The 56507-nt window shown below is 72.7% G+C and carries 54 protein-coding genes (2 of these 54 cut by a window edge); 23 read left to right on the top strand and 31 right to left on the bottom strand.

All coding sequences use genetic code 11. The features are described from left to right. A protein-coding gene (metH, locus tag ABZX11_RS24755; RefSeq protein WP_354916787.1) for a methionine synthase crosses the window boundary here: on the bottom strand, window positions 1-375 show its beginning. Its footprint begins 3171 nt before the window's first position; 375 of the gene's 3546 nt are visible here — the first part of the coding sequence; it begins with the start codon at window positions 373-375; its stop codon lies beyond the left edge, outside the window. A 38-nt stretch (window positions 376-413) separates the two neighbouring features. Here metH and ABZX11_RS24750 point away from each other — a divergent pair, with 38 nt between their 5' ends. Continuing rightward, window positions 414-1319 carry a PAC2 family protein gene (locus ABZX11_RS24750; RefSeq protein WP_176169467.1) on the top strand — a complete coding sequence of 302 codons (906 nt, stop codon included), beginning with the start codon at window positions 414-416 and terminating at the stop codon, window positions 1317-1319. Between the two features lie 4 nt (window positions 1320-1323). Here the strand turns inward: ABZX11_RS24750 and ABZX11_RS24745 are convergent, their stop codons facing one another. Then, window positions 1324-2220 carry a phosphotriesterase gene (locus ABZX11_RS24745; RefSeq protein WP_354916784.1) on the bottom strand — a complete coding sequence of 299 codons (897 nt, stop codon included), beginning with the start codon at window positions 2218-2220 and terminating at the stop codon, window positions 1324-1326. A gap of 38 nt (window positions 2221-2258) precedes the next feature. Here ABZX11_RS24745 and ABZX11_RS24740 point away from each other — a divergent pair, with 38 nt between their 5' ends. Then, complete coding sequence (locus tag ABZX11_RS24740; protein ID WP_354916781.1) at window positions 2259-2804, top strand: CGNR zinc finger domain-containing protein; 546 nt, start codon at window positions 2259-2261, stop codon at window positions 2802-2804. On the opposite strand, the gene ABZX11_RS24735 is transcribed toward ABZX11_RS24740, so the two are convergent. Genes ABZX11_RS24735 through ABZX11_RS24725 form a run of 3 tightly spaced genes read right to left on the bottom strand, consistent with a single transcriptional unit; the run spans window position 2799 to window position 5442 of the window. After that, window positions 2799-3632: a metallophosphoesterase gene (locus ABZX11_RS24735; RefSeq protein ID WP_176169465.1), complete on the bottom strand. Its 834-nt coding sequence runs from the start codon at window positions 3630-3632 to the stop codon at window positions 2799-2801. The two genes, ABZX11_RS24740 and ABZX11_RS24735, sit on opposite strands and share 6 nt — an antisense overlap. Further along, the gene (locus ABZX11_RS24730) at window positions 3596-4858 is read right to left on the bottom strand and encodes an MFS transporter (protein ID WP_354916778.1); all 1263 of its coding nucleotides are present in this window, start codon (window positions 4856-4858) and stop codon (window positions 3596-3598) included. The genes ABZX11_RS24735 and ABZX11_RS24730 overlap by 37 nt, the downstream gene beginning before the upstream one ends. After that, window positions 4855-5442 (bottom strand): helix-turn-helix domain-containing protein, encoded by a 588-nt coding sequence (locus ABZX11_RS24725; RefSeq protein WP_354916775.1) that lies wholly within the window; start codon window positions 5440-5442, stop codon window positions 4855-4857. Before ABZX11_RS24725 ends, ABZX11_RS24730 begins: the two co-directional genes overlap by 4 nt. Before the next feature lie 146 nt (window positions 5443-5588). Here ABZX11_RS24725 and ABZX11_RS24720 point away from each other — a divergent pair, with 146 nt between their 5' ends. Next, window positions 5589-6065, top strand: a complete 477-nt coding sequence (locus ABZX11_RS24720; protein WP_354916772.1) for a MarR family transcriptional regulator — start codon at window positions 5589-5591, stop codon at window positions 6063-6065. A 155-nt stretch (window positions 6066-6220) separates the two neighbouring features. Further along, window positions 6221-7852, top strand: a complete 1632-nt coding sequence (locus ABZX11_RS24715) for an ABC-F family ATP-binding cassette domain-containing protein (protein ID WP_354916769.1) — start codon at window positions 6221-6223, stop codon at window positions 7850-7852. Window positions 7853-7904: 52 nt separating this feature from the next. On the opposite strand, the gene mshC is transcribed toward ABZX11_RS24715, so the two are convergent. From mshC to ABZX11_RS24700, 3 genes are all read right to left on the bottom strand, one after another. After that, window positions 7905-9143, bottom strand: coding sequence for a cysteine--1-D-myo-inosityl 2-amino-2-deoxy-alpha-D-glucopyranoside ligase (mshC, locus tag ABZX11_RS24710; RefSeq protein WP_176169460.1), 1239 nt, complete (start codon window positions 9141-9143; stop codon window positions 7905-7907). A 172-nt stretch (window positions 9144-9315) separates the two neighbouring features. Then, entirely contained in the window at window positions 9316-11277 is a 1962-nt protein-coding gene (locus ABZX11_RS24705; RefSeq protein WP_176169459.1) for a VWA domain-containing protein, read from the bottom strand. Further along, window positions 11274-12671, bottom strand: coding sequence for an ATP-binding protein (locus ABZX11_RS24700; protein ID WP_354916764.1), 1398 nt, complete (start codon window positions 12669-12671; stop codon window positions 11274-11276). Before ABZX11_RS24700 ends, ABZX11_RS24705 begins: the two co-directional genes overlap by 4 nt. Window positions 12672-12771: 100 nt before the next feature. Here ABZX11_RS24700 and ABZX11_RS24695 point away from each other — a divergent pair, with 100 nt between their 5' ends. Both ABZX11_RS24695 and ABZX11_RS24690 read left to right on the top strand, forming a co-directional pair. Beyond that, window positions 12772-13569, top strand: a complete 798-nt coding sequence (locus ABZX11_RS24695; RefSeq protein ID WP_354916761.1) for a hypothetical protein — start codon at window positions 12772-12774, stop codon at window positions 13567-13569. A gap of 4 nt (window positions 13570-13573) precedes the next feature. Beyond that, window positions 13574-14332 (top strand): methyltransferase domain-containing protein, encoded by a 759-nt coding sequence (locus ABZX11_RS24690; protein ID WP_354916758.1) that lies wholly within the window; start codon window positions 13574-13576, stop codon window positions 14330-14332. Here the strand turns inward: ABZX11_RS24690 and ABZX11_RS24685 are convergent. Next, window positions 14329-15372: a ferrochelatase gene (locus ABZX11_RS24685; protein WP_354916755.1), complete on the bottom strand. Its 1044-nt coding sequence runs from the start codon at window positions 15370-15372 to the stop codon at window positions 14329-14331. The two genes, ABZX11_RS24690 and ABZX11_RS24685, sit on opposite strands and share 4 nt — an antisense overlap. Before the next feature lie 87 nt (window positions 15373-15459). On the opposite strand from ABZX11_RS24685, the gene ABZX11_RS24680 reads away from it, so the two are divergent. Together ABZX11_RS24680 and ABZX11_RS24675 are read left to right on the top strand one after the other, a co-directional pair. After that, window positions 15460-16041: a TetR/AcrR family transcriptional regulator gene (locus ABZX11_RS24680; RefSeq protein WP_354916752.1), complete on the top strand. Its 582-nt coding sequence runs from the start codon at window positions 15460-15462 to the stop codon at window positions 16039-16041. Window positions 16042-16110: 69 nt separating this feature from the next. Further along, window positions 16111-17271 carry a Cmx/CmrA family chloramphenicol efflux MFS transporter gene (locus tag ABZX11_RS24675; protein ID WP_354916749.1) on the top strand — a complete coding sequence of 387 codons (1161 nt, stop codon included), beginning with the start codon at window positions 16111-16113 and terminating at the stop codon, window positions 17269-17271. Window positions 17272-17274: 3 nt separating this feature from the next. Here ABZX11_RS24675 and fabI read toward each other — a convergent pair whose 3' ends face one another. Together fabI and ABZX11_RS24665 are read right to left on the bottom strand one after the other, a co-directional pair. Continuing rightward, window positions 17275-18042 (bottom strand): enoyl-ACP reductase FabI, encoded by a 768-nt coding sequence (gene fabI / locus ABZX11_RS24670; protein WP_176169452.1) that lies wholly within the window; start codon window positions 18040-18042, stop codon window positions 17275-17277. 34 nt (window positions 18043-18076) lie between these two features. After that, window positions 18077-18781 carry a beta-ketoacyl-ACP reductase gene (locus tag ABZX11_RS24665; RefSeq protein WP_354916746.1) on the bottom strand — a complete coding sequence of 235 codons (705 nt, stop codon included), beginning with the start codon at window positions 18779-18781 and terminating at the stop codon, window positions 18077-18079. Between the two features lie 238 nt (window positions 18782-19019). On the opposite strand from ABZX11_RS24665, the gene ABZX11_RS24660 reads away from it, so the two are divergent. The 8 genes from ABZX11_RS24660 to ABZX11_RS24625 all read left to right on the top strand — a co-directional run bounded on the left by ABZX11_RS24660 (window position 19020) and on the right by ABZX11_RS24625 (window position 25454). Continuing rightward, window positions 19020-19601, top strand: a complete 582-nt coding sequence (locus ABZX11_RS24660) for a UTRA domain-containing protein (protein WP_354916743.1) — start codon at window positions 19020-19022, stop codon at window positions 19599-19601. Between the two features lie 110 nt (window positions 19602-19711). Then, on the top strand, window positions 19712-21022 hold the full coding sequence (locus tag ABZX11_RS24655) for an MFS transporter (RefSeq protein WP_176169450.1): 1311 nt from the start codon (window positions 19712-19714) through the stop codon (window positions 21020-21022). Between the two features lie 7 nt (window positions 21023-21029). Then, entirely contained in the window at window positions 21030-21698 is a 669-nt protein-coding gene (locus tag ABZX11_RS24650; protein ID WP_176169449.1) for a response regulator transcription factor, read from the top strand. A 4-nt stretch (window positions 21699-21702) separates the two neighbouring features. Then, the gene (locus ABZX11_RS24645) at window positions 21703-23097 is read left to right on the top strand and encodes a HAMP domain-containing sensor histidine kinase (RefSeq protein ID WP_354916739.1); all 1395 of its coding nucleotides are present in this window, start codon (window positions 21703-21705) and stop codon (window positions 23095-23097) included. After that, the gene (locus ABZX11_RS24640; protein ID WP_354916736.1) at window positions 23094-24038 is read left to right on the top strand and encodes a TAXI family TRAP transporter solute-binding subunit; all 945 of its coding nucleotides are present in this window, start codon (window positions 23094-23096) and stop codon (window positions 24036-24038) included. The genes ABZX11_RS24645 and ABZX11_RS24640 overlap by 4 nt, the downstream gene beginning before the upstream one ends. 14 nt (window positions 24039-24052) lie before the next feature. After that, entirely contained in the window at window positions 24053-24475 is a 423-nt protein-coding gene (locus ABZX11_RS24635; protein ID WP_176169446.1) for a thioesterase family protein, read from the top strand. 4 nt (window positions 24476-24479) lie between these two features. Next, window positions 24480-24935: a tRNA (cytidine(34)-2'-O)-methyltransferase gene (locus tag ABZX11_RS24630; protein WP_176169445.1), complete on the top strand. Its 456-nt coding sequence runs from the start codon at window positions 24480-24482 to the stop codon at window positions 24933-24935. 9 nt (window positions 24936-24944) lie between these two features. Then, window positions 24945-25454 (top strand): hypothetical protein, encoded by a 510-nt coding sequence (locus tag ABZX11_RS24625; RefSeq protein ID WP_354916733.1) that lies wholly within the window; start codon window positions 24945-24947, stop codon window positions 25452-25454. A 1-nt stretch (window position 25455) separates the two neighbouring features. Here the strand turns inward: ABZX11_RS24625 and ABZX11_RS24620 are convergent, their stop codons facing one another. The 6 genes from ABZX11_RS24620 to ABZX11_RS24595 all read right to left on the bottom strand — a co-directional run bounded on the left by ABZX11_RS24620 (window position 25456) and on the right by ABZX11_RS24595 (window position 32195). Continuing rightward, window positions 25456-26436 (bottom strand): VWA domain-containing protein, encoded by a 981-nt coding sequence (locus ABZX11_RS24620; protein WP_176169443.1) that lies wholly within the window; start codon window positions 26434-26436, stop codon window positions 25456-25458. Between the two features lie 73 nt (window positions 26437-26509). After that, window positions 26510-27454, bottom strand: coding sequence for a DUF58 domain-containing protein (locus tag ABZX11_RS24615; RefSeq protein WP_176169442.1), 945 nt, complete (start codon window positions 27452-27454; stop codon window positions 26510-26512). Window positions 27455-27461: 7 nt separating this feature from the next. Further along, window positions 27462-28532, bottom strand: coding sequence for a MoxR family ATPase (locus tag ABZX11_RS24610; RefSeq protein ID WP_176169441.1), 1071 nt, complete (start codon window positions 28530-28532; stop codon window positions 27462-27464). Window positions 28533-29562: 1030 nt separating this feature from the next. Continuing rightward, entirely contained in the window at window positions 29563-30114 is a 552-nt protein-coding gene (locus tag ABZX11_RS24605; protein WP_354916727.1) for a molybdenum cofactor guanylyltransferase, read from the bottom strand. A 9-nt stretch (window positions 30115-30123) separates the two neighbouring features. Then, a complete protein-coding gene (locus ABZX11_RS24600; protein WP_354916725.1) occupies window positions 30124-30837 on the bottom strand; it encodes a class I SAM-dependent methyltransferase in 714 nt (237 codons plus the stop codon). A 44-nt stretch (window positions 30838-30881) separates the two neighbouring features. Next, a complete protein-coding gene (locus tag ABZX11_RS24595) occupies window positions 30882-32195 on the bottom strand; it encodes an NlpC/P60 family protein (RefSeq protein WP_354916721.1) in 1314 nt (437 codons plus the stop codon). A 358-nt stretch (window positions 32196-32553) separates the two neighbouring features. Between ABZX11_RS24595 and acnA the strand changes: the two genes are divergently transcribed. Then, window positions 32554-35364 carry an aconitate hydratase AcnA gene (acnA, locus tag ABZX11_RS24590; RefSeq protein ID WP_176169437.1) on the top strand — a complete coding sequence of 937 codons (2811 nt, stop codon included), beginning with the start codon at window positions 32554-32556 and terminating at the stop codon, window positions 35362-35364. A gap of 54 nt (window positions 35365-35418) precedes the next feature. On the opposite strand, the gene ABZX11_RS24585 is transcribed toward acnA, so the two are convergent. The 8 genes from ABZX11_RS24585 to ABZX11_RS24550 all read right to left on the bottom strand — a co-directional run bounded on the left by ABZX11_RS24585 (window position 35419) and on the right by ABZX11_RS24550 (window position 43988). Next, window positions 35419-36123 carry an MgtC/SapB family protein gene (locus tag ABZX11_RS24585; RefSeq protein WP_176169436.1) on the bottom strand — a complete coding sequence of 235 codons (705 nt, stop codon included), beginning with the start codon at window positions 36121-36123 and terminating at the stop codon, window positions 35419-35421. A gap of 210 nt (window positions 36124-36333) precedes the next feature. Next, window positions 36334-37926 (bottom strand): alpha/beta hydrolase, encoded by a 1593-nt coding sequence (locus ABZX11_RS24580; protein ID WP_354916812.1) that lies wholly within the window; start codon window positions 37924-37926, stop codon window positions 36334-36336. A gap of 143 nt (window positions 37927-38069) precedes the next feature. Beyond that, window positions 38070-38492 (bottom strand): nitroreductase family deazaflavin-dependent oxidoreductase, encoded by a 423-nt coding sequence (locus ABZX11_RS24575; protein ID WP_354916810.1) that lies wholly within the window; start codon window positions 38490-38492, stop codon window positions 38070-38072. Between the two features lie 46 nt (window positions 38493-38538). Next, window positions 38539-39516, bottom strand: a complete 978-nt coding sequence (gene egtD / locus ABZX11_RS24570; RefSeq protein WP_354916717.1) for an L-histidine N(alpha)-methyltransferase — start codon at window positions 39514-39516, stop codon at window positions 38539-38541. Beyond that, on the bottom strand, window positions 39513-40331 hold the full coding sequence (gene egtC / locus ABZX11_RS24565) for an ergothioneine biosynthesis protein EgtC (RefSeq protein ID WP_176169434.1): 819 nt from the start codon (window positions 40329-40331) through the stop codon (window positions 39513-39515). Before egtC ends, egtD begins: the two co-directional genes overlap by 4 nt. Before the next feature lie 4 nt (window positions 40332-40335). Further along, on the bottom strand, window positions 40336-41673 hold the full coding sequence (egtB, locus tag ABZX11_RS24560; RefSeq protein WP_354916714.1) for an ergothioneine biosynthesis protein EgtB: 1338 nt from the start codon (window positions 41671-41673) through the stop codon (window positions 40336-40338). Continuing rightward, window positions 41670-42932, bottom strand: a complete 1263-nt coding sequence (locus ABZX11_RS24555; RefSeq protein ID WP_354916807.1) for a glutamate-cysteine ligase family protein — start codon at window positions 42930-42932, stop codon at window positions 41670-41672. Before ABZX11_RS24555 ends, egtB begins: the two co-directional genes overlap by 4 nt. A gap of 129 nt (window positions 42933-43061) precedes the next feature. Beyond that, window positions 43062-43988: a LysR family transcriptional regulator gene (locus tag ABZX11_RS24550; RefSeq protein ID WP_176169432.1), complete on the bottom strand. Its 927-nt coding sequence runs from the start codon at window positions 43986-43988 to the stop codon at window positions 43062-43064. 120 nt (window positions 43989-44108) lie between these two features. Between ABZX11_RS24550 and ABZX11_RS24545 the strand changes: the two genes are divergently transcribed. Next, the gene (locus tag ABZX11_RS24545; protein WP_354916711.1) at window positions 44109-45302 is read left to right on the top strand and encodes a Glu/Leu/Phe/Val dehydrogenase dimerization domain-containing protein; all 1194 of its coding nucleotides are present in this window, start codon (window positions 44109-44111) and stop codon (window positions 45300-45302) included. Here the strand turns inward: ABZX11_RS24545 and pip are convergent. The 5 genes from pip to ABZX11_RS24520 all read right to left on the bottom strand — a co-directional run bounded on the left by pip (window position 45292) and on the right by ABZX11_RS24520 (window position 49492). Further along, a complete protein-coding gene (gene pip, locus ABZX11_RS24540) occupies window positions 45292-46239 on the bottom strand; it encodes a prolyl aminopeptidase (RefSeq protein WP_354916708.1) in 948 nt (315 codons plus the stop codon). The two genes, ABZX11_RS24545 and pip, sit on opposite strands and share 11 nt — an antisense overlap. A 79-nt stretch (window positions 46240-46318) precedes the next feature. Beyond that, the gene (locus ABZX11_RS24535; RefSeq protein WP_354916705.1) at window positions 46319-47047 is read right to left on the bottom strand and encodes an ESX secretion-associated protein EspG; all 729 of its coding nucleotides are present in this window, start codon (window positions 47045-47047) and stop codon (window positions 46319-46321) included. A 25-nt stretch (window positions 47048-47072) separates the two neighbouring features. Continuing rightward, window positions 47073-48383, bottom strand: coding sequence for a hypothetical protein (locus ABZX11_RS24530; protein ID WP_354916702.1), 1311 nt, complete (start codon window positions 48381-48383; stop codon window positions 47073-47075). Window positions 48384-48446: 63 nt separating this feature from the next. Further along, window positions 48447-49049 carry a DUF3558 domain-containing protein gene (locus tag ABZX11_RS24525; protein ID WP_354916699.1) on the bottom strand — a complete coding sequence of 201 codons (603 nt, stop codon included), beginning with the start codon at window positions 49047-49049 and terminating at the stop codon, window positions 48447-48449. 47 nt (window positions 49050-49096) lie between these two features. After that, complete coding sequence (locus tag ABZX11_RS24520) at window positions 49097-49492, bottom strand: hypothetical protein (RefSeq protein ID WP_354916696.1); 396 nt, start codon at window positions 49490-49492, stop codon at window positions 49097-49099. Window positions 49493-49675: 183 nt separating this feature from the next. Here ABZX11_RS24520 and ABZX11_RS24515 point away from each other — a divergent pair, with 183 nt between their 5' ends. The 5 genes from ABZX11_RS24515 (at window position 49676) to ABZX11_RS24495 (ending at window position 55805) form a co-directional block, all read left to right on the top strand. Further along, window positions 49676-50257: a TetR/AcrR family transcriptional regulator gene (locus ABZX11_RS24515; RefSeq protein ID WP_176169425.1), complete on the top strand. Its 582-nt coding sequence runs from the start codon at window positions 49676-49678 to the stop codon at window positions 50255-50257. A 199-nt stretch (window positions 50258-50456) separates the two neighbouring features. Next, complete coding sequence (locus ABZX11_RS24510; RefSeq protein ID WP_176169424.1) at window positions 50457-51794, top strand: hemolysin family protein; 1338 nt, start codon at window positions 50457-50459, stop codon at window positions 51792-51794. Next, window positions 51791-52834: a hemolysin family protein gene (locus ABZX11_RS24505; protein ID WP_176169423.1), complete on the top strand. Its 1044-nt coding sequence runs from the start codon at window positions 51791-51793 to the stop codon at window positions 52832-52834. Before ABZX11_RS24510 ends, ABZX11_RS24505 begins: the two co-directional genes overlap by 4 nt. Then, entirely contained in the window at window positions 52831-53706 is an 876-nt protein-coding gene (locus ABZX11_RS24500; protein WP_354916691.1) for a 3-methyladenine DNA glycosylase, read from the top strand. Before ABZX11_RS24505 ends, ABZX11_RS24500 begins: the two co-directional genes overlap by 4 nt. Before the next feature lie 116 nt (window positions 53707-53822). After that, on the top strand, window positions 53823-55805 hold the full coding sequence (locus tag ABZX11_RS24495; protein WP_354916688.1) for a hypothetical protein: 1983 nt from the start codon (window positions 53823-53825) through the stop codon (window positions 55803-55805). Here the strand turns inward: ABZX11_RS24495 and ABZX11_RS24490 are convergent. Next, window positions 55802-56507, bottom strand: partial view of an aldo/keto reductase gene (locus tag ABZX11_RS24490; RefSeq protein ID WP_354916685.1) — the 3' portion only. The gene runs 74 nt beyond the window's last position; the window shows 706 of its 780 coding nt (coding positions 75-780); its start codon lies beyond the right edge, outside the window; its stop codon occupies window positions 55802-55804. The two genes, ABZX11_RS24495 and ABZX11_RS24490, sit on opposite strands and share 4 nt — an antisense overlap.

The following is a 56507-nucleotide window of genomic DNA, read 5'->3' as shown; positions in this document are numbered from 1 at the left end:
GGGCCCGACCGAGCCGAGCACGAACCGTGGGCGCTCCGGCGTCGCGAACTCGTCGGCGGTCTCGCGCGCCAGCCGCGCCCCGGCCTCGGCCAGCTCGAAGATCCGCCCGGTGATGCCGTACTCGGCGAAGTTGGCGAAATTGGCCCCGAAAGTGTTGGTCTCGACGGCGTCCGCGCCCGCCTTCAGGTACCCGCGGTGCACCGAGCGGACCACGTCCGGCCGGGTGACGTTGAGTACCTCGTTGCAGCCTTCGAGGCCGCCGAAGTCGTCCAGGCTCAGGTCGTGGGCCTGCAGGGCCGTGCCCATCGCCCCGTCGGCCACCAGGACACGCGTGCGGAGGGCATCGAGGAACGGTGACGACAGGCGGTCGGACATGCTGAACAGGGTAAGGCCGGTGGTCGTAGGCTGGTCCGGTGAGTGAGCCCGTCGACGAGACCCCGCGGCCGCCCCGCGACCGCACCGAACCCACCCGCCCGCTGATGGTCGTCGCCTTCGAAGGCTGGAACGACGCCGGCGACGCGGCCAGCCGCGCGGTGGAGCACCTGCAGCTGAACTGGGACGCCACCCCGCTGGCGGAACTGGAGCCCGACGACTACTACGACTTCCAGGTCAGCCGCCCGACCGTCCGGATGGTGGACGGCGTCACTCGCCGGGTGGACTGGCCCACGACGCGGCTGTCGGTGTGCCGCCCCGACGGCTTCGACCGCGACGTCGTCCTCGTGCAGGGCCCGGAGCCCAACATGCGCTGGCGCGCGTTCTGCGCGGAGCTGCTCGAGCACATCCAGCAGCTCGACGTCGCGACCGTGGTGACGCTGGGGGCGTTGCTGGCCGACACCGCGCACACCCGGCCCGTCCCGGTCACCGGAACGGCCTACGACAAGGACACCGCGTCCCTCTACGGCCTCGACCTGAACAACTACCAGGGGCCGACCGGCATCGTCGGCATCCTGCAGGACTACTGCGTGCAGGCCGGCATCCCGGCCGTGTCCATCTGGGCCGCGGTGCCGCACTACGTGTCGCACCCGCCGTCCCCGAAGGCGACGCTGGCGCTCCTGCACAAGCTGGAGGACATCCTCGACGTCGAGATCCCGCTGGGCGCGCTGCCCGAGCAGGCCGAGGAGTGGCAGCGCACGGTCAGCGAGATGGCCGACGAGGACGAGGAGATCAGCGAGTACGTCCGCAGCCTCGAGGAACGCGGCGACGCGCAGAGCGAGGTCGCGGAGCAGGACGTCAGCGGCGACAAGATCGCCGCGGAGTTCGAGCGCTACCTGCGCCGCCGCGGCCGCGGCGGCGGGCAGGAGGGCTTCGGCCTGCGCTGAGGGGTCACTTCAGCCAGCTGGTGGCGAACGCCCGCGCGGGGTTCGCCACCAGCATGGCCGTGACGACGTCGCCGCCCAGCAGCTTGGTCAGCCGCGGTGCGAGCGTGGTGAGCAGGTAGGACGCGCCCGGTTGGAACCGCGCCGCCGCGGTCGTCGTGTCGCCGCCGAGCAGGATCTGGCCGCCGTGCCCGGCCTCGACCAGCGCTTCCAGGCCGTCGAAGAGCCGCCAGTCGGTCGCGTGGTTGGCCCGGGACGGCCCGTCGAAGCCGAGGAACACGCCGGTCTCGGCGATCTTCCGCTGCAGCGGCGCGTCCGGGTTCCGGTTCAGGTGCCCGAGGATCACCTTGTCGGGTGAAATCTCCAGCTTTCCGCAGAGCAGGTCGACCGTCTCCAGGGCCGCCGTGCCGAGTTCGAGGTGCACGGCGATCGGCGCGCCGGTCTCCTGGTGGGCGACCGCGGCGGCGGTCATGGTCAGCCGGGCGTGCGCGTCGATCGTGTGGAAGGCGCCGGCGACCTTGATCAGCCCGGCGCGCGGCGCGGTGTCCCCGGTCAGGTCCTCGACGAAGACACCGGCCAGGTCGTCGACGAGTCCGCCCAGGGCGGCGTAGTGCTCGGCGCGGTGCAGGCCGGTCGCCCCCACCAGGTGCACACCCGTCTCCCGCGAGATCCGGGCGAGCTCCGGCATCCGGCGGCCGAGGCCGTGCGGCGTCCACTGGACGAGTGCCGTGCCGCCCGCCGCCCTGAAGCGGAGCAGCTGCTCCATGGCGGCTTCCGGGTCGTCCAGCTCCTGGCCGGGCAGCAGTTTCGAGGCGAAGAACAGGTGGTCGTGCGCGTTCGTCACGCCGAGCTCGGCCGGATCCATGTCGCCCAGCACCGTGCGCACCTTGAGTTCCCCAGTCACGATCGCGAGTGTAACGCCTCAGCCGTTACGATGGCGAAGTGTCCGAAGACTTCCGCCTCGACATGGGCGCACCCTGGCTGAACCTGCTGGCCACCCGCGGCCGCCACTTCGGCGCGCAGCCGATCGAGCGCCTCCCGACCGCGGACCGGTTGCGCGAGTGGCTGGCGCTGTCCGAGCTCACCCCGCTCGCCCCGGTCACCGACGCCGACCTCGACCGGGCCCGCGAACTCCGGGAGACACTGCGGCCCCTGGCCCTGGGTGCGGTCGACGACCTCACGCCATCGGCGGAGCAGGCCCGGGCCCTGACTGCGTGGCTCGTCCCGGAGCCGGTGCACCTCGCAGCCCTCGACCGGCTGCACCGCAGCGCGCCCGCGACCGCCGCCGACGCGCTCGGCCGCTTGGCGCACCAGGCCGCGGACTGGCTCACCGGCCCCCTGCGGCATGACCTGCGGGCCTGCCCGGAGCAGGACTGCCGCGGCGTCTTCGCCGATCCCGGCGGGCGGCGGCGCTGGTGCCCGTCCCCCGCCTGCGCCAGCCGCGGGCGGGTGCGCGCGCTCAGGGAGCGGCGGCGCGACGGCTCATGACGGCCACAGGATGCGGCGCATCGGCACCGCGCCCCGCGCCCGCTTCCGCCACTCGCGCGGGTAACCCAGCGAAACCTCTTCGAACCGGACGCCGTCGGCCTCGGTGCTGCGCGGGATGTGCAGGTGGCCGTAGACCGCGACCTCCGCGCGGTAGCGGACGTGCCAGTCCTCGGTCTTCGTCGTCCCGCACCAGAGCGCGAACTCCGGCCAGTACAGCGGCGCCGTCGGGTGCCGGTGCAGCGGCCAGTGGGACATCAGGATCGTGCCGTGGTCCTCTGCGATTGCGTCGAGGCGCTCGGTGCTGACCTTCAGCCGGGCCTCGCACCACGCCTGGCGGCTGGGGTACGGGTCCGGGTACAGGAAGTACTCGTCGGTGCAGACCACGCCGGCCTCGCGGGCCTGGCGCAGGGCCTCCTCCAGGGACTTGCCCTCCGCTTCCGGGGTCCGCCAGCTGTAGTCGTAGAGCAGGAACAGCGGGGCGATCGTCAGCGGCCGCGGGCCGTGGCGCCAGACCGGGAACTCGTCCTCGGGCGTCAGCACGCCGATTTCGCGGCACTGGTCGACCAGGTACTCGTAGCGGGCCTGGCCGCGCAGCTGGCAGTCGTCGTTCTTCGTCGTCCACAGCTCGTGGTTGCCCGGCACCCAGACGACCTTCGCGAACCGGCCGGCCAGGGTCTTCAGCGTTCCGATGGTGGCTTCGGCGAGCTCGGCGACGTCGCCGGCGACGAGCAGCCAGTCTTCGGGGGTTTCCGGGACGACCGAGTCGAGGATCGGGCCGTTGCCCTCGTGGGTCACGTGGAGGTCGCTGGTGGCGAACAGGTGCGGCACCCCTCCACCGTAACCACCGCGGCCGGGGAAGCGACGGGAAACCTGCGTTTCCGGGCCAACATCAGCACCCCCGCGAGGAGGTGGATCCCGGCCTGGACGTTCAGCAGCACGGCGGCCCCGGTCGTCGCCACCAGTGCCCCGGCCAGCAGCGCGCCGGCCGTGGTGCAGGTGGCGACCGCGGCGAACGTCGTGCTCAGCACCCGCCCGGCGCGTTCCGGCGCGACCGCGCTCTGGATCTCCGACAGCACACCGGCGCCGACGATCACGCCCGGCGCTCCGGCCACGACGAACAGCCCGGCGTACACCCCCATCGCGGTCGTGACGAAGGCGAGGTTCCAGATCACCGCGGACACCAGCCCGAGCGCGAGGGCACCCCAGCCCAGCAGCGCGGCCGGGGCGACCCGCCGCGCCACGGTGGCCAGGGCGAACCCGGCCGCCAGCCCGCCGAGCGCCTGGACCCCGCGCAGCAGGCCCGCGTCGGCCTCGCTGCCGCCGAGCACCTGCAGGACGTAGACCACGAACAGCACCAGGAACATGCCCTGCGCGACGGAGGTGAGCACCAGGGCGACGCCGGTGCGCCGCAGCCGCCGGTTGCGCGTCAGCTCGCGCAGGCCGTCGAGCCAGGCCCGCACCACCGGTTCCCGCGCGGCCGCCGGGACCGGCGCGGCGACCCGGCGGAACGGCTTGGCCAGCAGCGCCGCGGCGACCACGAGGACGGCCAGGTAGCCGGTGACGACGTCGGCGAGCCCGCCGAAACCCAGCAGCGCACCGCCGGCCCAGCCGCCGGCCAGCCGGGCGACGCTGCCGTTCACGCTCATCAGCCCGTTGGCCGCGGTCACCTCCGCGACCCCGACGAGCTCCGGCACGAGCGCGTTGCGCGCGGGTTCGAACACCGACGCCAGGGCCGCCTGGGCGGCCATCACCGCGTACACCAGGCTGACGCCCGGCTCGGCCAGGAGCGGAAGCGCCACGACGGCGAGCCCGCAGCAGGTGCCGAACAGCACCGCGCGGCGGTTCCAGCGGTCGGCGACGACGCCGGCGACCGGGCTGAGCAGCACCGCGGGCAGCAGCCCGAGGACGATGCTCAGCGCCGTCGTCGCGGCGGAGCCGGTGCGCTGGAAGACGTAGACCGGCAACGCCACCTGCAGCATCCACTCGGCCGTCTCGCCGAAGAACGCGGCGACCCACAGCCGCGCGAACGCCGGAACCCCCAGCAGCTGCTTCATCCCTCCGCCTTCCCCGAGTGGTCGATGCGCGGGAACGCCCGCAGGCCGACGTGGACCGGGCGCGCGTCCGGCGGGGCGTCGGTGCGGATGGCGCCGACGTACGGGCGGACCAGCGCGTCGATCGCCTCGGCCAGCCGGGTCAGCTCCGCCGGGGTGACGCGCAGGGCGTAGGTCGAGAGCCCCGCCGCGGCGCGCCAGGCCGGATCGAGGTCGTCGAGGGAGTCCAGGTAGCGCTGGGTCAGCTCCTGCTCGTGGGTCAGCTGCGCGCCGACCACGCCCAGCTGCGCCGCCCGGTGCGCCGGGTCCTCGGCCAGCTCCCCCATCTCCAGGCCGACCTGCCGGGCGCGCCACGGCCGTTCGCGGCCGTCCTCGGCGTCGGCCCGCTCGACCAGGCCGTACTGCGCCAGCTGCCGCAGATGCCAGCTGCAGTTGGACGCGGTCGAGCCGACCGCCTCGGCGCACTCGCTCGCCGTGCGCGGGCCGACCGCGGTCAGGTGGTTCAGCAGCGCCGACCGCAGCGGGTGCGCCAGCGCCCGCAGCAGCTCGACGTCTTCGACCCGCTTGCGCGGCGGCAGTCCGGCCATGGCGATCCAATCTGAAAGGACTATTTCGAAAGTCTTCTTTCATACTTGGGCCCGCCTGCGGGTTTGTCAACCGGCTTGGCTATCGTTCGCGGTGCAGTGACTGCCTGGAGCAGTGACTGCGTCGTCACTCCGACCAGGGATGAATGGTGCCCGACCAGCGCGAACTCGCCACCGCCGCCGCCCTCGCCCTCCCCCGGTTCGTGGGGTCGACCGCGCTCTTCCACGCCGCGGTCGCCGAGCGGATGGGCGTCACCCCGACCGAGCTGCACTGCCTGCACCTGCTCCACGGCGGCGTCAGCGACTCCCCGTCAGAGCTCGCCCGGCTGCTCGGGATGAGCACGGGCGCCTTCACCCGCCTGCTCGACCGGATGGAACGGCACCGGCTCGCCGAGCGCGCCCCCGACCCGGCGGACCGCCGCCGGCTCGTCGTCCAGCCGCTGCCCGACCGGATGGCCGAGCTCGCCGAGCTGTACGCGCCGATGGCCCGGTTCGTCGGCGAACGCCTCGCCCGGTTCGACCGCCGTCAGCTCACGGCGCTGCTGGAGTTCCTCACCGACGGCACCGCGGCGGCCGAACGGTCGACCGGCGAGCTGCCGGATGTGACCCAGGCCATAACCCGTTGACTAACTCTACGGTTGTTGCGTTAACGTGGTTGCACTATGAGGAACTGAACCGCGCCCATCCCGCCTGAGGCGGCACCCGGTCGAGCCGACGCTCCCGCGTGCCACGACGCCCGGCGCGGGATATCTCTTTCTCCCCCAGGGCTCGGTGATCGCACATGTCTCCCGTTTTTCCGCTGCAGGCCAAGGACGTCGTCTTCGGCTACGGCACCCGTGTCGTCCTCGACGGCGTCTCGCTCACCGCGTCGGCCGGGCAGCGGCTCGGCCTGGTCGGCGAGAACGGCACCGGCAAGTCCACCCTGCTGCGCCTGCTGGCCGGGCTCGAAGAGCCGCGCTCCGGCGAGGTGCTGCGCGGCCCGGACGTCGGGTTCCTGCTGCAGGAGCTGCCCTTCCCGATGGACGCGACCTTCGCCGACGTGCTCGACGGCGCCCTCGCCGAGATCCGGGCCGCCGCGGCCCGGCTCGACGAGCTGACCGCGGCCATGACCGACCGGCCCGACGACACGGGCGTGCTCGAGGAGTACGGCCGGGTGCTGGAGTGGGCCCAGGCCCACGACCTGTGGGACGCCGACCGCCGCGCCAAGCTCGTCTGCGACGGGCTCGGCCTCGGCGGCGTCGAACCGGACCGGCGGCTCGGCACGCTCTCGGGCGGCCAGCGCTCGCGGCTCGGCCTGGCCGCGCTGCTCGTCCGGCAGCCGGAGACGCTGCTGCTCGACGAGCCGACCAACCACCTCGACGACACGGCGATGGCCTTCCTGGAACGCCACCTCACCGAGCTGACCGGGATCGTGGTGCTGTCCTCGCACGACCGGGTGTTCCTCGACGCCGTCTGCACCGACATCGTCGACCTGGACCCGGCCGCCGCCGACCGCCAGGCCGGCGGCGCGGTCCGCTACGGCGGCAGCTACACCGGCTACCTCGGCCACAAGAAGGCCGAGCGGGCCCGGTGGGAGCAGCGCTACGCCGAGGAACAGGAGGAGCTGAACCAGCTGCGGGAAACCGTCGCGGTCACCGCGCGCAACGTCGCCTACGGCCGCGGCCCGCGCGACAACGACAAGTTCATCCACGCCTTCAAGGGCGCCCGCGTCCAGAAGACGATCTCGCGGCGGGTGCGCGACGCCGAGCAGCGGCTGGAGCACCTGGAGCGCGACCAGGTGCGCAAGCCCCCGGCGCCGCTGCGGTTCAAGGCGGACCTCACCGGCCGCGCGACCGGCGAGGGTCCGGCGATCTCCGTGTGCGCGCTGGAGGTGCCGGGACGGCTGTCGCTGCCGCGGCTCGACGTCGGCGGTGCGGCGCGGTTGCTCATCACCGGCGGGAACGGCGCCGGGAAGTCGACCCTGCTGTCGGTGCTGGCCGGCCGGCTCGCACCGGCGGCCGGGACGGTCCGCCTCGGACACGGCGTGCGGGTCGGCCTGCTGGAGCAGGACGTCTCGTTCGCCGGGCCGGAGCGGACCGCGGCCCGGGTGTACCGGGACGCGCTCGGCGAGGACGCTCCCCCGCTGAGCCGGCTCGGCCTGCTGGCCTCGCGGGACCTCCGGCAGCCGGTCGGGGCGCTGTCGGTCGGCCAGCGGCGGCGGCTGGCGCTGGCGATCCTGCTCGCCGAACCGCCGGACGTCCTGCTGCTCGACGAGCCGACGAACCACATTTCGCTGACCCTGGCGGAGGAGCTGTTCGCGGCACTGGAGACGGCGCCGGGCGCAGTCGTCATCGCCTCCCACGACCGGTGGCTGCGCCGGGACTGGTCCGGCGACCACCTGGAGCTGGCCGCCGGCCGGCCGGTCGCGGTATAGGGCGTTATACGCACGGGAGGGCCCGGCGGGTGTCCGGGCCCTCCCGTCGTGGTCAGAGCTCGACGCCGAGGAGGGCGTCGACGGCGTCGCGGATCAGGCCCGGGGCCGTCGGGTCGGTGCCGTCGCGGCGCAGGGCCTCGTTCGCCCACGCGTCGACCGCGGCGAGGGCCTTCGGGGTGTCGAGGTCGTCGGACAGGTGGTCGCGCAGCCGCGTGACGGTGTCCTCCGCCACCGGGCCGGTCGACAGGGAGACGGCTTCGCGCCAGCGGGCGATGCGGGCTTCGGCGTCGGCCAGCAGCTGCGCGGTCCACGGGCGGTCTTCACGGTAGTGGCCGGCGAACAGCGCGAGCCGGATCGCGCCCGGGTCGACCTGGTCGGCGCGCAGCCGCGAGACGAACACGAGGTTCCCGCGCGACTTCGACATCTTCTCGCCGTCGAGGCCGATCATCCCGGCGTGCACGTAGTGCCGGGCGAACGGGCCGTCCTTGGCGACGGCCTCGGCGTGCGCCGCGCTGTACTCGTGGTGCGGGAAGATCAGGTCCGAGCCGCCGCCCTGGAGGTCGAAGCCCAGGCCCAGCCGGTTGACCGCGATCGCGCTGCACTCGATGTGCCAGCCCGGGCGGCCGGCGCCGAGCTCGGACTCCCACGACGGCTCGCCTTCGCGGGCCACGCGCCACAGCAGCGCGTCCAGCGGGTGGCGCTTGCCGGCGCGGTCGGGGTCACCGCCGCGCTCGGCGAAGAACTTCCGCATGGTCGGCTCGTCGTAGTTCGACTCGTAGCCGAACTTGCCGGTCGCCGTGTGGTCGAAGTAGACGTCCGGGAACTCCGGGTCGTCCGCCCGGTAGGCGGCCCCGTTGGCCAGCAGCTTCGCGATGACCTCGACGATCTCCGGGATGCTCTCCACGGCGCCGACGAACTGCTTCGGCGGGATGACGCGCAGGGCGGTCATGTCCTCGCGGAACAGCGCCGTCTCGCGCATGCCCAGCACGACCCAGTCGTCGGAGTCCCGCTCCGCGCGCTCCAGCAGCGGCTCGTCGATGTCCGTCACGTTCTGCACGTAGTGGACGTCGTGCCCGTTGTCCCGCCAGATGCGGTTCACCAGGTCGAAGGCGAGGTACGTCGCGGCGTGCCCCAGATGCGTCGCGTCGTAGGGCGTGATGCCGCAGACGTACATCCGGGCGGTGGCGCCGGGCGCGGTCGGGCGGATCTGCCCGGTGGCCGTGTCGTGGAGCCGCAGCGGGCGGGGGGTGCCGGGGATGCGGGGCACGTCGACCGATGACCAAGTCTGCATACCCTCGACTGTAATTGCTGGGCCGTCCGGCGTTCCCGAGCGGTGGGAAGAGCCATACTCGCGCGTAACCTGCGACGGCCCGCGCGGGCCACGCCGGACTCCTCGCGGCGGCCTGCCGCGCGGGTCACCCACGACCGGGGACGGGCGGGCGCGGGGGCGCGCCCGCCCGTCGTCACCGTCGCGTGCGCAGGTAGTCGCCGACCACCGCGGCGCCGAGGCCGTCCAGGTCCGGGGCGATCACGCGGCCGCCCGAGCGGCGGGCGATCAGGTCCACGAACGAGGTCAGCCGCGGGTCGTCGCCCAGTCGGAACACCGAGATCGACGCGCCCAGCTTGGCCAGGCGGTCCACTTCGGACAGTGTCTTGTGGAGGGTCCGCGGCTGGGGCGGGTAGTCGAAGACCGCTTCACCGTCGGGCTCCAGGTGGGCCGTCGGCTCGCCGTCGGTGACCATCAGGACCACCGGCTGGGCGTCCGGGTGCCGCCGCAGGTGCTGCCCGGCCAGCAGCAGCCCGTGGTGGGCGTTGGTGCCCTGCTCCCACGCGCCCTCCAGCCCGACCAGTTCCGGCAGCTCCATCGACTGCGCGTAGCGGCCGAAGGTGATCAGCTGCAGCGCGTCGTTGCGGAAGCGGGTGCTGATCAGCTGGTGCAGCGCCAGCGCCGTGCGCTTCATCGGCAGCCAGCGGCCTTCCTGCACCATCGACCACGACGTGTCGACCAGCAGCGCCACCGCCGCGCGGGTGCGGTGTTCGGTCTCGACCACTTCGACGTCCTCGACGTCGAGCCGGACCTGCCGCTCCCCCACCGACACCGACCGGAGCACGGCGTTGCGGATGGTCCGCGGCACGTCCCAGGGCTGCATGTCCCCGAACCGCCACGGCCGTGACGCGCCGGTGGGCTCGCCGGCCGCCCCCGCCGACTCCGTTTCACGCTCGCCGGTCTTGCCGCGCAGGGCGTTCACGATGTCGGACAGCACCGTCTCGCCGAGCCGCCGCAGCGCCTTGGGCGACAGCCGGAGCGAGCCGTCGGCGGCGCGTTCGAACAGGCCCTGGCGACGCAGTTCGCGCTCCAGCTCGGCCAGCCGGCGGGCGTCGACGCCCGCGTCCTTGCCGAGCTGGCGCTCGAGCGCCTCCAGATCGATGTCCTCCAGCCGCGCGCCGGGGTAGGACTGGCCGAGCTGCTCGGCCAGCGCGTCCAGCTCGGCGAGGTCCTGCATGGCCTGGGCGCCTTCGCCCATGCCCAGCGGGTTGTTGCCGCGGAAGCGCGCCGAGCCGTCCCAGTCCTCGCCCGGCCGGGCCGCGCGCAACTGACCGTCCAACCGTGACAGCTGCTGCGCCAGCCGCGGGTCGCCGAAGGCCTGCTGGGTCAGCTCGGCCAGTTCCGCGCGCTGCTCGGCCGACATCGAGTTGAGCATCCGCTGGGCGGCCGCCGACCGCTCGGCCAGCGCGTCGATCAGCTCCTCGACGGTCCGCGGGTTCTCCGGGAAGAACTCGCCGTGCTCGGCCATGAAGTCTTCGAAGCGCTGCTGGATGTCCTCGGCTCCGGCGGCGTGCGCTTCGAGGAGGTCGTTGAGGTCGGAGAGCATCTCGTTGATCCGCTCGACGTCCTCGGGCCCGGCGTTCTGCAGCGCCTGCTTCATGCCCTGGAACCGGGACTCCATCAGCTCCTGGCCGAGCAGGTCCCGGATCTGCCGGTAGTTCTCGCGGCCCTGTTCGGACCGCCAGTCGTAGTTCGCGAGCTCGTTGACGGCCGCGGCGGTGCCCGGCGGCAGCGCGTCGAGCTGGGCCTCCCGGAACCGGGCGTCGTCGTCCGGGTCCGGGAACAGCTCGCGGCGTTCGGCGTCGAGGGCTTCCTGCAGGAGGCGCTGGACCTCCTGCAGGGTGCCGTCGAGGTTGTTGCGCCGCTGGATCTGCGAGCGGCGCTGCCAGAGCCGTCTCGTCAGCTCGTCGAGGCCCGCGGTGCGGTTCGTGCCGCGCCGCAGCATCTCCTCCAGCGCGGCCCGCGGTGACGCGCCGGCCATGACGTCCTGGCCGATTTCGTCGAGCGCGTCACGCAGGTCGGCCGGGGGCGCGAGCGGGTCCGGCCCATCGTGCCACGGGCCGTAGGAGTAGCCGTCGGGAAGCGGGACCGCGGTCATCGGCCGTAGACGGTCGTCGAGTCGTCGGAGTCCTTGGCGAGCCTTCGCGACAGGAACAGCATTTCGAGGGCGAGTTCGACGGCGGCCGCGACCCGCCCGGCCGGCTCGTCGGCGGCGACCCCGGCCCGCCGGGCGACCTCGTGCAGCACCGGCAGCTCCGGGAGGGCTTCGAGAACGTCTTTGCCCGGCACGCGCTCGCCGGTGGACACCAGGTGGCCCTCGCCGACCGCGTCGGCCAGGGGCCGCAGGTCCAGGCCGGCGAACCGGTCACGGGCGGTTTCCGCGATCGCCATCCGCAGCAGGTGGACCAGGTGCTCGATCTCGCGGCCTTCTTCGCCGGGTTCGAACTCGATCTTGCCGCGCAGCACCGACGGGACGGCGTCGAGGTCGACCGGGCGGGCCACCGCCGGCTCCTCCCCCGTCAGCGCCGAGCGCCGCAGAGCGGCGGCCGCCACGGTTTCCGCCGCGGCGACGGCGAACCGCGCCGAAACGCCGGAGCGCTGGTCGATCACCGTGGATTCCCGGAGGTTCCGGACGAACCGGGCGAGGACTTCGAGGAGCGGCTCGCCGACTTCGGCGACGAGGTTGGCCTCCTGCCGGACGACGGCGACCTCCGACTCGACGTCGAGGGGGTAGTGGGTGCGGATCTCGGCGCCGAAGCGGTCCTTCAGCGGGGTGATGATCCGGCCGCGGTTGGTGTAGTCCTCGGGGTTCGCGGTGGCGACGAGCAGCACGTCCAGCGGCAGCCGCAGCGTGTAGCCGCGGACCTGGATGTCGCGCTCCTCCATCACGTTGAGCAGCGCGACCTGGATGCGCTCGGCGAGGTCGGGCAGCTCGTTGATGGCCACGATGCCGCGGTGGGCCCGCGGGACGAGGCCGAAGTGGATGGTCTCCGGGTCGCCGAGGCTGCGGCCTTCGGCGACCTTCACCGGGTCGACGTCACCGATCAAGTCGCCGACCGAGGTGTCCGGCGTGGCGAGCTTCTCGGTGTAGCGCTCGGAGCGGTGGCGCCAGGCCACCGGCAGGTCGTCGCCGAGTTCGGCGGCGCGGCGGATCGACGCGGGCGTGATCGGCTGCAGCGGGTGTTCGCCCAGCTCGGAGCCTTCGATGACGGGCGTCCACTCGTCGAGCAGGCCGGCCAGGGTGCGCAGCAGGCGGGTCTTGCCCTGGCCGCGTTCCCCGAGCAGGACGACGTCGTGTCCGGCCAGCAGCGCGCGCTCCAGCTGCGGCAGCACGGTGCGGGAGAAGCCGACGATGCCGGGCCAGGCGTCTTCGCCGTTCTTGAGGGCGGTCAGCAGGTTGTCGTGGATCTCTTGCGCGATCGGGCGCGGCTCGTACCCGGCCGCGCGCAGGGCCCCGGCGGTGCGGGGAAGAGCGTCTGGAACAGCGTTCACCCGTTCGACGCTACTGCGGGATCGGCGGTGCGTCGACGTGGAGCGGCTCCAGCGTGGGCGCACTGCTGTGGTGTGTCCCGGCCCGGTAAAATAGGGCGTCGTGTGCCGTCCCAGTGCGACTTTCGCCGTCTGGTCGAGCGCGTGGCTCAACGGGGCCGCCGCGTCCGACGATGTCCTCGATGCCCTGCTCGCGTGGGGTGAGGCCCATGACGTCGTGGCCGCCGACGCGGCCGCGGCCGACGCGTTCGCGCTCCCGCTGGCGTTCAACCGGGCGGCCACGCCGGTGCAGCTGCTGATGGCGCTGCGTTCGCAAGGAGCGAAATCCCTCCGGCTGGTCCTCCCGGTCCCGGGCGACGTCCGCGGCCTCGGCGGCGGTGGCCCGTTCACCGAGGCGGCGTTGCGCGCGGGTGACGCGCTGGTGCTGCCGGACCTCGGGTTCGGCCTGGTGCCGGAGCCGATCGCCGAAGGCCTGGTGCGCTGGACGGTCTACTCGCTCCCGACGCCGACGACCCCGGAGTACGTCCCGCTCGGCGAGGCCGAGCACGGGCTGACGGACGCGATCCGCGCCAGCGCCGGGGCGTTGCAGACCCTGGACGTGGCTTCGGACCGGCCGGGCGTGCGCGCGGAGCTGTCGGCCCACCTGCGTTCGCGGCCGGACGTCGACTGGCCGGCCGGGACGCCGGGCCGCGCGCTGCGCGTGCTGCAGCGAGCCGAGGAGATCGCGGCGATCCTGGCGATCGCCTCCTCGGACGACCCGGGCGGCGCGCTGTCGGCCTCGGCGTCGACCCTGCGGGCCCAGGCCCTGCGCCCGCTGTCGGACGCGGTCCGCACGGCCCGCTGCGCGGCGGTCAACGAAGCGGTGCGGGTGTTCGCGGAGCAGACGGCCCGCGAAGGCTAGAGCGGTGCCGGACGACACCTGGGCCGCGGTGGCCGACGATTTCGCCGACGGGGCCTACGCGTCGGCCAAGGGGCGCGTGCGCACCTACGTCATGCACCGGCAGCTGCTGGAGCACCTGCCCGCCGCGCCGGCCTCTGTGCTGGACGTCGGGGGCGGGGCCGGTCACCAGTCGCTCCCGCTGGCCCGGGCGGGCCACGACGTCACCCTGCTCGACTCGTCGGCGGCGATGCTGGCCAAAGCCCGGCAGCGGCTCCCGGCCGGGGTGACGTTCGTGGAAGCCGACGCCGCGGACGCCGCGGCGGCGGTCGGCGGGCGTCTCTTCGACGCCGTCCTGTGCCACGGTGTGCTGGGGTACCTGGAGCGGCCCGAGCCCGTGCTCGACCAGCTGTGCCGGTGCGCCGCGCCCGGCGGGCTCGTCTCGATCATGACGGGCAACGCGGACGCGGCCGCGGTCCGCCCGGCGATGGAAGGGCGCTGGGAGGACGCCTTGGCCGCCTTCGACGCCCGCACCGAGATCGGCGTGCTGGGCCTGCCGACGCGGGCCGACACCGTGGCGGCACTGGGCGAATCGCTGCGCAACCGCGGGGTGGAACCCCTTGCGTGGTACGGGGTCTGGCTGTTCGTCGACTGGCTCGACCTCAGCGGCGCCGCACCGGACCCGGCCGAAGCCGAGCGCATCGCGGCCGTCGAGTTCGAAGCCGGCCGGCGGGACACCTACCGCCGGCTCAGCCGCGTCTTCCACCTCGTGGGCCGCCGGACCTAACGGCCCGGGCGCTTCGCCGGTTCGCAGCACCCGATCGCGCAGGGCGCGCCGTTGACCGTGCAGCCCGCCACCGGGAACGACGACAGCTTCCGCGGCTGCACCCCGTGCGTGTGCTCGCGGATCAGCTCCACCACCAGCTCCGCGAACCGCGGGTCCGCGCCCGCCGTCGCCGCGCGGGCGAACTTCATCCCGTGCTCGGCCGCGCGTTCGGCCGCTTCGTTGTCCAGGTCCCAGATCACCTCGAGGTGGTCGGACACGAACCCGATCGGCGACACGACCACGCCCGGGACGCCCGCCTCGTGCAGGGCGTCGAGGTGGTCGACGATGTCCGGCTCCAGCCACGGCACCTGCGGCGGCCCGGACCGCGACTGCCACACGACGTCGTACTCGGCGATGCCGGCCTCGGCCGCCACCAGGCGGGCCGCCTCGGCGATCTGGCGCGAGTAGCGGCGGCCGCCCTCCGCGGGCGGGCCCGAAGCCTTGTCCGCGCTCTCCGGCACCGAGTGGGCCGTGAACACCGTGCGGATCCCGGGCTCGTTCCCCAGCGACGCGTGGGCCGCGCGCACGCCGTCGGCGACCGCCGAGACGAACAGCGGGTGGTCGAAGAACTGCCGGATCTTCACCAGTTCGGGGGCGTCGGGGCCGACCGCCGCGCGGGCGCGCTCGATGTCCTCGTCGTACTGGCGGCACGCCGAGTAGCCGCCGTACGCGCTCGTGGGGAACACCAGGACCCGCTTCGCGCCGTCGGCCGTCAGCGACGCCAGGGTCTCCTCGACCATCGGGTGCCAGTTGCGGTTGCCGAAGTGCACCGGCAGCTCCATGCCGGACGCGGCGAGCTGCTTCTCGACCGCGGCCATCGCGTCGCGGTTGAGCCGGTTGATCGGCGAAACCCCGCCGAAGTGCTGGTAGTGCTCGGCGACCTCCAGGAGCCGCTCGCGCGGCACCCCCCGGCCCCTGGTGACGTTCTCGAGGAACGGCATGACGTCGTCGGGCCCTTCCGGACCACCGAACGAAAGCCACAGCAACGCGTCGTATCCCACCCCGTCATCTTGCCGTTGTGGCGGCCCACACGCTGAGCCGGACCCAGTTATGAATCGGTCAGTACAAAACTGTGGTACGGTCCTCCCATGGCCAGGCCACGGGAGTTCGACGAGACCGCCGCCGTCGAGAAGGCGATGCACGCGTTCTGGGAACGCGGCTACGAAGCCACCTCGACCCAGGACCTGTGCGAGGCCACCGGACTCGGCCGCAGCAGCGTCTACAACACCTTCACCAGCAAGCGGGCCCTGTTCCGGCGCTCGCTGACGCACTACACGGCCACACAGCTGGACAAGCGCCAGGCGATCCTCGACGGCCCGGGCACCGCGGCCGAGCGGATCGCCGCGGTCCTCGACAGCGCCATCGAAGACGATCTCGAGGAGCGCCGCCGCGGCTGCCTGGTCGTCAACACGCTGGCCGAACTGGGCCTGCCGGACGACGAGGTGGGCGCCGCCCTGCGGGCCGACACCGAGCGGAACCTCACCATGTTCGCCGAGTGCGCCCGGGAGGGCGTGCTCGACGGCAGCCTCCGGGACGGCCTGGAGCCAGCCGAGGTGGCGGAGTTCCTGCTCAGCACCACGTCGGGCCTGCGGGTGATGGCCCGCCGGGGCACCGGCCGCGAGAGCATGCACGCGGTCGCCGACATCGCCCTTTCCGCGCTCACCCGCTGAGCGCCGGCTCGCCTCGGACTGCGCACGCCCCAATTTTGTACTGACCGATACACAACAGGAGGAGAACCCATGCCCCTGGCCGTCTTCGTCCTCGGGCTCAGCGTGTTCGCGCTGGGCACGTCCGAGTTCATGATCACCGGCCTGCTCCCCGGCATGGCCGCCGACCTGCACGTGAGCATCCCCGACGCCGGGCTGCTGATTTCGGCGTTCGCCGTCGGCATGGTCGTCGGCGCGCCGCTGCTGGCGATCGGGACGCTGCGGCTCCCCCGCCGCCGGACGCTGCTGGCCCTGCTCGGCGTCTTCGCGGTGACCCACGTCGTCGGCGCCCTCGCCGACGGGTACGCGCTCCTGTTCGCGACCCGCGTGCTCGCGGCGCTCGCCTGCGCCGGGTTCTGGGCCGTCGCGCTGGCGACGACGATCGCCCTCGTCCCCGTCGAACGGCGCGGGCGCGGGATGGCCGTGCTGGTCGGCGGCCTGACCGTGGCGAACATCGCCGGGGTGCCCGCCGGGACGTTCCTCGGCCAGCACGCCGGCTGGCGGACGGCGTTCTGGGCGGTGGCGGCGGTGACGCTGCTCGCGGTGGTGGGCGTGGCGCTGCTGGTGCCGGAGACGACCGGCGGGCCGCTGAGCCTCCGCGGCGAACTGCGGCTCTACCGCCGGGGCCGGGTCTGGCTCGCGCTCGGCGTGATCGCCTTGTGCCAGGCCATGATCTTCGCCGCCTTCAGCTACCTGGCACCGCTGCTGACCGAAACCGACGGGCTCGCCGAGGGCTGGGTGCCCGGGGTGCTGGCGCTGTTCGGCGTCGGCGCGCTGATCGGGATCAGCGCGGGCGGCAGGCTGGCCGACCGGCGGCCGTTCGCGACGCTCTACGGCTGTCTCGCCCTGGCGCTGGCCTCGTTGCTCGTGCTCGCCCTCACCACGGACGCGCTGGTCGCCGTGGCGGCCGTGCTCGTCTTCGGCGTGGCCGCGTTCGGCGCGAACCCGGCGCTGAACCTCCGCGCCTTCCAGGCCGCCGGCGACGCGCCCACGCTCGTCGGCGCGAGCACGACGTCGGCGTTCAACGTCGGCAACACCGCCGGGCCGTGGCTGGGCGGCGTCGCGATCGACGCGGGGCTCGGCTTCCCGAGCGTGGCGTGGACCGGGATCGCCCTCGGCGTGGCCACGCTGGCCGCGCTCACGGTCGCCGCCGCCGTCCAGCGCAGCGACGACCGGGAGCTCGTGGCCGTGTAAGGCTCAGACGCCGAGGAAGTGGACCCCGCCGTCGACCATGATCATCGAGCCGGTGGTGGCGGGGAGCCAGTCCGACAGGACCGCGCAGACGCTCTTGGCCACCGGGTCCGGGTCGGTGCTGTCCCAGCCGAGCGGCGCGCGCTCGCCCCAGCCGTCCTCCAGGTCGACGAAGCCGGGGATGGACTTGGCGGCCATCGTCTTCATCGGGCCCGCGCTGACCAGGTTGACCCGGATGCCCTGCGGCCCCAGCTCCTTGGCCAGGTACCGGTTGACCGACTCGAGGCCCGCCTTCGCGACGCCCATCCAGTTGTAGACCGGCCACGCGACCCGCGCGTCGAAGTCCATCCCGACGTAGGACGCACCCCGGCCGAGCAGCGGCAGGCACGCCTTCGCCAGCGACATGTAGGAGTACGTCGAGATCTCGATCGCGGTCTTGACGTCCTCGGCGGGCGCGTCCATGAACGGCGCGCCGAGGCAGGTCTGCGGGGCGAAGCCGATCGAGTGCAGCACGCCGTCGAGGCCGTCGACGTGTTCGCGGACCTTGTCCGCGAGGGAGTCCAGGTGCTCCTGGTTGGTGACGTCCAGCTCGATCACCGGCGCCTCTTCGGGCAGCCGCTTCGCGATGCGCTCGACCAGCGACATGCGGCCGAAGCCGGTGAGCACGACCTTGGCGCCTTCCTGCTGCGCGATCTTGGCCGCGTGGAAGGCGAGCGAAGCGTCGGTGATGATGCCGGTGATCAGCAGGCGCTTGCCTTCGAGCAGTCCGGGCACGGGTCCTCCAAGTCTTGTTCGGGTCTGTTGTCGGTCAGTGGCCGAGGCCGAGGCCGCCGTCGACGGGCAGCACGGCACCGTTGACGTAGCCGGCTTCGTCGGAAGCGAGGTAGCGGACGGCGGCGGCGATCTCCGACGGCTCGGCGTACCGGCCGGAGGGCACCTGCGCGAGGATCTCCTTCTTGCGCGCCTCGGGCAGCTCGTCGGTCATGTCGGTGTGCACGAACCCGGGCGCGACGACGTTCGAGGTGATGTTGCGCGAGCCGAGTTCCCGCGCGAGCGACCGCGCGAAGCCGACCAGCCCGGCCTTCGACGCGGCGTAGTTGGCCTGCCCGGCCGAGCCGGAGAGGCCGACGACGGAGGAGATGAAGACGAACCGGCCCCACTTGCCGCGCAGCATGCCGCGCGAGGCCCGCTTGGCGACGCGGAAGGCCCCGGTGAGGTTGGCGTTCAGGACGCGTTCGAACTGCTCGTCGCTCATCCGCATGAGCAGCGTGTCATCGGTCAGCCCGGCGTTGGAGACGAGCACCTCGACCGGCCCCTGGTGGTCCTCGACGAGCTTGAAGGCGGCGTCGACCTGCTCGGTGTCGGTGACGTCGGCCTGCACGCCGAACAGCCCCTCCGGAGCCCCCGAACCACGGTGCGTGACGGCGACCCGGTGCCCCTGCTCGGCGAGGTCCCGGGCGATCGCCAGACCGATGCCCCGGTTGCCCCCGGTGACCAGAACCGACCGTCCCACTGTGTTCTCCACTCTTCGTCTGCGCGGCTGACGCGCACGAGGCTATCGGCAGTGCCCGCGGGTCGCGCACCCGCGTTGGCGTCTTCGCGGCCGTCCTGAGCCTGTGTCAGGAACTGCCTCCCGACCTTGCTGGTTACCCGCTGGTTGGTCACCGTGAGTCGCGACACAGCAGGTCGCCGATCACCGGAAGGGCAGCGCTGCCTTGTCAAGGCGAGTGGGCGAGCGAAGGATTTGGCGCATGGTCGACCGAACGAGCGAAGGTCCGGACTTTCCGCACACACCGGCCAGCCTTCAGCGGATAGCCCGGTCGGAGCGCCTGAGCCGCGAGGCACGCGAGGGCGACCGCGGCGCGTTCCTCGCCGACGCTGCTGCCGGCGGCTTCGCTCCGTCGGCCACCGTCGAGATCCGCTTCGAACCGGCCGACGCCCGCGTGGCCCGCCACCTCGAACTCGACGAAGGAGCCGAGGTCACCATCCGCGACCGGGTGATGCGCGCCGACGGCCTGGTGGTCCAGCTCGCGGTGTCGCGCCTCCCGCGCGAGCTGACCCGTGGTACCGCCATCGAGGACGTCGGCGCCGGACCGGGCGGCACCTACGCCCGGCTGGAGGAGGCAGGGCGGACGATCGGATCGTTCGCCGAGCACGTCGGCGCGCGAATGCCGATGCCCGCCGAGGCGGCGCGGCTACAAATCGCCGACGGGGTACCGGTCATCACCGTCACCCGCGTCACGTATGCCGTCGACGGCACGCCGCTCGAGATGAACGACATCGTGCTGGTCGCCGGCCGCTTCGAGCTGTCCTACGAGTGGCCCGCCGGCTGACCATCCGGCAACCAGACGTCACCGTCCTAAGCGGGTGTTAGGAACTGCTTCCCGACCTTGCTGGTTACCCGCTGGTTGGTCACCGTGAGTCGCAACACAGGAGGTCGACGATGACAACCCGGATCAGCCCCACCGCCGAGGGGGCCGTGAGCGAAAAGCGCGTGATCGGCAACGTGCTGCGCGGCTCGATCGGCAACTTGATCGAGTGGTACGACTGGTACGCCTACGCGGCGTTCACCACCTACTTCGCCAAGTCCTTCTTCCCCACCACCGACACCACGGCCGCCTTCCTGGGGACCGCCGCCGTGTTCGCCGTCGGGTTCCTCATGCGGCCGCTGGGCGGGTGGATGCTCGGGCGGTTCGCCGACCGGTTCGGCCGCCGGCGGGCGCTCGTGCTCTCGGTCACGCTCATGGCAGGCGGGTCGCTGCTCATCGCCGTCACGCCGAACTACCACACCATCGGGATCGCCGCGCCGATCCTGCTGCTCACCGCGCGGCTGATCCAGGGCCTGTCGGTCGGCGGCGAGTACTCCACCTCGGCGACCTACCTGTCCGAAGTCGCCACCCCCGGCAAGCGCGGCTTCTACTCGAGCTTCCAGTACGTGACCCTCTACGGCGGGCAGCTGCTCGCCCTCGGCCTCCAGCTGGTCCTGCAGGCGCTGCTCACCGAGCAGCAGCTGACCTCGTGGGGCTGGCGGATCGCGTTCGGCGTCGGCACGGTCGCCGCGCTCACCGTGATGTGGCTGCGCCGCGGGATGGACGAGTCCGAGAGCTACCGGCAGAACGCCGAAGAAGGCAAGGGCGACCGCGGCACGCTGCGCGCACTGGCCAAGTACCCCAAGGAGATCGCGCTCGTCGTCGGCCTGACCCTGGGCGGCACGGTCGGCTTCTACACCTTCGCCACCTACAGCCAGAAGTTCCTGGAGAACACCGCGCACATCCCGCGCCGGCAGGTCACCATCGTGCTGTTCTGCGCGATCCTCGTCGCCGCCGTCCTGCAGCCGGTGTTCGGGCGGCTGTCCGACCGGATCGGCCGCCGTCCGCTGCTGCTGTTCTTCGGCATCGGCGGCACGCTGCTCACCGTCCCGCTGATGACGGTGATGGGCTCGACCCGCAACCCCGTCGGCGCGTTCTTCCTCGTGCTCGCCGGCCTGGTGATCGTCGCCGGGTACACCTCGATCAACGCGATCGTGAAGGCCGAGCTGTTCCCCACGAAGATCCGCGCCATCGGCGTCGGGCTGCCCTACGCGCTGACCGTGGCGATCTTCGGCGGCACCGCCGAGCTGATCGCGCAGGCGCTGAAGAGCGCCGGGCACGAGCCGGTGTTCTTCTGGTACGTCGCCGGCTGCGTCCTGGTCTCCCTGATCGTCTACGGCACAATGCGGGAAACCTCGAAGACCTCCGAGCTGGAGAAGCGCTGACTGGAGGATGACCGTGCGCGTGCTCCTCGTCGAAGACGACGCGGGTGTCGCCGGCGCGCTCGCCGAGTCGCTGCACGCGCGCGGTCATCCCGTCACCAGCGTCGCCCGCGGGGCCGACGCGCTGCACCACCACCGCGCGGCCGATCTCGTCCTGCTGGACCTGGGCCTGCCCGACCTCGACGGCCTCGACGTGCTCCGCAAGATCCGGGCCGTCTCGCCGGTCCCGGTGATCGTGCTGACCGCCCGCGGCGACGAACGCTCGGTCGTGCGCGGGCTGCGGCTCGGCGCCGACGACTACCTCACCAAGCCGGTCCGGCTGGCCGAGCTGCTGGCCCGGATGGACGCCGTCGTGCGGCGCGCGGTGGCCCGCGCCACCCCGGCCGGCGACGTCGTGCGCGTCGAAGACGTCGAGATCGACCTCGGTGCCCGCCGGGTGCTGGTCGCCGGGAACGACGTCGGGCTGACCACCAAGGAGTTCGAGATCCTGGCCGTGCTCGCCGCGCGGCCCGGCACCGCGGTCAGCCGCCAGCAGCTGATGGACGAGGTCTGGGGCGACGCCTACCTCGCGGTGTCGCGCTCGCTCGACGTGCACCTGACCGGCCTGCGCGCCAAGCTCGACCGGCCCGGCCTGCTCACCACCATCCGCGGCTTCGGCTACCGGCTCGGCCGGGACTGACCCCGTGCGCACCCGGCTGCTGGTGGTCCTGGTCGCCCTCGCCCTCGCGGTGGTCGCCGCGTTCGCCGTGCCGCTGCTGACCGCCACCGCCGAGCAGCGCACCCAGCAGCTGGTCATCTCGCGCACCGCCGACGTCGACCGGTTCGTCGTGCTCACCCAGCAGGCCGTCGACACCCGCGACCCCGCGGCCCTCGCGGCCGACGCCGAGCGCTACGCCCAGCTCTACGGCGAAGGCGTCGTCATCGTCGACGCCCGGCGCCTCCCGCTGGTCCAGGCGGGCGGCCTGACCGCGGGCGACCCCGCGGTGCGCGGGCTGGTGGAGGCGGCCATGCGCAACGAACCGGCGCCGCGGGTGGACCGGCTGGACCCGTGGTCGGCCGAGCCGGCCTACTTCGCCCGCCCGGTCGGGACCGGCACCCGGGTGTCCGGGGTGGTCGTGCTGCGCGCGTCGGTGACGGCGGCGGCCGCGGACGTCGCCACCCGGTGGGGCACGATCGGTGCCGGCGCGGTGCTGGTCGCGATGGTGTTCGTGCTGCTCGCCGTGGTGCTGGCCCGGTGGATGGTCCGGCCGCTGCACGAACTCGAAACGGGCGTGCTGGCCGTGGCCGGCGGGCACCGCGCGCACGTCCCGGAACGGACCGGGCCGCGCGAGCTGCGCTCCCTCGCCGCCGAGGTCAACCGGATGTCCGAGGCCGTGCTGGAGGCCGCCGAGCAGCAGCACCGGCTGGTCGCCGACGCCTCGCACCAGCTCCGCAACCCGATGGCCGCGCTGCGCCTGCGCGTCGACTCACTGGCCGGGCGCATCGACGGCGACGACACCACCTACCGGGCGACGGTCGCCGAGGTCGAACGCCTCGAGCAACTCCTCGACGGCCTGCTCGCGCTCGCCCTGGCCGAGAGCACGGCGACGCGGGTCGCGGCCGGGGGCGCGGACGAGACGTGCGACCTGGCCTCCGTACTGGCCGAACGCGTCGACGCCTGGCGCCCGGCCGCCGAGGACGCCGGGGCGGCGATCGTGCCACCGCCGGGGCACGCCGAACCGGTGACCGTGCGCTGCCCGGAAGGCGAGCTCGCCCAGATCCTCGACGTGCTGCTCGACAACGCCGTCCACTACGCCGGCCGCGGCGCGAAGATCACCGCCGACTGGGAAACCGGCCCGGGCGCCGCGACCCTCGTCGTCGCCGACGACGGTCCCGGACTGTCCGAAGAGGACAGGATGCGGGCGACCGAGCGGTTCTGGCGGGCGGGCGGCGAGGGCGCGCCGCGCGGCACCGGGCTCGGGCTGGCCATCGCGGACCGGCAGGTGCGCACCCGCGGCGGTGTCCTCGAACTGCGGCAGGCGGACCCGCACGGCCTGGAAGCCCGCGTCACGCTGCCGCTGCAGGAGGTGCCGGGATGACGCTCACCCGCCGCACGGCCCTGCTCGGCGGTCTCGGCCTCGCCCTGGCCGGGTGCTCGACGGCCGGCTACCGCGGCCCGGAACGCCCGCTCACCATCGCCGCCGGCGAGCGCGGCGGGTTCTACCTGGCCTTCGCCGAGCTCCTCGCCACCGAGCTGAACCGCGCGGAGCCGCTGCTGCACGCGACCGCCGTGCCGACCGAGGCGAGCGTCGCCAACGTCGGCCTGGTGCAGCGCGGCCAGGCCGACCTCGGGCTGGTGCTCGCCGACGTCGCCCAGACCGCGCTCGCCGGCGGAGCGCCGTTCGCCGGCGAGGTGCCGCTGCGCGCGCTCGGCCGGGTGTACGAGAACTACCTGCAGCTGGTGGTGCGCGCCGACGGCCCGGTGCGCAAGCTCGCCGACCTCGCGGGCCGAGCGGTGTCCTTGGGTGCCAACGGCTCCGGCGCGGCCCAGCTCGGCGAGCGCCTGTTCGCCAAGGCGGGGGTCGTGGTGGACGCTCGTCACCTGCTGTTCGACGACGCGGTCCGCGCGCTGGCCGGCCGCCGCGTCGACGCCATGCTGTGGTCGGGCGGGGTGCCGACGCCGAAGCTGGCCGAGCTCACCCGCACCACCCCGATCGCGCTGCTGCCGCTGGGTTCGGTGGTCCCGCCGCTGCGGGCGGCGTACGGCCCGGTGTACGACCAGGTCCAGGTGCCCGACGGCGCCTACCGCGGCGTGGGCGCGCTGAGCACGATCGGCGTGGCGAACCTCCTGGTGTGCGCGCCATCCCTGCCTGACGACGTCGCCGCGGCGGTGGTGCGGCTGCTGGTCGAGCGCGCCACCGCGCTGGTGCCCGCCGAAGCTGTCGGGACGCAGTTCCTCGACGTGCGGACGTTGATCGGCACCCAGCCGGTGCCCCTGCAACCGGGCGCAGCGGCCGCCTATCGGGCGCTGCACGGCTGAACTAGATTGGGCGGGTGACCGCACCTCGCCGCCCGATCGCCGAGATGCCGCTGCGCGTGCGCTACCAGGAGTGCGACGGCCAGGGCATCGTCTTCAACGCCCACTACCTGGCCTATGTGGACATGTGCTCGTTCGAGGCGGAGAAGGCGCTCTTCGGTTCGCACGCGGAGTTCCTCGCGCACGGCACCGACGTCGTGGTCGCGGAGGCGAACGTCAAGTTCCGCTCCCCCGCCCGCTACGACGACGAACTCGTCGTTTCGCAGTACCCGAACCACCTCGGCACGACGTCGCTGGTCTTCGACTTCGAGATCCACCGCGGCGAGACGCTGATCGCGGCGGCGACCGTCCGGTACGTGTTCGTCGACCCCGTCACGCAGCGCCCGGCCGCGCCGCCCGAACCGGTCCGCAAGGTCTACGCGGCCCTGCTCGGGGACTGAGCCCGTGTTCCGCGTTCTCTTCTACCACCCGGAAATCCCGCCCAACACCGGCAACGCGATCCGCCTGGCCGCCAACACCGGCTGCGAGCTGCACCTGGTCGAACCGCTCGGGTTCACCCTGGAGGACAAGCAGCTGCGCCGGGCCGGGCTCGACTACCACGACCTGGCGCGCGTCCACGTCCACGCGTCGCTGGCCGCAGCCTGGGAGGCGCTGCTGCCGTCGAAGGTCTACGCCTTCACCGCCTCGGGGACGCGGCTGTACACCGACGTCGCCTACGCACCGGGCGACGTCCTGATGTTCGGGCCGGAGTCGGCCGGACTGCCGGTGGAGGTGCAGGAAGCGCCCGAGGTGACCGAGCGCGTGCGGCTGCCGATGCGGCCGTCCAACCGGTCGCTCAACCTCGCCAACACCGCGGCCATCACCGTCTACGAAGCGTGGCGCCAGAACGGCTTCCGGTAGGTTCGCCGGATGCGACAGCAGTTCCTGGGGGCGCTCATCGGCGCCGCGTTCGGCACGGTCTTCGTCCTCGTCAACTCCGGTGCCCCGCTCCCCGCGGCGCTCGGCTGGGTGCTGCGCGCCCTCGCCGTGCTCGCCCTGGCCGCCGTGGTGGTCCTCGGCCTCCGCGCGGGCGGGCGGCCCACCCTCGACGGGCGGCCGATGTTCGGGCCGAGCTACCGGGTCGTCGTCATCGGTGAAGTGGTGCTGCTCGTCGCCGGGTTCTTCGTGCTGAGCCTGCTCGACGCGCCGGTGCAGGCCAACGTCGCGTGGATCGCCACGATCGTCGGGCTGCACTTCGTCGCGCTCGCGTCGGCGTGGAAGACCCGCTCGATCCTCGTGGTCGGCGTGGTGCTGACCGTGCTCGGCGTCGCCGGGCTCGCCCTGCTCGACAGCGCCGCGGCGTGGGTGCCGTTCCTCAGCGGCGTGCTCTCCGGGGTGACCCTGCTCGGCGGAAGCCTCTACGGCGTCCGCCGAGCCTGAGTCACGGCAGTCTCTGCCCGAAGAAGAGGCTGGCCGCCGCGCCCAGCATGAGGATCAGCGTGCCCACCACGAGCCACGGCTTGCTCGCGTCGGCGTCCTTGAGCTCGTAGCCGATCTGCTCGCCGAGGTCGGCGTAGACCTTCTTCAGCTCCTCGGCGCTGGCCGCCTTGTAGAAGTCGCCGCCGGACAGCCGGGCGATTTCGCGCAGGGACTCGTCGTCCACGCTGACCGGCTGCGCCTTGCCGTCGATGTCGACCGAGCCGTGGGTGGTGCCGAAGGAGATCGACGAAATCGGCACGCCGGCCTGCTTCGCCGCCTGGGCCGCGGTGTACCCGCCCCGGGCCGCGTAGAGGTCCTCCGGGACCGTCTGCTTCCCGTCGGACATCAGCACGATCCGCGCCGGCGGCGGCCCGTCGGCGCCGCCGACGACACTGGAGAAGCTCTCCACCGACTGCAGCGCCGCGAAAATGCCTTCGCCGGTTGCCGTCGACTGGGCCAGCTTGAGGTTCTCGATCGCCTTGATCACGCCGTTGCGGTCGGTGGTCGGGTTGACCAGGACCGTTGCCGTGCCGGCGAAGGAGATCAGCCCGAGGTTGATGCCCGGCGTCATGTTCCGGGCGAAGCTCGTCGCGGCTTCCTGGGCCGCCTGCAGCCGCGTCGGGAGGACGTCGGTGGCCTCCATCGACAGCGAGACGTCGATGACCAGCATGACGGTGGCCCGGTTGCGCGGCACCTTCTGCTCGGCGGTCGGCCCGGCCAGCGCCACGGTGAGCAGCAGCAGCGACAGCACGATCAGCACCGCCGGTACGTGCCGGACCCAGCCCTGGCTCTTCGGCGCGACCTTCTCCAGGAGGTCCAGGTTCGCGAACCGCATGGTCCGCTTCCGGCGCGCCCGCTGGGCGAGCACGTACCCGACGGCGACCGCGGCGACCGCGATCAGCAGCAGGAACCACCAGGGCGACGCGAAGCCCGTCAAGCTCATGCGCCCACCTCACGGACGCTCGACGCGGCCTGAAGCGAAAGCGCCGTGTCGCATGGTTCGGTCGCAGGTTTCCTCACGCCACACCCCCCGACCAGCGGCGCTTGCGGGCGACGACGAACCGCACCATGTCGGCGATCCAGTCGGCGTCCGTGCGCAGCGTCAGGTGGGCCGCGCCCGCGCGGCGCAGACCGGCCGCGACCTTCTGCCGGTGGGCGTGGGCCGCGGCCCCGAACTCCTTGCGCAGCAAGGCCGAAGCGTGCACTTCGCGCTGTTTCCCTGTCTCCGGGTCGGCCAGCACGACGGTGCCCACCTCGGGCAGGTCGACGTCGCGCGGGTCGAGGACTTCGATCGCGATCAGTTCGTGGCGCCCGCCCAGTGCCCGCAGCGGCCGTTCCCAGGAGGTGTCGCCCAGGAAGTCGGAGATCACCACGGCCAGGCCCCGCCGCCGCGGCGGACGGCGCAGCTGCTCCAACGCCGTCGCGAAGTCACCCCGGGTGCCTTCGGCCGCGCGCGGGGTCTCGGCGAGCTTGCGCACCAGCCCGCGGGCGTGCGCGAGGCCGCCGCGTGCCGGGATGCGGACGGTCTCGGCGCCGGTGGAGACCAGCGCGCCGATCCGGTTGCCGCCGCCTCCGGTGAGGTGGGCGACCGCCGCGACGGCGCAGACCACCAGGTCCCGCTTCTCGCACAGCGCGGTGCCGAAGTCGAGGCTGGCCGAGAGGTCGGCGACCACCCAGGTCTCCAGCTCGCGGTCGGCCACGGTCTCGCGGATGTGCGGGGTCGTGGTGCGGGCGGTGACCGCCCAGTCCATCCGGCGCACGTCGTCGCCGGGCTGGTACGGGCGGGCCTCGCCGGGCTCGGACCCCGGCCCCGGCACCAGCCCGAGGTGGTTGCCCTGCAGCAGCCCGTCGAGCCGGCGGCGGACGTCGAGCTCCAACGTCCGGAGCCCGGCTTCCATCCGGTCGCCGCGCAGGATCGGCGGCGCCCACGAAGGGCGGACGCCCTTCTCGTTCTTCGCCATCGCCGGGTTACCTGACCGGCGCGCCCGCCGGGACCGGGCCGCCTTGGCCGGCCCCGCCCTGCGGCCGGGCCGAGACCTGCGGCAGCGGCACGGTCTGCAGCACGCGGGTGATGATGTGGTCGATCGGCACGCCGTCGGCGAGGGCGTCGTAGGACAGCACGAGCCGGTGGCGCAGCACATCGGGCACGACGTCGACGACGTCCTGCGGCAGCACGTAGTCGCGGCCGCGGACCAGGGCCAGCGCCCGCGCGGCGGCGATGATGCCGAGGCTCGCGCGCGGCGAGGCGCCGTAGGAGACCCAGCCGGCGACGTCGGCGAGGCCGTGCTCGTTCGGCGTCCGGGTGGTCAGCACGAGCCGCACGACGTAGTCGACGAGCGCGTGGTGCACGAACACCTGCGACGCGACGCCCTGCAGCCGGACCAGCTCGGTCGGGCTGAGCACCTCGTGCGGGGTGGGCGGGGTGACGCCCATCCGGTAGATGATCTCGCGCTCCTCCTCGGCGGAGGGGTACTCGACGACGATCTTGAACAGGAACCGGTCGCGCTGGGCTTCCGGCAGCGGGTACACGCCCTCGTTCTCGATCGGGTTCTGGGTGGCGAGCACGAGGAACGGGTCGGGCATCGGGAACGTCTGCCCGCCGATCGACACGTGCCGCTCGGCCATGACTTCGAGCATGGCCGACTGGACCTTGGCGGGCGCGCGGTTGATCTCGTCGGCGAGCACGAAGTTCGCGACGACCGGGCCGAGCTCGACGTCGAACCGCTCGGCGCCCTGGCGGTAGATCCGGGTGCCGAGGATGTCGGCGGGCACGAGGTCGGGCGTGAACTGCACGCGGGAGAACGAGCCGCCGACCACGCGCGCGAACGTCTCGACGGCGAGGGTCTTCGCCACGCCGGGCACGCCTTCGAGCAGCAGGTGGCCCTTGGCCAGCAGGCCGACCAGCATCCGCTCGACCAGCCGGTCCTGGCCGACGATGATCCGCTTGACCTCGAACACGGTCCGCTCCAGCAACTGGGCGTCCCGCGCCGGTGTCGCCTGCTGGCCGTTCCCGCCCTCGGCGTAGCCGGGCTCGGTCACTCTGCCTCCTCCAAAGTCGTGCGCCGCCCCCGCGACGGTGATCACGCGGTGCGACCGTACTGCGCCCCCACGCCTGCGCCGCATCCGGCACGCGGACGCACATGGCCCACGATCAGCCAACACGGTCAGCGGTATGGCACCTGTGAAGCCTTCCGCGGCGGAAACGGGTGAGATGGCCTGGGCCGAGGGCTCGGCGGGAGCGGGCTTGGGTGCTCTCCGACGAGAGCACTGCTCCCGCCTCGGAGCGGCGAGCTGCTCACATCCGAGAGCACCGCTTACACAAGCGGCGCACGCCCGCTCTGATCCGAGAGCACTGCTCTCAGTTGCGCGCGAGCGCCGCCCACAACCGAGAGCACCGCTCACCCCAGCAGCCCACACCCGCCCCGATTCGAGAGCACTGCTCTCGCATGTGCGCAAGCGCTGCTCGCGACCGAGAGCACCGCTCACTCCGGCAGCCGACAGCCGCTCCGCTTCGAGAGCACTGCTCTCGCTTGCGCGCGAGCACCGCCCACAACCGAGAGCGCCGCTCACTCCAGCAGCCCACACCCGCTCCGCCTCGAGAGCACTGCTCTCGCATGTGCGCGAGGGCTGCTCGCGATCGAGAGCACCGCCCACCCCGCCGACCCGCGCCCGCCACAATTCGAGAGCACTGCTCACACTCGCACGCGAGCGCCGCTCGAAACCGAGAGCAGCGCTCACCTCGCCAACCCGTGACCGCCCCGTTTCGAGAGCGCCGCTCATCCCGCCGGTGCGCGCCCGCTTCGATTTGAGAGCGCTGCTCCCGCTCGCGCAGAGCGTCGCTCGCAACCGAGAGCACTGCTCACCCCAGTGGCCGACACCCGCTCCGCTTCGAGAGCACTGCTCACGCCACCGTTGCACACCACCCTGGCTTGAGAGCACCGCTCACCCCAGCGGCGCACGTCCGCTCTGAGACGAGAGCACTGCCCTCAGTTGCGCGTGAGCGGCGCTCGGAAGCGAGAGCACTGCTCTCATCCACCCCACGTGCAGCGCTCACGACCGAGAGCAGTGCTCACCCCGCGCCGTGCCGCTCGAGGTCTTCGGGCGTGTCGATGTCGTCCGCTTCCCCACGCTCCGCCGGGACCTCGGTGATCGTCAAGCCGCCGAGGACCCGGCGCAGGGCCGCGTTGTCCACCTCCACCGGCAGTGCCGCCCGCAGCGCTGCGGTTCGCCAAGCTCCCAGCAGCCACTGGCGTTTTCCCGCCGCGTCGATCAGGACCGCGCCGTCGCCTTCGCCGATTGCCGTCACCAGCCTGTCCACTGTAGACCTTCGAACACCCGGGAGGTCGGCGGCCAGCAGCGCGACCGCTTCGACGTCGTCGGGCACGAACACCAGCCCCGCCGCCAACGCGGCCACCGGGCCGGTGCCCGGCACCGGTTCGCGGGTCCACACGACGTCGAAACCGGGCCGGCGCGGGCCGACCGCGATCACCCGTTCGGCGCCCTCCAGGGCGTGGATCGCGCGGGCGAGCAACGGCTTCCCGCCCACCGACAGGGCGGGCTTGTCCACACCGGACAACCTGCGGGCCGAGCCTCCGGCCACCACGATCCCCGCGTAGCGCATCCGGGGAATCTAGCGGCCCAGCACGAGGTAGGTGAAGCCCAGCACGCCGCGGTAGTCGCGGACGTATTCGCGCAACCGCCGGTCGAGCCAATCGCGCACCGCGGCCGCGCGGGGGTCGGCCGGGTGCGCCGCCAGCCACTCCGCCCAGCCGGCGCGGGAGGTCGACTCGAAGTCGTCCCATTCCAGCTGGTCGGCCGTGCTCAGGTGCAGCACGCGCCAGCCGGCGGCGGCCGCGGCGTCGAGCAGGTCGGGCAGGGTCAGCAGGTCCGGGCCGAAGATCTCGCGCGCCGCCGGGTTCGGTGGTGCCGCCCAGAAACCGTCGCCGTAGAGCAGGCGCCCGGACAGCCGCACGGCGCGGGTGAGCGCGGCCAGCGCGTCCTTCGTCGAGCCGAAGACGTGGGCCGACCCGATGCAGAACACGCGCTCGGCGGGCACGTCCCAGGCCGCGGCGTCCGCTTCGGCGAACTCGACGGTGAGCCCGCGCGACGCGGCCGCCGCCCGGCCGCGGTCGAGGCCGGTCCGGTCGGTGTCGACGCCGGTGGCGCGCAGGCCGGGGGCCCGGGCCGCCGCCCGCAGCAGGAGCTCGCCCCAGCCGCAGCCGAGGTCGACCAGGTGGCCGTCGTCCAGGGCCATCCGGTCGAGCAGCAGCTCGGCGTGCGGCTCCGACAGGGGCGTGTTCCAGCGCATCCGGGTGCGCCGCAGCGCGTTCAGTTCGTCGTCCACGCCGCCGATCCTGTCGGCGGCCCCAGGCCGTCGTCGAGCGGATTTCAGCCGATCAAGCGGGTCGCGTACGGCATGATCCCGCCGTACCGCACCGGCGCGATCCGGACCCGCAGGCCGGACTGCGGCGCCTCGACCATCTGCCCGCCGCCGAGGTACAGCGCGACGTGGTGGATGCCGCCCGGGCCGCCCCAGAACAGCAGGTCGCCGCGGCGCATCTGGGACAGCGGCACCCGGCGGCCCGCCGAGTACTGGTAGCCGCTGTAGTGCGGCAGCGAGCGGACGCCGGCGAAGGCGTAGATCATCAGGCCGGAGCAGTCGAAGCCGATCTTGTTGTAGTCGCCGTAGCGGTCGGCGACGCCGCCGTCGCGGATGCCGCGGGTCGGACCGCTGGCGTTGCCGCCGCCCCACGCGTACGGCATCCCCAGCTTGGACAGCGCCCGCGCGATCGCCGCCTCGACGGACGATCCGGCCGGGCCGGACGGCGCCGGGCCGCCCGAGGGACGGCCGCCGCCCCCGGACGCGGCGAGCGCGGCCTGCCGGGCGCGTTCCTCGTCTTCGCGCTGCTTCTGCGCGAGCCAGTCCTGGTAGCGCTGCCGCTGGCCCTGCAGGCCGCTGACCTTGGCCTGGGCGGCGTAGAGCTGCTGTTCGACGTCGGTCTTGTTCTTCTCCAGCTGCGCGTTCTGCGTGGCCTGGCTGTCCTGGGCCTGCTCGGCGGTCGTCCGGGCGGCGTCGGCGCTGCTCTTCGCCCGGCGGGCCGCGTCCTGCTTCTGCTGGGCGATCTCGGCGGCCTTGCGGGCCGCGGCGTCCTTGTTGGACTTCTCGGTCTGCGCCTGCTCGAGCCGGTCGAGGGCGTTGAGCCGGTCGCCGCCGACGGCGTCGAGCAGCTGCGCGCGGGCGAGCATGTCCTTGGGGCTGTCCGCGCTGAGGTAGGCCGAGAGCGAGCCGACCGTGCTGCCCTGCTGGAAGCTCGCCGCGGCGAACGACTTCAGGTCCGCGCGGGCCTTCTCGATGGCCGCCGAGGCCGCGTCCGCTTCGCCGCGTGCGGCCTTCGCGTCGTTCTCCGCGCGCGTCGCGTCGTCCTGCGCGGTCTGCAGGTCCACCAGCGCCTTGTTGGCCTGCTCCTGCTTGAGCTCGACGTCGTCCTGCAGCTGGGTCAGCTTCTGCTCGGCCTGGGCCAGCTGGCTGGTCAGCCGGCCGACTTCGCCTGCCTTCGCGTTCGCGTCGGCCTTGCCGGCCTGGATCTCGGAGTCACTGGGGTTGGGCGGCGGCGGGGGCGCCGCAAGGCCCGTGCCGCCGGCGCCGAACAAGATCGCCAACGTGAGCGTGCTCACGCTGAGTCCCCGGCGGACGCGCGGCACCCCCGGACCCCCGCACCGTCCAAACAAGACCGCCACCTCCGCTCACCAGCGCACACCCCGCGTCACTGCAGTCACACCACTATCACAAGCATCAGCGGAAACTTACACAACGTAGGCACCAATTCCCCTCATTGAGGGACCCCAGCGGTGCCGGCTTTCCGAATGGCGCAGCCCACACCGCGTGTCGTCTTGTCCGTTAAACAGGACACGCGTACTGTTTGAGGCACCGCGAGGTGTGGCATCCCGATTCCGGTCCTACGGTGGGGGTGCGCAAGACTCGCCACCACCGAACCCGACCGAACTGACCCGGGACTCGACCGCCGCACCGGCGCGGAAGTCCACGCCACTGGAGTTAGACGTGACCGCACCTGCCAGCAAGGACAGCTTCGGCGCCAAAGACACGTTGAAGGTGGGAGACGCCTCGTACGAGGTGTTCCGCCTGAACAAGGTCGAGGGCGCCGAGCGCCTGCCGTACAGCCTGAAGATCCTGCTCGAGAACCTGCTGCGCACCGAGGACGGCGCGAACATCACCGCCGACCACATCCGCGCGCTCGGCTCGTGGGACCCGAACGCCGACCCGTCGATCGAGATCCAGTTCACGCCGGCCCGCGTGATCATGCAGGACTTCACCGGCGTGCCGTGCGTCGTCGACCTCGCCACCATGCGCGAAGCGGTCACCGACCTGGGCGGCGACCCCGACAAGGTCAACCCGCTCGCCCCGGCCGAGCTGGTCATCGACCACTCGGTGATCATCGACGTCTTCGGCCGCGCCGACGCCTTCGAGCGCAACGTCGAGATCGAGTACGAGCGCAACCGCGAGCGCTACCAGTTCCTGCGCTGGGGCCAGGGCGCCTTCGACGAGTTCAAGGTCGTCCCGCCGGGCACCGGCATCGTGCACCAGGTCAACATCGAGCACCTCGCGCGCACGGTGATGTCCCGGGGCGGGCAGGCCTACCCCGACTCCTGCGTCGGCACCGACTCGCACACCACCATGGTCAACGGCCTGGGCGTGCTGGGCTGGGGCGTCGGCGGCATCGAGGCCGAGGCGGCCATGCTGGGCCAGCCGGTGTCGATGCTCATCCCCCGCGTCGTCGGCTTCAAGCTGACCGGCGAGATCCCGGCCGGCGTCACCGCGACCGACGTCGTGCTCACCATCACCGAGATGCTGCGCAAGCACGGCGTGGTCGGCAAGTTCGTCGAGTTCTACGGCGAGAGCGTCGCCGAGGTGCCGCTGGCCAACCGCGCCACCATCGGCAACATGAGCCCGGAGTTCGGCTCCACCGCGGCGATCTTCCCGATCGACGACGAGACCGTCCGCTACCTCAAGCTCACCGGCCGCTCGCCCGAGCAGGTCGCGCTGGTCGAGGCCTACGCCAAGGAGCAGGGCCTCTGGCACGACCCGTCGCGCGAGGCCGCCTACTCCGAGTACCTCGAGCTGGACCTGTCGACGGTCGTGCCGTCGATCGCCGGCCCGAAGCGCCCGCAGGACCGCATCGAGCTGTCGGACGCGAAGTCGTCGTTCCGCAAGTCGATCCACGACTACGTCAACGGTGAGCAGGAGACCCCGCACACCAAGGTCGACGAGGCCGTCGAGGAGACCTTCCCGGCGTCCGACCCGGCCGCGCTGACGTTCGCGGACGAGGACGCCGTCGACCTGCAGTCGGCGGCCAACGGCGGCAGCGGCCGCCCGTCCAAGCCGGTCAAGGTCTCCAGCGAAGACCGCGGCGAGTTCATCCTCGACCACGGCGCCGTGGTGATCGCCTCGATCACCTCGTGCACCAACACCTCGAACCCGTCGGTCATGCTCGGCGCCGCGCTGCTCGCGCGCAACGCGGTCGAGAAGGGCCTGTCGGTCAAGCCGTGGGTGAAGACGTCGATGGCGCCGGGCTCGCAGGTCGTCACCGACTACTACACCAAGGCCAACCTGTGGCCGTACCTGGAGAAGCTGGGCTACCACCTGGTCGGCTACGGCTGCACCACCTGCATCGGCAACTCCGGCCCGCTCTCGGACGAGATCTCCGCGGCGATCCAGGAGAACGACCTCACCGCGGTCTCGGTGCTCTCGGGCAACCGGAACTTCGAAGGCCGGATCAACCCCGACGTGAAGATGAACTACCTCGCGTCGCCGCCGCTGGTCATCGCCTACGCGCTGGCCGGCACGATGGACTTCGACTTCGCGAACCAGCCGCTGGGCCAGGACACCGACGGTAACGACGTCTTCCTCAAGGACATCTGGCCGACGTCCAAGGAGATCCAGGAGACCATCGACCACGCGATCACGCAGGAGATGTTCACCAAGGACTACGCGGACGTCTTCGACGGCGGCGAGCGCTGGAAGTCGCTGCCCACCCCGGAGGGCAAGACCTTCGAGTGGGACCTCGAGTCCACCTACGTGCGGAAGCCGCCGTACTTCGAGGGCATGACGCCGGAGCCGTCGGCGGTCACCGACATCACCGGCGCGCGCGTGCTGGCCAAGCTGGGCGACTCGGTCACCACCGACCACATCTCCCCCGCCGGCGCGATCAAGCCGGGCACCCCGGCCGCGCAGTACCTGACCGAGCACGGCGTGGAGAAGAAGGACTTCAACTCCTACGGCTCGCGGCGCGGCAATCACGAAGTGATGATCCGCGGCACGTTCGCGAACATCCGGCTGCGCAACCAGCTCCTCGACGACGTGCAGGGCGGCTACACCCGCGACTTCACGCAGGAGGGCGCGCCGCAGGCGTTCATCTACGACGCGGCGCAGAACTACGCGGCGCAGGGCACCCCGCTGGTCGTGCTGGGCGGCAAGGAGTACGGCTCCGGTTCGTCGCGTGACTGGGCCGCCAAGGGCACGTCGCTGCTGGGCGTGCGCGCGGTGATCACCGAGTCGTTCGAGCGCATCCACCGTTCGAACCTGATCGGCATGGGCGTCATCCCGCTGCAGTTCCCGCAGGGCGAGTCGGCTTCGTCGCTCGGCCTCGACGGCACGGAGACGTTCGACATCACCGGCATCACCAAGCTGAACGACGGCGAGACCCCGCGCACGGTGCACGTCACGGCCACCAAGGCGGACGGCACCAAGGTGGAGTTCGACGCGGACGTCCGCATCGACACCCCGGGTGAGGCGGACTACTACCGCAACGGCGGCATCCTGCAGTACGTGCTGCGGAAGATGACGCAGGCGTAAGGGTTCCGGTATTCCGGAGGGCCTCCCCGCTCGGCTGAGCGGGGAGGCCCTTCCTCATGCGGGGACGGCCACCCAGCGCACGCTCGACACCGACGGCTCCAGCGACAGCCGCGACACCGCGGCCTCCATCTGGGCGTCGTCGCGCTGGTCGCCGACCAGCTCGGCGCGGACCTCGACGGTGCGGTTCTCCAGGTCCGTGCTCAGCACCGACAGCAGCCGGAAGTCCGTGCGGGTCAGGGCCTGCACCAGCAGGGCCCGCACGTGGGCTTCGGCCTCGTCGCGGGTCACCGCCTGGAACTCGTACCGCGCCGGTGTCTCGTCACCCGCCTCCGGACGGCGGTCGACGACGCGGCCCAGCGGCCGCAGCACGACGTTCACCCCGACCACGACCGCGGTCCCGGCCACCGCGACCGCGTACAGGCCCGCCCCGGCCAGGGCGCCGACCGCGGCCGAGCACCACAGCGTTGCCGCCGTGTTGAGGCCGCGCACGTTGAGGCCGTCGCGGAGGATCACTCCGGCGCCGAGGAACCCGATGCCCGACACGATCTGGGCCGCCACCCGGGTCGGGTCGGCGTCGCCGCTGGAAGCCAGCCCGCCGAAGCCGTGGGCCGACAGCAGCACGAACAGCGTCGCACCCACCGCGACCAGTGCGTTGGTGCGCAGCCCGGCCATCCGGGCGCGGAACTGGCGCTCGATCCCGATGACGGCACCCAGGCCGACGCCGGTGCCCACGCGCAGCAGCATTTCGAAGATGGTCATTCCGGCTCTTTTCCGGCGTGCGCGCACTGCCGGACAGGGGGCGGCCGAACTCAGCCCCGCCGGAAACCTCCGGTGAGCGCGCGCCCGGCCGTCCGAGGACTGTCCGCTGGCATGTGCCGCTCACCTCGCTTCCCGTGTTCGTCGATGATCAACTCCGCCAGCGTAGCCGGTCCCGCGGCCCGGGGAAGGGCCGCGGGACCGGGCTCACACTCAGAACGGCTGGACGTTCGGCTGGAACACCTGCCCGTTCGACGGCACCTTCAGGTCGGTCAGGTAGTCCGCCACGGCCTGGTCGACACCGAGGGCGTCACCGAGGATGCAGTGGCCGAACGCGTCGACCGACAGCAGCCGGCTGTTGCCGAGCTCGGCCGCCATCCGCTGGGCGAACTTGTACTGCGTGGCCGGGTCGTAGAAGTTGCCGACCACGACCACCGGGACGTCGGTCTTGGCCCGCCACGGGCCGCGGTAGGCGTCCGGCTTCTTCGCCGGCCACACCGGGCAGGCCGCGGTGTCCGAGAACACCTGGTACCGGCCGAAGGTCCGCGACTCGCGCTCCCACTTCGCGGCGATGTCCGGCACCTGCTCCTGCCTGATCCGGAACGGCTTGTCCGAGCAGTTGACGGCGAAGTAGGAGTCGTCGCTGGTGTAAGGGCTGTCCGGCCTCAGGTCGGCCAGGCCCCGATGACCGGTGGCGAGCGCCTTCAGCGGCCGGGGCTGCAGCGACTGCGCCTGCGCCGACGGGTGGATCGCGGTGTAGTACGTCTGCAGCCAATCGGCCAGGGCGGCGAACGCACCCGGGCTGTAGAGGACGCTCGAAACCGTGCCGGTGAACCCGCTGATGTCGAGCGAGCCGCCGCCGGGGAGGGTGATCGGCTGCTTGCGCAGGTACTCGCGCAGCTCGTCGAACTTCGCGCGCGGGTTGCCGTCGCTGAACGCGCACTTGTCGCCCACCTGGTCACAGCGCTTCAGGAAGCCGTCCAGCGCGATCTCGAAGCCCTGCGCGCGCTCGCGGTCGTACTCCACGCCGTCGCTGGTGCGCAGCTCCGGGTCGACGTTGCCGTCGATCACGATCGCCCGCGACTGCTTCGGGAACATCGCCGCGTACGTCGAGCCGATCAGCGTCCCGTAGGAGAAGCCGACGTAGTTCAGCTTCCGGTCGCCGACCGCCGCGCGCAGCGTGTCGAGGTCGCGGACGACGTCCTTGGTGGACATGTGGTTCAGCAGCGCGCCGGCGTTGTTCTTGCAGAACCGGCCGTAGTCGCGGTAACTGGCGAGCGTGCCCGAGATTTCGGCGCGCGAAATCGGCACGCCGATCTGGGCGGCGAAGACCTCGTCCGCGTCCTCCTGGGTGGTGAAGCAGCGCAGCGGGTTGCTGTCACCGACCCCGCGCGGGTCGAAGCCGATCAGGTCGAAGCGGTCGAGCACCTGCGGCCGGAAGATCGCCTCGCCGGCGATCGGCAGGGTCAGGCCCGGGCCGCCGGGGCCACCCGGGTTGAGGAACAGCGACCCGACCCGCTGGCCGGGCGTGCGGGCGGCCCGCTTGAGCAGCGCGATGTCGATGGTGCCCAGCGACGCGTTGTCGTGGTCGATCGGCACGCGGTAGCGCGCGCAGCTGTAGAACCCGACCTGGTCGGCGGGCACGCCGGCGAGGACGTCACTCGCGCAGGTGCCCCAGGCCACGGCCGGGGTCGCGCCGACGGCGGCGGGCCGGACGGCCGCGTCTTCGGCCGCGGCGGCGGTCCCGGACGGCCCGGCCAGCCCCACGCCGGCCACGAGCGCCCCCACCAGTGCGAACGCTAGCACCCGGCTCTGAGTGGATCTCGGCAAGACGTCTCCTCCCTCAGGGTCACGCAGTCGCCGCGCGCGCACGGCGTCACGGCGCGTTACCCGGGTGAGACTGGCACAAAGCGGTGAATCCCGGCACCGGCCGATCGGATGGTCAGGGCCTATCGACCCACCCGCGCGAGGACGAAAACCGGCAACGGCCGCGCCGCCTCGCGCTGCTCCATCGCATACCCCGGCCAGAAGTCCAGCAGCTCGCTCCACATCCGGTCGTACTCCTCGCCGTCCAGCTCCCGGGCGACGACTTCGACCGGCTTCCCGGCCAGCGCGACCTGGCACTTCGGGTTCGCCCGCAGGTTGAGCGCCCACGCCGGGTCGTGGGGGCGGCCCCAGTTGGACGCGGTCAGCACGAAGCCGTCGCCACGCGGGTAGTAGAGCAGGTTGGTGCTGCGGGGCAGCCCGCTCTTGCGGCCGGTCGTGGTCAGCCGCAGCGACGGCAGCCCGGCGAGCGCCACGAGGCTCACCCGGCCGCCGAACGCCTTGTGCAGTTTCGTGTCCGCCCAGACCACGAACCGGGCGGTGCGCATCAGCCACGGTTTGGTGCCGGCGGCCCGGGCGAGGGCCCGGAGAGGATTAGCCACGCACGGATTTTGCCAGGCTCACCCCGAACCGCTGCTGGGAGTCGGTCCACCAGTGCTCGAGCGCGAAGCCGGCCGCGGCCAGCTCGGCCTCGACACCGCCGGGGCGGAACTTGGCCGAGATCTCGGTCCGGACGTGCTCCCCCGCGGCGAAGGTCACCGTGAGGTCCGCGCCGGAGATCTCGACGGTCAGGTCCCGCCGGGCGCGCAGCCGCATCTCGATCCACTCGTTTTCGGCGTCCCAGTACGAGACGTGCTCGAACTCGTCGAGGTCGAAGTTCGCGCCGAGCCGGGCGTTGATCACCCGCAGCACGTTCTTGTCGAACTCCGCTGTCACGCCGGCCGCGTCGTCGTAGGCGCGTTCGAGGATGGCGGCGTCCTTGACCAGGTCGGTGCCGAGCAGCAGCCACTCCCCCTCGTCCAGGACCTCCCGCACGGACCGCAGGAAGGTCGCGCGTTCGGCGGGCAGGAAGTTGCCGATCGTGCCGCCGAGGAAGGCGACCACCCGCGGCTGCCCGTCCGGCAGCAGGTCCAGGTGCTGGGTGAAGTCGCCGACGACCCCGCGGACCGCCAGCCCCGGGTAGTCCTTCGAGATCGCCTCGGCCGCCTCGGCCAGCGCGGATTCGGAGACGTCGAGCGGGACGAACGCCTCCAGGGTGCCGTGGCCGGTGAGGGCGTCGAGCAGCAGCCGGGTCTTCTCGCTGGATCCCGAGCCGAGTTCGACGAGCGTGTGCGCCTCGGTGAGCTTCGCGACGTCGCCGGCGTGCGCGGCCAGCACTTCGCGCTCGCTGCGGGTCGGGTAGTACTCCGGCAGCTGGGTGATCTTCTCGAACAGCTCGCTGCCGTCGGCGTCGTAGAACCACTTGGGCGGCAGCCACTTCTGCGCCGCGGTCAGCCCGGCGACGACGTCGGCGCGCAGCTCCGCGGTGACGGCGTCGCCGGAGCGGTGGTGGTCGAGATCGACTTCGGTCATGAGAGCTCCTGGGTCAGGGGAAGCAGGTCGACGCCGGCCGCGGTGGCGCGCACGGCGTGGTGGTCTGGGACGGGCCGCCAGCGCGGGTCACCGTCGAAGGGTTCGGACGCCAGCCACACGTTGCTTCCGGGGGTTCCGGGTGGCGGAGCCCCCGGCCCGGGGCGAAGCCCCGGCACAACACTGCCGGCCGGGGTCTCCAGCACGGACAGCGCGTGCGTCCAAGTGGTGCCGATGAGGGTCGAGCCGTCGGTGAGCAGGAAGTTCAGCCGCGAGCCGGGCGCGGCCGCCTCGACGGCGAGGGTCAGCTCCGCCACCGCCGTCAGCGGATCCTCGCCCGTGGCCAGCCGGGCCCGCAGCAGCGCCCACAGCACCACCGAGTCGGTGGGTGCCTCCAGCGTGAGCAGCTCGGTGACCGGCAGGGTCTTGGCCAGTTCGGCCAGCGAGTCCGGGTAGCCGCGGACGACGCCGTTGTGGCTGAACAGCCAGGGCCCGGCGGTGAACGGCGCCGCGGCCGCCTCGGTCACCGGCAGGCCGGTGGTGCCGTTGCGGATGGCGGCGACGAACGCGCCCGTGGTCACCGCCGCGGCCAGCGGCGGCAGCGTCTCGTCCGTCCACAGTGGAGTCGACCGGCGGTGGCGCAGCGGCGGCGAGCCCGGGCCGGGGTACCAGCCCAGCCCGAACCCGTCGGCGTTGACCGAGCCGCCGCCGCGCATGTCCGCCGGCGCGTAGGACTGCACCAGCAGCGCGTGCGGGGCGCGGAAGAGCGCCTCGGCGGGCGAGACGGGCCCGCCGAGGTAGCCGATGTGGCGGCACATGCGCCTACCCCACCTCGCCGGGGGCCGCGTCGCGGGCGGTGCGGAAGCCGGCGAAGATCTGCCGCCGGATCGGGTAGTCCCAGTTGCGGAAGGTGCCCCGGATGGCCGCCGCGTCGGTGCCGAACGACCCGCCGCGCAGCACCTTGTACTCCGGCCCGAAGAAGACCTCCGAGTACTCCCGGTACGGGAAGGGCGCGAAGCCCGGGTAGCCGTGGAAGTCGGTCGACGTCCACTCCCAGACGTCCCCGATCAGCTGGTGCACGCCGGTCGGCGACGCGCCGGCCGGGTACGCCCCCGCCGGCGCCGGGCGCAGGTGCCGCTGGCCGAGGTTGGCGTGCTCGGCCGTCGGTTCGTCGTCACCCCACGGGAACCGGCGCGACCGGCCGGTCGCCGGGTCGAACCGGGCCGCCTTCTCCCACTCGGCCTCGGTCGGCAGCCGCCGCCCGGCCCAGGCCGCGTACGCCTCGGCTTCGTAGTAGGAGACGTGCACGACCGGCTCGTCGGCCGGGACGCGCTCGTAGCCGCCGAACCGGGTCCGCCACCAGCCGTCCTGCTCCCGCTTCCAGAACCGCGGCGCGGTGATGGAGTTCTCGGTCCGGTAGGCCCAGCCCGCCGGGCTCCACCACTGCTCGTCGTCGTAGCCGCCGCCGTCGAGGAACTCGGCGTACGCACCAGCCGTCACCGGGACCGTGTCCATCCAGAACGCGTCGACGGCGATCTCGTGCGCCGGGCGCTCGTTGTCCAGCGCCCACGGCTCGGCCGACGTGCCCATCGTGAACGCCCCGCCCGGCACCAGCACCTCGGACGGCAGCGCGCCGGACCGCGCGGGCGGCGGCTCGGGCGCGTGCAGCACCGGGTCGCCCTTGCGCAGCTGGTGGGTGGCCAGCATCGTCTCGTCGTGCTGCTGCTCGTGCTGGGTGATCATGCCGAACGCGAACGCCTGCTCGGTCAGCCGCCGCCCCTCCAGGGGCGCGTGCTCCAGCACGTCGAACGCCTTCTCGCGGACCTGCTTGACGTACGCGCGTGCCTCGGCCGGGCCCAGCAGGGGCAGCTCCGGCCGGTCGGCGCGGGCGTGCTGGAAGGCGTCGTAGATGTCGTCGATGTCCGGGCGCAGCGGCTCCCGGCCGCCGACGTCGCGGACCAGCCACAGCTCCTCCTGGACGCCGATGTGCGCCAGGTCCCAGACCAGCGGCGACATCAGCTTCGAATGCTGGCGGACCAGGTCTTCGTCGTCGACCGCGTCGGTCAGCGCGATGCTGCGCGCCCGGGCCCGCGTCAAGGCCTCCGCCGCGCGGGCGCGCAGGTCCTGTGCGCTCAGGTCGTGCAGTGCTTCCGTGCTCATGCTTCGCTCCTCGATCGGTACGCGCGCCCCAGCACGCTCTCGCTGATCTCGGTGATCGTCTCCGCCGCCAGCCCGGTCGCGCCCAGCTCGGCGCACCCGAGGTCGGCCAGTGCCGCGGCCGCGGCCGCCAGTTCCGGGTCGGCCAGGCCGCGGTGCGCCGCGGTGGTCCACCGGTCCGCCACCGGTGCGCAGAGCTCGCGCACCTTGTCCACTGTGGACGGGCGGGCCAGCAGCGCGCACACCAGCGCGACCGGGGCCAGCCACTCGTCCGGCGGTTGCGCGTCGAGGTACCGGATCTCCAGGTACCCCTGCGGGCGGACCGGGGTGAACATCGTGGTCAGGTGGTAGTCGAGGTCCGCCTCCGTCGGCCGCGGCAGCAGCGCCGCCGCGCCCCGGCCGTCGATCCAGTCGGCGAACGTCAGCCCGTCGGGGGCGTCCCACGGCCGGTCGCCGCGGGGCAGCACCATCAGGGGGACGTCCATCAGGCGCCCGGCCCACGCCCGCGCCGGGTCGCCGCCCGCCACGGCGGCCGTGCGCGTGCGCACCGCTTCCGTGTCGTGCACCGCCAGCCAGCGGGCCGAGGCGTGCCCGGTGTCGCGGCCGGCGTGGATGCGGGAGTTGGCGAACAGGGCGAGCAGCGGCGGGCCCATCGCGTGCGCGGCCGCCCACCGCGCGGCGTAGTGCTCCGGCTCCCCCGCGTCGACGCAGACCTGCAGGCCGGCGGTGCTGCACATCATGGTCAGCCCGCCGGGGCCGATCGGCGCGAACCGGCGTTCCATCGCCGCGTACCGCGGGGTGTGCAGGAGGCGGCGGGGCGCGCGGTGGCCGTCGATGCCCGATTCGCCGAGGACGAGGCCGTGGCGGGCGAGGCGGTCACGCAGGTGGTGGAGGTCGGCCGTGACGACTGCGGCGAGTTCGCGCAGGGAGGCCTGGGGAAGAGCGGAAATCTCGACCTGGCACCCGGGTTCGAGGCTCACGGGCGAGCCGGCCGGGAGGGGTGCGGCGGGGCTGCCGGGGCGGAGCGTCCGCGGGGTGTGCGGACCCAGCGCCGCGGCGAGGACGTCGGGATCGAGGGGTCTGGCCGGGTCGTCGGCATGGTGCACGGTGAACTCCAGCTCCACGCCGGTCAGGCGGGGTGGCCCGTGCTTGAAACACACCGATGCGACGTACGCCTCGCCGGCCGCGCGGTCCGCCAGGACCCGCGCGGTGCGGTTCGACGCACTACCCGACTTTTCGGGAAAATCGTGCACCGTGGACACCTCAGTCATGTCCGTTCCTGTTCCGGGTAGGGGAACTTCTCGCCTTCGGACGCTACACGCGGGGTACGACAAAATCAGGGCGGATCTTGCGGTGCGGGAGGTGTTCACCACCCTGTAAGAAGTCCCTGATCAGGGCAAAGCGGGTTCGGTGCCGAGTCCGAGCTCGGCCGCGGAAGCCCGCACGGCGTCGATCACCAGGTGCAGCGCGGGCCGCCGGAACGCGGTGCGCCGGTAGGCGATCGACACCGTCCGCAGCAGCGGCGTGGTGAGCGTGACGACGTCGATCCCGGGCGGCCGCAGCAGCCGCAGGCCCAGGTCGGACACGAGGGTGATGCCGAGCCCGGCGCCCACCATCGCCATCGCCGTCGACTGCTCCTCGACCTCGTGGTTGATCTTCGGCGCGAAGCCGTGGCGCTGGCAGGCGGTGCGCATCGCGCGGCCGAAGTGCGACTTGGGGCTGGCCAGGATCCACGGGTGCTCGGCCAGCTCGTCCAGCGACGCCGCACCCGAGGGCACCGCACCCCGCGGCACCGCGGCGTGCAGCCGTTCGACGGCCACGACCGCGCGTTCCAGCCCGGCGTCCCACGGCGTCGGCGCGTCGGAGTAGTCGATGACGAACGAAAGGTCGAGGCGGCCGTCCCGGACCGCTTCGGCGGTGTCTTCGGGTGCCAGCTCGCGGGTGCGCACCTCGATGCCCGGGTGCTCGCCGGCCAGCGCGGTCAGCGCCGTCGGCAGCAACCCGGAGGCCACCGACGCCCAGACCCCGGCGGTCAGCCGGACCGTGCGGTCCTCCTGGGCCTCCTCGAGGGCGAGCGTGGCGCGCTCGACCGAGCCGAGGATCTCTTCGGCGTGCTCGGTGAGCAGGGTGCCGAGCTCGGTCAGCTGGACACGCCGGCCGAGCCGTTCGAACAGCTTCGCACCCACGTCCCGTTCGAGCTGCGCAAGCTGCTGCGACACCGCCGAAGCGGTGTAGTGCAGTGCCGCGGCCGCCGCCGTGACGGTGCCCCGGCGGTGCAGCTCGCGCAGCATCCGCAAGCGGTGCAACGAAAGCTCCATACACAAAACTTAAACGAGATCGTGCAGCAGCGTTAAATGGACGGGCGGGCCACCGGGGGCGCACGCTCGTGGTGGCGGTCACGAGGCCGCCCCCGGACTTCCCTGGAGGTGAGTGGCCTGATGACCCCCGCCCCGCCACTGATGCGGCTCACGTGGACCGATCCCGTCACCGGCGCGCCCGGCTACCTGGTCGTGCACAGCCTGGTCTCGGGGGTCGCCACCGGCGGCACCCGAATGCGGGCCGGCTGCACGATGTCCGAGGTCGAAGACCTCGCGCGGGGCATGGCCAACAAGACCGCCACCTTCAACCTGCCGGTCGGCGGGGCCAAGGGCGGGATCGACTTCGACCCCAAGGACCCGCGCGCGTTCGACGTGCTCAAGCGCTTCTGCGCGTTCCTGCGGCCGTGGCTGGACGCGCACTGGGTGACCGCGGAGGACCTCGGCGTGCCGCAGCACCTGATCGACTCCGTGTTCGCCGAGCTCGGGCTGGAGCAGTCGTACCACGCGGCGATCCGCCGTTCGGCCGACCCGGCGCGCACCCTGCGCCGGGTGCAGGCGGGCCTCAACGCGCCGGTGCCCGGCGGGCTGCTACTCGGCGACGTCGTCGGCGGCTACGGCGTGGCGCAGGCGTGCCTGGGCGTCGCGGCGGCGTGGGACTGGGACGTGCGCGAGACGACGGTGGCCATCCAGGGCATCGGCACCATGGGCGGCGGCGCGGCCTGGTACCTGCACGAAGCCGGGGTCAAGGTGGTCGCGGTGGCCGACGCCGCGGGCACCCTGTACGACCCGGCAGGCCTCGACGTCCCGGCGCTGCTGGAGCTGCGCGACCGGTTCGGGGAGGTCGACCGGTCCCGGCTGCCCGCCGGCGTGCGGTCGCTGCCGCGGGAGACGATCGTCGGGATCGACGCGGACATCTTCGTGCCGGCCGCGATCTCCTACGCGCTGCGGCCGGACAACGAGAGCGCGGTCAAGGCCAAGGTGGTCGTCGAAGCGGCCAACGCCGCGACCACCCCGGAAGCGGAGGCCGCGCTGTCGGCCCGCGGGATCGCGGTGGTGCCGGACTTCGTCGCCAACGCGGGCGCGGCGGCCTGGGCGTGGTGGCTGCTGCTGGGCGAGGTCGGCGCGGACCCGGCCGACTCGTTCCTGCGGCTGCGCACCGAAATGCAGGCGAAGATCGCCCTGCTGCTGGCCGAGTGGAACATGGACCGGCTCCCCCTGCGCCTCACCGGGCTCCGGCTGGCCGAGACCAACCGCGCCCGGCGCGCCGAAGCCGCGCTCGCCCCGGAAGGCGAGCCGGGGCTGCTCATCCCCTGAGCGCGAAGCGGTCGGTCGCGCCGATCAGGACGTCCTGCATCGACGCGGCCGACACCGTGTGCCCGACGTCGTCCAGCATGACCAGCTCGCTGCCCGGCCACGCGTGGTGCAGCAGCCAGGGCGTGCCGACCAGGTTGCTCGTGTCGAGCACGCCCTGCGCCAGCACCGCGGGGATGCCCGCGAGCTTGCCTGCCTCGCGCAGGATCTCGCCGTCCGGGAGGAACGCGCGGTTGCTGAAGTAGTGCGTGACGAGCCGGGCGAAGCAGAGCCGGTAGGCCGGGTCCTCGAAGTCGTCGTGCGGCGGGACACCGGGGAGCATCGCGTCTTCCCAGGCGCACCACCCTTCGGCCGCCTTGTGGTGCACTGCGGGGTCCGGGTCCATCAGGAGGCGGTGGTAGGCCGCGGACAGGTCGCCGTCGCGCTCGCTTTCCGGGACGCCTTCGCGGAACCGGGCGAAGCCCTCCGGGAAGTAGGCGCCGAGGCCGCGGATGAGCAGCTCGATCTCGAGGTACCGGTCGGTCGCCAAGCCCATCAGCACGATTTCGCTGACGCGCTCGGTGTGGCGCAGCGCGTAGGCCAGGCTGAGCACCGAGCCCCAGGAACCGCCGAACAGCAGCCACTTTTCGATGCCGAGGTGGGTGCGGAGGCGTTCGAAGTCGGCCACCAGGTGGTCGGTGGTGTTGGCGGACAGGTCGGCGACCGGGGCACCGGCGTGCGGGGTGCTGCGGCCGCAGCCGCGCTGGTCGGCCAGCACGATCCGGTAGCGCGCGGGGTCGAAGAACCGGCGGACGCTCGCCGAGCAGCCGGAGCCGGGGCCGCCGTGCACGACGAGCGCCGGCTTGCCGTCGGGGTTCCCGCAGGTCTCCCAGTACATCGCGTGGCCGTCGCCGACGTCGAGCAGGCCGTGGTCGTACGGTTCGATCTCGGGGTACAGCATCGGCGCGTCCTTTCGGCGAGAAATGCAACAGCGCTGTCACATTAGCGCGGCGGACCGCCCGACGCACCGGTTTTCCGGGTCAGACCAGGGTGCCGGCCAGCTCGGCGAGCGTGCCGGCCAGCTCCTGCGGGCCGGCCGGGCCGATGTGGATGACGGCGTCGTCGCCGGCGCCGGTGGTGTAGCTGAGGTAGCGGCCCCAGTCCGTGTCGGCGTAGTGCAGCGGCTGCTGCAGGCAGGTGTGCCGGCCGACGTCGTCCCGACGGCCGACGTAGAGCTCCCCGCTGCCGGAGACCGGGCGCTGCACGAGGCTGACGACGTCGGCGATGGCCGGGGCGAGCGGGTAGGCGGCCTGCCCGCGGCGGGCCGCCTCGGTCAGGTCCGCCACCCGGACGGTCCGCGGGTGTCCCCCGCCGGGCCCGACCGGCGGCAGCTGCTCGACGAGCGACTCGGCCAGCCGGTTCCGGTCGATCTCCTGCACACCGACGTGCGTGCCGTCGGAAACGGCCAGGACCGCCTGCAGCCCCTTCGCGGCGGCGAGCACCCCGTAGGTCTGGCCGCCGGTGCCGACCCAGCCGTAGCACTCCCGCGTGGGGCTGACCAGCAGCGGAAGCCAGTCGAGGAAGTCGACGCTGGCCCGCCCGCGGGCGTCGACCAGGCCGGCCTCGGCGAGCGCGGCGTCGACCCGCTTGCCGGCCTCCTCGCGCTCGACGTCCGAGAGCCACAGCGGCTCCGGGCGCAGGGTGAGGTGGAGCTGGCCGACCTGCTCGCGGTCGGCCAGCGCGGCCAGCGCCTCGACCGGAAGGTCCACCCGGCCTGTACCCACGTCCACCCGCCTATTCGCCGATGACCGGCGGACTGGTCCGCTGGTCGGTGCCGAAGATCGCGTCCGGGTCCGCTTCGATCAGGAAGTCCGGCCGCTGGTGCTCCTCATCCTCGTCCCCCTCGCCGCGGCGGCCACCGGGGCCCATGGGCCCCATCTGCCCACCCCGGCCGGAAGCAGCCGACCTCGCCGCCGCGGCCTCCGCGGCGGCGGCGTTGCCGAGGCTGCCCATGCCGGAGCCGCGGCCGGAGCCGAGGCCACGTTCGCCCGGGTTGCTGCCGGTGCCGGATCCGGTGCCGGTCCCTGTGCCGGTTCCGGTACCTGTGCCGGTGCCGCCTCGGCCGGTCGGGTCCAGGAGGCGGCTGCCGGCGTTGCTGTTGGGGCCGCGCCCGCCGGTGCTGGAGTTCGGGTCGTTCGGGTTGGGGTAGTTCGGGCCGTAGTTCGGGCCGCCGCCGGTGTTCGTGGGGTAGAAGTCGATGCCCCCGGTGTTCGGAGGGGTCTTGCCGGGCTGGTCGGTCTGGCCGGGCCGGGTCGGGATGGTGGGGACGGTCGGGCGGCCGGAGCCGGTGGTGTGGGTGTCGTCGCCGCCGGTGCCGCCGGTGCCGCCCGTTCCTCCGGTGCCGCCCGTTCCTCCGGTGCCGCCGGTGCCTCCCGTGCCGCCGGTCCCGCCGGTGCCTCCGGTGCCGCCTGTGCCGCCGGGCTTGTCACCGCCGCCGGTCTGCCCGGGGTCGAAGCCGGTGGTCGAGGTGCGGTCGTCGCCCCCGGAGTCGCTGCCGGGGTGCCCGGGCAGCGACTTGCCGCTGTTGGTCGGCTCGACGTGCCCGGGCGAGTTCGGCGTCTGGACGGAGATGGCCGCACCGTCGGACTCGAGGACGCCGTAGTCGGTCGGGAGCACCGCCCGGTTGCTGGTGGTGCTGTTGCTGTACTGGTCCATGACGCGGACGTTGGTCTCGTTGGCGGCGTTGTACCGCGCCATGCCTTCTTGGTAGTTGTCGATGTCATCCTTCGCCATGAACGGCCCGGCGATCGGGATGGCTGCCTTCAGGCCGGTGGTCCACGGGTTCGGTTTGTCGGGCTTCGGCGGCACCTCGACGACGGTGTTGCTCGAATTCTCGAAGACGGCAGCCTGGGTGTTCACCGAAGCCCGGGTCGCGTCCAGCGGCTGCGAACTGTCGAAGAAGGCCCGCTCCATCGGCCCGGCGCCCGCGTTCGCGGCGTCCGCGGCGTCCCCGCTCCACGAGTTCACCATGCGCGCCTGGAGCGCTTTGATGCTCGCGCCGCGCTCCAGGTAGGCGTCGGACAGCTCCTGGACGGTCTGTGCCATCTGCTGGAGGGCAGTGGTGTCGCCTTGTCTGAAGTTGTCGTAGATCTGCTTGCCGTCCACTCGTCAAGCCCCCTTGAGTGTCTTGATCATCGCCGCGGCAATCCGGGCGGCAGTGCCGCAGGAGTCGTCCGCGCCTTGGTAGCCCTGCGCGTACACGTCGGCCGCGAGGTCGTCGGCGATGCCCACGCCGAGGCCGCACGTACCCGTCGACCGTTCGTCCGAGAGGCCGTAGTAGATCGCCGGGTAGCCGTCGACGTCCGGAGCCGGCTCGAGGAACCTGATGAACGTCCGTTGCTTGTACCCGGCGTACAGGCCGGCCAGCCCACCCGCACCGCGGTCGCGGTTGGCGGTACCGAGGGTCAGCAGCACGCCGATCCCTTCGCCCTTGATCTTCCAGGAGCAGGACGGCCCGGCCTTGGTCCTGGAATCGTTGCCCGCCGGCCGGGTTTCACCCGGCACGGGGAGACGCAACGGGGTGAGCACGTCGGCGGGAACCAGCCCACAAGGATCGGTGGCGTACTTGCTCGCGTCGAGCGGAGCTGAGACCTTCGGAACTTCCGGATCCCCCGACGAAGAGCCGGACGGCGTCGAGGCGGTCGCCGAGGGTGACGCGGTGCCGTCTTTCGTCGTGGTGCAGCCGGCCAGCGCACCCACCGAAAAGACCACAAGGGCCGCGAAGGTACCCAGTTTGCGTCGGAACAAGATCGGTTCGCCTATGCCTTGAAGGTGTCGGACAGGTCCTGGTCGGTCACCACAGTCTTGGACTGGGCTTCCTTGAGCTTCTTGACGTACTCCTGCGCGTACTTGCGCATCGAGTCGTTCTGCTTCAGCAGAGCAAGGGCCGAGTCCGAACTCGTCGTCGCGTAGCCGCCGCTCGCCGGGTCCTTGCCGGGCGCTTCCGCGCTCAGGGCCACGATGTCCTGGATCTTCTGGTTGTCGTCGACGATCTTGTCCAGCAGGTCTTCCCACTGGCCGATCACCGCGGACAGCTCGGCGGGGTCCATCTTGAACTGGCCACCCTTGCCACCGCCGCCGTAAACACGGCCCGGGGTGTCGAAGACGTCTCCCCAGAGGGCCCTCGCCGCCGCTCCGGCCTCACCGATGATCACGCCGCACCTTCCCCTCAGCTCACCCACCGTGATGGGGCAAACCTTAGCCAACCGTCTCACTCCGTGTCAGCGAAACGCCGCAACCTTCAGACGGTGGGGTCACCCGCGTGGTTCCCGGCACTCCCGGTCACAGTACGTACGTACGGATTGCGAGATCCCGGTCCGCGATGCCAGGATTTCAGGATGCCACGCGTAAGCCAGGATCACCTCGACGCACGCCGGCGCCAGATCCTCGACGGCTCGCGCGTCTGCTTCGCGCGCTACGGCTACGAAGGTGCCACAGTCCGGCGCCTCGAGGAAGCCACCGGGCTCTCGCGCGGGGCCATCTTCCACCACTTCCGCGACAAGGAGTCGCTCTTCCTCGCCCTCGCCGAGGACGATGCGCTCCGGATGGCCGACGTCGTCGCCGAACAGGGCCTCGTCCAGGTCATGCGTGACCTGCTCGCGGGGGGTGACCACCCCGCCGACTGGCTCGGGACGCGGCTGGAGGTCTCGCGGCGGCTGCGCACCGATCCCGAGTTCCGCGGGCGGTGGGCCGAGCGCTCCGAACAGCTCACCACCGCCACCCGGCTGCGGCTGCTGCGCCAGCGGGAAGCCGGGAACCTGCGCGACGACGTCGACGTCGACGTGCTCACCGCCTTCCTCGAGCTCGTCCTCGAGGGCCTCGTCTCGCACCTGGCCATGGGCCTGCCCGCCTCGGGGCTGGGGCCGGTGCTCGATCTCGTCGAAGAAACCGTGCGACGGCACCGGCCCGGCGGCGGATGAGCGCTCCGACACACCCGGGATGCCAGCGGCGGACGCAAAAGACACGTTAAGCTGGTCCCCATATCCGCAGTACACGCCGATTTCTTGCTAGGAGTGACCGTTTCGTGCGCGCAGCGCAGTCACCCGGTGACAGTACCGGGCCGGGTGACCGACCCGGCTGTCCGATAGGTTCGTCCCCCGCCACCGAGGCGGGTGCGGAATGACCCAAGTCCTCCTCGCCGTGGGCGGCGTCCTCCTCTTCGTGCTGCTGACGATCGGCACCGGGCTCGCCGTCGCGGCCGAGTTCTCGCTGACCGCGCTCGAACGCAGCACCGTCGAGGCCAACGTCCGCCAGGTCGGCGACCGCCGCGCGCTGACCGTCCAGAAGGCGCACCGGACGCTGTCGTTCCAGCTCTCCGGCGCCCAGGTCGCGATCACCCTCACCACGCTGATCACCGGGTACCTGGCCGAGCCGCTGATCGGCGAGCTCGTCCGGCCGCTGCTGACCGCGGTCGGGCTGCCCGCCGGGTTCGCCGGGGGCGCGTCGATCGTGCTCGCCCTGGTCATCGCCACCTCGCTGTCGATGATCCTCGGCGAGATGGTCCCGAAGAACCTGGCGATCGCCCGGCCGCTGCCGACCGCGCGCGCGGTCGCCGGCTACCACTCGCGGTTCTCCGCGCTCTTCCGCTGGCTCATCACACTGATGAACAACAGCGCGAACTTCCTCGTGCGCAAGTTCGGCGTCGAGCCGCAGGAGGAGCTGCGGTCCGCGCGCTCACCGCAGGAACTGGGCTCGATCGTGCGGTCCAGCGCCGAAAGCGGCACGCTCGACACGTCCACGGCCGAGCTGCTCGACCGTTCGCTGCGGTTCGGCGAGCGCACCGCCGAAGAACTGATGACCCCCCGCGTGCAGCTGGAGTCCCTCGCGATCGACGACACCGTCCAGGACCTGATCGAGATCTCCCGCCGCACCGGCTTCTCGCGGTTCCCGGTGCACGCCGAGGACCTCGACGACGTCCGCGGCGCCGTGCACGTCAAGCAGGCCTTCGCCGTGCCCGCCGCCGACCGGGCGGCCGTGCCGATCGGGTCGGTCATGCGGCCGGTCCCGACCGTGCCCGAGTCCCTGCCCGGCGACGACCTGCTGCTGCGCCTGCGCGACTCCCGCTTCCAGCTGGCCATCGTCGTCGACGAGTACGGCGGCACGGCCGGGCTGGTCACCCTGGAGGACGTCGTCGAGGAGATCATCGGCGACGTCCGCGACGAGCACGACGAGCGCGAGGCCCCGGCGTCGCAGCAGGTCGGCGCGGACAGCTGGCTGGTGTCCGGGCAGCTGCGCGCCGACGAGATCACCGACGTCACCGGCTTCCGGATGCCCGACGGCGACTACGAAACCATCGCCGGGCTGATCCTCGAACGGCTCGGCAAGATCCCCGCCGAGGGTGACGCCACCGAGGTCGACGGCTGGCTGCTCACCGTGACCGTGATGGACAAGCGCCGGATCGCCGAGGTCGAGGTCGCCCCGGTCCGCACCGCTCCGGAAGCCGAGGTGGCCTCGTGACCGACTGGCTGAACATCGCCCTCGTCGTGGTCCTGCTGCTGGCCAACGCCTTCTTCGTCGGCGCGGAGTTCACGTTGATCTCCTCGCGGCGGGACAGGCTGGAGGCGCTGCTGGAGCAGGGCAAGACCCGCGCGCAGATCGTCATCAACGCGAGCAAGCACGTCTCGCTGATGCTCGCCGGCGCGCAGCTGGGCATCACCATCTGCTCGCTGCTGCTCGGCCGCCTCGGCGAGCCCGCCATCGCCCACCGGCTGTCGGCGGCGTTCGACGCGGTGGGCCTGCCCGAGGCGCTGCTGCACCCGATCTCCTTCGCCATCGCGCTGGCGTTCATCACCGTGGCGCACGTGCTGATCGGCGAGATGGTGCCGAAGAACCTCGCCATCGCCGAGCCGGAGCGGCTGGCGCTGTGGCTGGTGCCGGTGCACGTGGCCTGGGTGAAGCTGGCCAACCCGTTCATCTGGCTGCTGAACTTCGTGGCCAACTCGCTGCTGCGCGCGGTCCGCATCGAGCCGAAGGACGAGCTGGAGACGGCCTACACCTCCGACGAGCTGGCCGAGCTGCTCAGCGAGTCGCGCCGCGAGGGCCTGCTGGACCAGTCCGAGCACCAGCGGCTCGCCCAGACGCTCTCGTCGGTGCAGAAGACCGTCGCCGACGTGCTGGTGCCCACCGCCGAACTGACCACGCTCCCCTGCGGGCCGACCGTCGGCGAGGTCGAGCGGGCCGTCTCGTCCACCGGGTTCTCGCGGTTCCCGGTGTGCACCGACGACGGGCGGCTGACCGGCTACATCCACGTCAAGGACATCCTCGACCTGGCCGGGCAGGACCCGGGCACGACCGTGCCGTCGTCGAAGACGCGCGCGCTCACCGAGCTGCGGGCCGACGCCCGGCTCGACGTCGCGCTGTCGGCCATGCGCAAGGAACGCAGCCACCTCGCGCGGGCGCTGGACGCGAACGGCAACGCCGTCGGCGTCGTCGCGCTCGAGGACCTCGTCGAGGAGTACGTGGGCACGGTGCGCGACGGCACCCACGTGGGCGCATGACCGAGGTGCTCGCCGAGCCGGACTGGCTGGCGCGGGAGGCGGCGCACGTCGCGCGGATGCGCCGGTGGACCGGCCCGCACCAGGAACGCCGGTCCCGTGGCGAGAAGCACCCGGTGCTGGACTTCCTGTTCACCTACTACTCGTACCGGCCTTCGCACCTCGAGCGGTGGCAGCCCGGGCCCGGCGTCGCGCTCGCCGGGCCCGCCGCCCGGCGCTTCCTGGACCGCAAGGGGTACGTCGAAACGCCCGACGGCGTGCTGCTCGATCCGGCGGGCTTCGGCGGGAACAAGGTGCGGACGGCCGAGTTCGTCCTCGGCCTGCTGACCGCGACGGCGTCCCGCTCACCCCGGCTGAGCTGCTTCGGGCTGCACGAGTGGGCGATGGTGTACCGCGAGCCTGCGGATTCGGTGCGGCACAACCAGGTGCCGCTGCGCCTGGGCTCGGCGGGGACGGACGCGGTCGTGGAGTCCCTGGACATCCGCTGCGGGCACTTCGACGCGTTCCGGTTCTTCACCGAGCCGGCGCGGCCGCTGAACGAGCTGGCGCCGTCGAGGGAGACGCAGGTCTCCCTCGAGCAGCCGGGGTGCCTGCACGCGAACATGGACCTGTTCAAATGGGCGTACAAGCTCGACCCGTTCGTGCCCGCGGAGCTGGTGGCGGACTGCTTCGAGCTGGCGGTCGAGATCCGGACGCTGGACATGCGGGCGAGCCCGTACGACCTGGCTTCCCTCGGCTACCCGCCGGTCCGGATCGAGACGGCGGCGGGCCGGGCCGAGTACGCCAGGGCCCAAGGGGAGTTCGCCCGCCGGGCGGCGCCGCTGCGTCATCGCCTGATTGCGCATTGCCATCGCCTGGTCAGCGCAGCACCCTGAGCACGGCCCACTGTGAGTCAGATTATTCTCTCTCCGATACTCACCTGTTAGGGTGATAACGGTTTGGTTGCATAGCAGCGCGTGCTTGACATGCGCTCACCCCGAAAGGATGACGGATGGGGCGACACTACCGGGACGAGGAGCCGGTGCCGCACCCTCAGGACCGCACGCCGCGCGTTCCCGCCGAGGGGCGCAGCGAGACTTCCGGCGCCTTCCGCACCCCGGGCCGCAGCTCCATCTCCGACGCGTTCGGCATCGCCCGGGTCCCGGGTGAGTCCGCCGGCTCGGTGTTCTTCACCGAAGGGGCGCAGGCGCCCGGCTTCCCGCCCGCGGCCGACGGCCCGGCCCCGCGCCGGGGCGAGAAGACCCGCGGTCCTCGCCGCGGCGACGCTTCCGGCGCGCACCCGGTGACGAGCAGCGAGATCACCACGACGATCGCGCCGGGGCCCGCCGCCTACCCGGCCGCTGGTCCTCGCGCCTCCCGGCGTGGGGAGGCTTCCGGTTCGTACCCGGTCGCCGCGAGCGAGGCCACGGCTACGCGGTCGCGCCGAGGTGAAGCCACCGGCGCCCACCCCGCCGCCGGTGCTGCCACCCGCCGCGGTGAGACCTCCGGCTCGTACCCGGTGGCGGGTGACGCCACGGCCACTCGTGCTTCTCGCCGCGGTGAGGCCTCCGGCTCCTACCCGGTCGCCGGCGATGCCGAGACCGGCCGCTCTTCCCGCCGCGGTGAGGCCTCCGGCTCATATCCCACCGTCGCCGGCGAAGCCGGCCGCCGAGGTGAGACCTCCGGCTCCTACCCGGTCGCCGCGGGCGACGCCACGGCCACCCGCGCCTCCCGCCGCGGCGAAGCCACCGGCGCGCACCCCGCCGCCGACAAAACCTCCCGCCGCGGCGAAGCCACCGGCGCACACCCCGTCGCCGACACCACCTCCCGCCGAGGTGAATCCTCCGGCGCCCACCCCGCCGCCCCCAGCGACGCCACCGCTCCCCGCTCCCCCCGCCGGGGTGAAGCCACCGGCGCGCACCCTGCGGCCGCGGGCGAACCCTCCGGTGCCCACCCGGCGGCGGGCCGCGGGGACTCGGCGACCGGCGCCTTCGCCACCGCCGACCCCACCGCCCGCTCGCGCCGCAAGGGCGCCCCCGTCCCCGACCGCGTCGAAGCTCCCGGCCGGCCCACCCGTGCGGGCCGCCGCGCCGAAGCCGCCGATCCCGGCGCACCCCGCTCGCGCCGCAAGAACGGCAAGGCGCCCGCCGAATCCGCCGCCGAGCGGACCGAGGTCATCACCCGGCAGGAGGAGGTCACCACCCGCGACGAGACCACCCCCGCCGAGGACACCGGCTCCCGAGCCGCCATCCGCAGCGAACGCACCGACTCCACCGGCCCGCACCGCGCCGGCCGCGACGACAGCACCGGACCGAACCGGACCGCCCGCAGCGAAGGCACCGGCTCGCACCGCATCGTCGGCAAGACGGCCGTCGGCAAGGGGGACGTCACCGGGTCGCACCGCATCGTCGGGAAGAAGGCTCCGCGCCGCCGGATCGCCACCTGGCCGATCGCCTGCGCCGTCCTCGCCGTGCTCATCGGGCTCGGTGTCGTCGGCTGGAACTGGGCCGACAACGAACTGAACAGCCGGGCCGAGGCGCAGGCCAGCAGTTGCGACGGTGGCACCGCGAACATGCGGGTCGTCGTCACGCCGAGCGTGCAGAAGCCGGTCGCCGCCGCGGCCCAGCGGTGGAACCAGGCCGCCACCGTCGTCCACGGGCAGTGCGTGCACATCGTGATCGAAGCCAAGCCGTCGGCGCAGGTGCTCGACGCGCTGGTCGGCCGGGCCAAGCTGGACACCATCGGCGGGCTGCCGGCGGCGTGGCTGCCCGAATCGTCGTACTGGGTCAGCGAGCTCACCACCAAGAAGCCGGAAATGATCGGCTCGCCCGCCCAGTCGGTGGCGAACGCGCGCTCGGCGGACTACCCGTTCATCGGGCTCGCCGGCCCGGGCGTCGACGACACCGCGCTGCGCGCCGCCCAGACCTTCCGCGAGTACCTGGAGCAGCCCGCGCAGCAGGCCGACTTCGCCGCGGCGGGCATCAAGGCCACCTAGACGCGCGTGCCGTTGTCGAGCTCGGCCACCACGGCGAGGTCGTCGTCGGCCAGCTCGAAGTCGAAGATCCCGAAGTGCTCCCGGATGCGGGTCGTGGTGGCCGAGGCCGCCACCGCGACCGTGCCGTTCTGCAGGTGCCACCGGAGCACGATCTGGGCCGGGGTCTTGCCGTACTTGGCGGCGAGCGCGGTGACCGTCTCGTCGGACAGCAGCGCGGCGTTCGCGGCCGGGCTGGCGGCGGCCGTCACGATGCCGCGCTCCTCGTGGAACTCCCGCAGCGGGACCTGCTGCAGCCACGGGTGCAGCTCGACCTGGTTCACCGACGGCACGGCGCCGGTCGCGTCGATCAGCCGGCGCAGCTCGGAGACGCCGAAGCCGGCGACGCCGATGGCGCGGGCGCGCCCGTCGGTGCGCAGCCGGCTCAGCGCGCGCCAGGTGTCGGTGAACGCGCCCTTGGTGCCGTCCAGCAGGCACAGGTCGGCCCGCTCCAGCTGCAACGCTTCCAGGGCCTGGTCGGCGGCGCGGCGGGCGGTGTCGTAGCCCTGCGCGGGGACGTGCACGGTGACGAAGAGGTCTTCGCGGGGCACCTCGGCCGCGGCGAGCACGGCGCCGACCGCCGCCTCGCTGCCCGGCGCGGTGTCGATGCCGCGGTAACCGGTGTCGAGGGCGATGCGGAGGGCCCGGCCGGTCTCCGCCGCGGAC

The sequence above is a fragment of the Amycolatopsis sp. NPDC004169 genome (assembly GCF_040610315.1).
Lineage (GTDB): Bacteria > Actinomycetota > Actinomycetes > Mycobacteriales > Pseudonocardiaceae > Amycolatopsis.
The sequence above is the reverse complement of the archived record's forward strand: the minus strand, read 5'-3'. Positions and strand labels throughout refer to the sequence as shown.

Coding starts and splice junctions, on each gene's coding strand:
- ABZX11_RS24605 (WP_354916727.1), bottom strand. CDS start 30,114: ATGCGCTACGCGGGGATCGTGGTGGCCGGAGGCTCGGCCCGCAGGTTG.
- pip (WP_354916708.1), bottom strand. CDS start 46,239: ATGCTGTACCCCGAGATCGAACCGTACGACCACGGCCTGCTCGACGTC.
- ABZX11_RS24715 (WP_354916769.1), top strand. CDS start 6,221: ATGTCTCCCGTTTTTCCGCTGCAGGCCAAGGACGTCGTCTTCGGCTAC.
- egtB (WP_354916714.1), bottom strand. CDS start 41,673: ATGAGCACGGAAGCACTGCACGACCTGAGCGCACAGGACCTGCGCGCC.
- mshC (WP_176169460.1), bottom strand. CDS start 9,143: ATGCAGACTTGGTCATCGGTCGACGTGCCCCGCATCCCCGGCACCCCC.
- ABZX11_RS24625 (WP_354916733.1), top strand. CDS start 24,945: ATGCGACAGCAGTTCCTGGGGGCGCTCATCGGCGCCGCGTTCGGCACG.
- ABZX11_RS24620 (WP_176169443.1), bottom strand. CDS start 26,436: ATGAGCTTGACGGGCTTCGCGTCGCCCTGGTGGTTCCTGCTGCTGATC.
- ABZX11_RS24500 (WP_354916691.1), top strand. CDS start 52,831: ATGACCGAGGTGCTCGCCGAGCCGGACTGGCTGGCGCGGGAGGCGGCG.
- ABZX11_RS24680 (WP_354916752.1), top strand. CDS start 15,460: ATGGCCAGGCCACGGGAGTTCGACGAGACCGCCGCCGTCGAGAAGGCG.
- ABZX11_RS24660 (WP_354916743.1), top strand. CDS start 19,020: ATGGTCGACCGAACGAGCGAAGGTCCGGACTTTCCGCACACACCGGCC.
- ABZX11_RS24640 (WP_354916736.1), top strand. CDS start 23,094: ATGACGCTCACCCGCCGCACGGCCCTGCTCGGCGGTCTCGGCCTCGCC.
- ABZX11_RS24510 (WP_176169424.1), top strand. CDS start 50,457: ATGACCCAAGTCCTCCTCGCCGTGGGCGGCGTCCTCCTCTTCGTGCTG.
- ABZX11_RS24550 (WP_176169432.1), bottom strand. CDS start 43,988: ATGGAGCTTTCGTTGCACCGCTTGCGGATGCTGCGCGAGCTGCACCGC.
- ABZX11_RS24725 (WP_354916775.1), bottom strand. CDS start 5,442: ATGGCCGGACTGCCGCCGCGCAAGCGGGTCGAAGACGTCGAGCTGCTG.
- ABZX11_RS24545 (WP_354916711.1), top strand. CDS start 44,109: ATGACCCCCGCCCCGCCACTGATGCGGCTCACGTGGACCGATCCCGTC.
- ABZX11_RS24515 (WP_176169425.1), top strand. CDS start 49,676: ATGCCACGCGTAAGCCAGGATCACCTCGACGCACGCCGGCGCCAGATC.
- ABZX11_RS24495 (WP_354916688.1), top strand. CDS start 53,823: ATGGGGCGACACTACCGGGACGAGGAGCCGGTGCCGCACCCTCAGGAC.
- ABZX11_RS24585 (WP_176169436.1), bottom strand. CDS start 36,123: ATGACCATCTTCGAAATGCTGCTGCGCGTGGGCACCGGCGTCGGCCTG.
- egtD (WP_354916717.1), bottom strand. CDS start 39,516: ATGACCGAAGTCGATCTCGACCACCACCGCTCCGGCGACGCCGTCACC.
- ABZX11_RS24675 (WP_354916749.1), top strand. CDS start 16,111: ATGCCCCTGGCCGTCTTCGTCCTCGGGCTCAGCGTGTTCGCGCTGGGC.
- ABZX11_RS24730 (WP_354916778.1), bottom strand. CDS start 4,858: ATGAAGCAGCTGCTGGGGGTTCCGGCGTTCGCGCGGCTGTGGGTCGCC.
- ABZX11_RS24530 (WP_354916702.1), bottom strand. CDS start 48,383: ATGGCACAGACCGTCCAGGAGCTGTCCGACGCCTACCTGGAGCGCGGC.
- egtC (WP_176169434.1), bottom strand. CDS start 40,331: ATGTGCCGCCACATCGGCTACCTCGGCGGGCCCGTCTCGCCCGCCGAG.
- ABZX11_RS24650 (WP_176169449.1), top strand. CDS start 21,030: ATGACCGTGCGCGTGCTCCTCGTCGAAGACGACGCGGGTGTCGCCGGC.
- ABZX11_RS24615 (WP_176169442.1), bottom strand. CDS start 27,454: ATGGCGAAGAACGAGAAGGGCGTCCGCCCTTCGTGGGCGCCGCCGATC.
- ABZX11_RS24655 (WP_176169450.1), top strand. CDS start 19,712: ATGACAACCCGGATCAGCCCCACCGCCGAGGGGGCCGTGAGCGAAAAG.
- ABZX11_RS24575 (WP_354916810.1), bottom strand. CDS start 38,492: ATGCGCACCGCCCGGTTCGTGGTCTGGGCGGACACGAAACTGCACAAG.
- ABZX11_RS24705 (WP_176169459.1), bottom strand. CDS start 11,277: ATGACCGCGGTCCCGCTTCCCGACGGCTACTCCTACGGCCCGTGGCAC.